Origin of the sequence: Nonomuraea aridisoli (genome assembly GCF_003236395.1) — a bacterium.
Taxonomy (GTDB): domain Bacteria; phylum Actinomycetota; class Actinomycetes; order Streptosporangiales; family Streptosporangiaceae; genus Nonomuraea; species Nonomuraea aridisoli.
This window is the reverse complement of record NZ_POUD01000029.1, coordinates 1-50,258: the sequence shown is the minus strand read 5'-3', so window position 1 is coordinate 50,258 and position 50,258 is coordinate 1. Positions and strand designations below refer to the sequence as shown.

Below are 50,258 nucleotides of genomic sequence, written 5' to 3'. Positions count from 1 at the left end.
CGCCAACCCCGGCAACCCTCGCCCGTCACCCGCGGGAACCCCCGCAAAGCACCTCCGAACCAGACCGAGACCAACAACCCCCGCCTACCCGGGAATCCCCGCACAAGCGCGTCCGCACCGGACCGGGACCAACGCCCCCCGGCGATCTCGGAGCTCCCTCGGAGGCGCGGCCGGATCGGGCCTGCGCCGGCGGTGGCCGGCAACCTCGGATGTTCTGCGGAGAGAGGTCGCGAATCGGGTAAGACTGGTAGGCGTGGAGGGTGGCTGGGAGCGGGCACGCGAGGTGTCGCGGCGGTTTGCGCACGGCGTCGCCGACGCCGGACGCGCCTGCGTGCGCGCGGGAAGGGCCACCGCGGGCGGCACCGCGCGGGCCGGCCGGGTCACCGCCACCGGCGCCAGGAAGGTCGGCCGCGCCGCGCGCAGGCTCACCTACGCGGGCGGCGCCGGCCGCACCGGGCTCGGCCGCCTGATCGAGCTGTCGGCCGGCAACAGCGCCTGCGACGCGCTGGTCACCGTCGCGCTGGCCAGCACGGTGTTCTTCGGCGTCCCGGTCGGCGAGGCACGCGGCTCCGTCGCCCTCTACCTGGTCATCACGATGTTGCCGTTCGCGTTGCTGGCGCCGTTCGTGGGGCCGATCCTCGACCGCTTCAGGTCGGGGCGCCGCTACGTGATGGCCGGCACGCTGTTCGGGCGCGGCCTGCTGTGCTTCGCGATGGCGGCGGCGGTGGGCCCCGGCGACCTGCCGACGTTGTTCATCGGGGCGCTGGGCGTGCTGGTGCTGTCGAAGGCGTACAACGTGTCGCGGGCGGCGATCATGCCGAGCGTGCTGCCCGCCGACATCACGCTGGTGTCGGCGAACGCGCGGGTGGCGCTGTTCACGCTGGTCTCGGCGGGTGTGCTGGTGCCGGTCGGCGCGGGGCTGACCGCGTGGCTGGGCAGCGCCGCCGTGCTGCGCGTCGCGATGGTGGCCTTCCTGCTGCTGGGCGTGGTCGCCGTACGCCTGCCGCGCCACGTCGACTCGCCCGACCTGGAGGAGGAGGGAGCGGCGCCGCGCTGGCGCACGCTGCTCAAGGTCGGCCCCGCGGTGGCCGAGGCCGTGTGGGCCAACGTGGCCGTCCGGGTCTTCTCCGGGTTCCTGCTGTTCTTCCTGCTCTTCCTGGTGCAGGACCGCGCGGTGCCGTGGCTGGCGGTCGAGGAGCCGTGGGCGCGCGACCCGTTCTTCGACATCCCCAAGACGATCGCGCTGCTCGCGGGGGCGGCCGGGCTGGGCGGCCTGCTCGGCGCCGTCGTCGCCAACTGGACGCGCAACCACGCGCCCCAGGTCATCGTGCTCATCACGCTGGCCGTCACGGCGGCGACCACCGTGGTCGCGGCGATCCTCTTCGGCGTGTGGACGGCCCTGGCGATCTCGCTGGTCGCGGCCTTCGCGCAGGAGCTCGGCAAGCTGGCGCTCGACGCGATCGTGCAGCGGGAGATCGGCGAGGAGGTGCGCTCGTCGACGTTCGGGGTGGTGGAGGCGGTGCTGCAGCTCGCCTGGGTGTCAGGGGGGCTGATCGGGCTGGTGCTGTCGCTGACGCGCAGCTCCACGGCGGGGCTGGTCACCCTGGCCGCCGCCCTGGTGGCCGCGCTCGGCTGGCTGCTGTTCTCCCGTCTCAGGCGGGTGCGCGCCACCGAGGAGGATCTCCGCCGCCGTCGCGCCGAGGCCGCCGCCCACTCCGACCAGCACCGCACCGACGCCCTCGACCCGACCAAACCGCTCACCAACCCCAACGGCTGAGCGTCTCACCGGCGCCGCGGCCGGACGAGCCGGCCGCGGGCGCGCGGGTCAGGCCTCCAGGTCGTCGGCCACGGCGCGGAGAACCTGGGCGATCTTCTTGGCGTGGGCCGCGTCGGGGTGTTTGCCGCGACGGTACGACTCCGAGACGCCGTCGAGCAGCTTGATGAGGTCTTCGACGATGACCACCATCTCGTCCGGCTTCTTCCGCCTGCCCTTGGGCTTGGCCTTGGCCAGGGTCGGGGGTTGCTCCAGGATCCTCACGGACAGGGCCTGCTGACCCCTGCGGCCCTCGGCCACGCCGAACTCCACCTTCTGGCCGGGCTTGAGCGGGCCCGCACCGGAGGGCAGCGCGGATGAATGCACGAAGACCTCACCGCCGTCGTCGCGGGTGAGAAAGCCGAAGCCCTTGTCGGCGTCGTACCACTTGACCTTGCCACTCGGCACAGGACGACCTCGTTCAAACAGTCGAAAAGAAGGACGGATGGATGTAGGTTATGCCCCGCGAAGCGCCAGTGCGACCAGGTAAATGCCGGGGAATTACCGGGCCTCGTGGAGCTCGCGCCAGGTGGTGAACCAGGCGGCGAATTCGGTCAGGTCGCCCAGCGCCACATCCGCACCGTGATCATGCAGCTCTCCCACCGTGTAAGGGCCGGTCGCAACTGTCACGCTCACGGCGCCGCCGGCGCGCGCCGCTTCGATGTCCGCGACATGGTCACCAACATAAGCCGCCGCGCCGAAGCGCGCGAGTGCCGATCCCTTGGCGGATCCGAAAAGGGAGCCGACCACTTCGTCCACATCCAGCCCGAGCGCCGTGACCGTGCCGACGGCGTCGCGGGTGTTCTTGCCGGTCACCACGACGACCCGGCCGCCGGCCTGGCGTACGGCGTCGATGGCCTCATGGGCGCCGGCCATGGTCGTATGCGCAGGCACCCCCATTTCCGGATAAATCTGCCTATAGAGGTCGGCGGCTGAGGGGACCTCCTCGGCGGGCAACCAGTTGGCGAGCTCCGCCTCCAACGGCGGCCCCAGCCTTCGCACGATGGCCGCGCTGTCAAAAGGCACGCCCAATCGCACGGCCAGCTCGTCGTAAACCGCCGCGATCCCGGAACGCGTGTCGGCCAATGTCATGTCAAGGTCGAATCCCACCGATGGCGTCACCCCAGCAGGATGCCAAACCGGCCTCTCGGCCGCATAACGAGCATTGTTCTGGAACCCGGGGAATGAGAAGAAAGGAATTGCTTATCGGAGAGGAGCCGCGACCGTGGCCGAACGCCCCCGGACCGGCCCGCCGCCGCACGGATTCACCCCTCGTCCCGGAACGGGCGATCCACCGCCAAAGGGCTGTTCAACACCGACTACTCTCCTTACGGAGGTATCAGCGTAGACATGAGCAGATCGACCCGTGAGCGGATCATCGACGAGGCCCTGCGGCTGTTCGCCGAGCGTGGCTACTCGGCGACGTCCGTGGCCGAGATCGAGGCCGCCTCAGGGCTGTCCCCCGGCGCCGGGGGTCTCTACCGGCACTTCAAGTCCAAGTACGAGGTGCTGGCCGCGGCGATCAACGAGCACGCCGCCCGCACCCGCACCCAGGTGGCCGGCAGCCTGGCCGAGCTGAACGCCATGGAGTCGTCGGTGGCCCTGGAGGAGCGCCTGTCGCATGTGTGCCGGGCGGGGCTGGCGAAGGTGCGCGAGGAGTCGGAGCTGACCCGGGTGTTCTTCCGCGACCTGAGCCAGTTCCCCGAGCTGGTCGCCGTCGTACGCCAGGGGCTGCTGCAGCCCATGTTCGACGCCATCATCACCTGGTTCCAGGACCAGCCCGAATACCGCGACGCCGAGATCGACTGGACGGGCATCGCGGCCGTGCTCGGCGGCTCCGTGGTGCACTACCGGCTCTTCCAGGAGACGGTGGGCGAGATGCCGGGGTACGCGGAGAAGGACCAGTTCGTCGCCGCCTGGGTACGCCTGGCCGTCGGCCTCCTCCCCAGCCCCGCCCCAGTGCGCTGACACCTCAGCTCGCGGTGTCTCAGCCGGTGTCGAGCAGCCGGTAGGCCAGCCAGACCACGCCCAGTCCCGTACCGACCATGAACATCGTGCCGCTGACGTCGAAGAACTGCGCCACGAACTCCCCCAGCCCGGCCTCCACCCCGACGCGCAGGCCGCCGACGACCACCCCGCCCACGGAGTAGCCCAGGATCGGCGCGACGACGCCGAGCAGCTTGTCGCGCAGTTTCCAGCTCTCGCTGAACAGCACCATCGCGGCGCCCGCCGCCCAGACCACCAGCGGCACCGGGAAGATCGCCAGCGGCCGCAGGCCGAACGGCACCAGCAGCGCCGCCACCACCAAAATCACCATCGCCGCCGCGTCACGCGGGTGCTCCTTGAGCAGCGTCCTCGCGTCACGCCCGCCGGTGGCCATCGGGTTGGCCCCGGCCATGGCGAACCGGCGCAGCCCCGCGAACGGCATCCCCCGGCCCCGGCTCAGCCGCTCCTGCGCGAGCCGCCGATGCTCCCGCACCCCGGGCGGTAATCCGGCGTCATCGGCGACGGCCGGAAACCGCAAGGTCACCTCCCCCGCCGACGAGTCCCCGAACGCCCCGGCCGAAGCCGCCGGGGAAGAAGGCGCGGAAAAACGGGACCCAACCGAAGCAGATGTGCTCCGAGCGGACCCCGAGATCGGCGCGTCCGAAGCGGCCCCGGAGATCGGAAGGGTGAAGGTGACCGGCGCGCCGTCGTCCAACCGTGCGGTCGTGCCGGCGGCACCCGCACCGGACGGGAACGTGCCGGCGGCACCCGAAGCGGCTGGAGACGCGCCACCGACTTCCGGACCCGACGGGGACGTGACGGCGGCGCCCGAGCCGGGCGGGGACGGGTGGCGTTTGGTGGGGATGCCGGCGTCGGCCAGCCGGCGCGCCTCGCGCTCGACCAAGGCCACCGGATCCCCGAACCTGGCGAGCACCTTGGCCACGTCGCGCGCGTTCCGGCTGCCGCGCCGCTCGGCCTCGATCCTGGCCCGCAGCCGCCGCGAGAAGTCGAGCCGCTGGTCAGCCCTGAGCACGCCGTGGGCGGCGTCGGCCGCCTTGGAGACGTAGTTCAGCACGAGCTGGTCCGCGCGCTCTATCACGTCTAGCAATGCTGCCCCAATCAGGTGGGACATACCATGGCAACGATGGAGTTCACGGAGTGGATCAGGGGGCGCACCGACGAACAGCTGCGGGCGCTCGTCTCCGCGCGTCCCGAGTTGATCACTCCGGTGCCCGCGCATCTGGAGGGCCTCGCGTCCCGCGCGGCCAGTCCTTCGGCGATCGGCAGGGTGCTCGACCGGCTCGACCGGTTCACGCTGGCGGTCGTGGAGACGCTGGCCGTCCGCGACGGCCCGGTGTCGAAGGACGAGCTGCGCGACCTCGTCGGCGCGGCGCTCGATCCCGCCGACGACCCGGAGCCCGCGCTGTCGTCCGCCCTCGAGAGGTTGACCGATCTGGCGCTGGTCTACGGCCCTGACGACGCGCTGGAGCTCGGCCCCGGCGTGCGCAAGGTGCTCGACGACCCGGCCGGGCTCGGCCCGAGGGCCGCCGACGCGTTCCGGCACCATCCGCCGGAGCAGCTGGAGGAGATGGCCGACGACATCGCGCCGGGCACCCCCGGCTCGGGCAGGGAACGGCTGGCGGCCGCGCTGGCCGAGCCCGCCGAGCTGGTCGAGTCCGTCTCGCCCGAGGCCAGGGCCGCCCTCGACCAGCTGGCGTGGGGCCCGCCGACCGGCCGGGTGCCCAACGCCCGCCGCGAGGTGCGCCTGGCCTCCGCCCGTTCCCCCATCGAGGAGTTGCTCGCCCGCGGCCTGCTGGCCGCGACCGGCGAGGAGAGCGTGACCCTGCCCCGCGAGGTCGGCCTCCACCTGCGCGGCGGCCGGGTCCACCGCGACCTGCCGGCGGCGGCGCCGCGGCTGCGGGGGACGTACCGCGACCGCGAGCTGGCCGACCGCACGGCCGCCGGGCAGGCGTTCTCGTTCGTCAGGTCCGTCGAGGAGCTGTGCGAGCGGTGGAGCGTCGAGCCGCCGGGGGTGCTGCGCACCGGCGGGCTGGGCGTCCGCGACCTCAAGCGCACGGCGGCCGAGCTCGACCTGCCCGAATGGGTGGCGGCGCTGGTCGTCGAGGTGGCCCACGCGGCCGGGCTGGTCGCGGCCGGCGGCGGCGTCGACGGTGAGTGGCTGCCGACCTCCGGCTACGACCTGTGGCGGGTCAGGAGCACGGCCGACCGCTGGGTCACGCTGGCGGCCACGTGGCTGCAGACGGATCGGGTGCCCGGCCTGGTCGGCGAGCGCGACGACCGCGACCGGCCGCTCAACGCCCTCCACACCGACCTGCGCCGCTCGTCCGCGCCGAGTGTTCGGGCGGCCACGCTCGGCGTGCTGGCCGCCGCGCCGGGGCTCGCGCCCGACCGCGACTCCGTGCTGGAACGGCTGGCATGGGAGCAGCCGCGCCGCCGGGGGCCGCTGCGCGAGCAGCTCACCGACTTCGCGCTGCGCGAGGCCGAACAGGTCGGCGTCACCGGGCTGGGCGCGCTGTCGGCGCACGGCCGGACCCTGATCGAGGGCGGCGACGCCGCCGAGGTGCTCGCGCCGCTGCTGCCCGAGCCGGTCGACCACGTGCTGCTGCAGGCCGACCTGACGGCCGTCGCGCCGGGGCCGCTGACCAGCGAGCTCAACCGCTGGATGACGCTCACCGCCGACGTCGAGTCCAAGGGCGGCGCCACGGTCTACCGGTTCAGCGAGGGCTCCATCCGGCGGGCGCTCGACGCCGGGCACGGCGGCGAGGAGCTGGTCGCGATGCTGGCCCGCCATTCGGCCACGCCGGTGCCGCAGGCGCTGTCGTACCTGGTGACCGACGTGGCCCGGCGCCACGGGCGCATCCGGGTGGGCACGGCGAGCGCGTACGTCAGGTGCGACGATCCCGCGCTGCTCGACCAGATCACCGCCGACCGCCGCTCGGCCGCGCTGCGGCTGCGCCGGCTGGCGCCGACCGTCATCGCCTCCCGCTCGCCCCGGGCGGCGCTGGTCGACTCACTGCGGGCCATGGGGTACGCCCCCGTCGCCGAGTCGCTCGACGGCGACGTGATCATCTCCCAGCTGGAGAGCCGCCGTACCGAGGGGGTGGCGCCGGCTCGGGCCGTGTCCTCGTCCAACGGCCTCGACCCCGAGGTCACTGCGGCGGCCGTGCGCGCGCTGCGCGCCGGTGACGCGGCCCATCTGGCGCGGCGCGAGCCGGTGGACGCGCCCGACGGCCAGGTGCCGCGCTCTCCGGCGACGGCGACGATCTCGGCGCTGCAGGAGGCGATCAAGCAGGGCGTACGCGTGTGGATCGGCTATCTCGACTCGCAGGGCAACGCGACCTCGCGCATCCTGGAGCCGGCCCGCATGGAGGGCGGCTACCTGACCGCGTACGACGAGACCCGCGCCGCCGTCCACCGCTTCGCGCTGCACCGCATCACGGGCGTCGCCGGCCTCTGATCAGGCGCGCAACAGCGCCAGTGACCGCGCGGCCACGACGGCCGCGGGCCCGTGGCCGGCCTCCAGGCGGCGCAGGCGGCGTACGGCGTCGCCGGGGTAACGCACGGCCAGCGCGCCGCCGAGGGCCGCGGCCGCCGTCACGCGCACGTCCTCGGGCCCGTCCGCCCAGCCCAGCGCGATCCCGAGGGCCTTCGGGGCGAGGGCGTCGTCGGCGCACATCGACGACAACGCCTCGGCCGCCGCCGCCCGCTCCGCCGCGCTCCCCCGCGCCCAGACCTCCAGGAACGTGTGCCGCACCTCCGCGAAGGAGTGCGCGGCGAGCAGCGCCACGGCCTCGGCGGCGGACGCCCGGACCTCCGGGCCCTCGCCCGGCAGGGTCAGCGCCCAGTCGCGCAACGGCTGCCACAACCAGAAGCCGTACCGGACGACCAGCTCGGCCAGCACCTGGGCGCGCTGGTGCGGCTCCCGGAAGGCGACCAGCCCGTCCCGTGACACGATCAGCGGGCAGGGCGGCGGCCGTTCGCCGCTCTCCCCGCACAGCCGCTCCAGCCGGGCGAGCTGCCGGTCGAAGGCCGGCGCGGGCAACCGGTGCGCGAACGCGGGCGCCGCCACCGCCAGCACCTCACGTGGCGACGGCTTGGTGTCGAACCAGGCCGCCACCTCCTCCCCCTCCGGCCCCTCGCCCCGCGCCACGCGGGCGGCCAGGCGGACGACCTGGGCGGGCGTCGCCAGCACGTGCGCGGTGTCCCGGGCGCGGGCGACGTCCTCGGCGCTCACCCCGTCCCGCCGGTCGAACGTGCGCAGGCACAGGTCGAACACCTCCCGCGGCTCGGGCGCCGCCCACCGGTGCTCGACCTCCACCGCCGCCGACGGCTCGCCGTCGCGCGTGATCACGAGGTACGACCCCAGCTCGGCCAGCTTGCGGGCCAGGTTGACCAGCGCCGTACGGTCGGTGCTCACCGTGATCCAGTCGTGCAGCAGGTACGCCCGCCCCGGCTTGTACTCGGTGCCGGTGAGCAGCTCGTGCGCGGTGGCGGCCGGCGACAGGACGGTGATCCGGCCCTCGGCCAGCGGCATGCGCGACAGCAGCGCGATCGCGCCCAGCCGCCGGCCGGTGCCCTCCTCGCCCACGAGGACCAGCAGGCGGCACGCGGCCAGCCGGCGCACGCCCTGGGAGAATCCGGCCGGCTCCACGTACGACCGCAGCAGCCCGTCGGCCTCGCGCCGGGTCAGGTCGCGCGTGACCGGCCCGGCCACGGTGAGTACGTCGATCTCGCCCTGTTCAGGCGTTTCCGTCACGAATTCACCTCGGGGATCAGCGGGAAGGGGGTCGTCTCCGGGACATGGCACAACAAGACGCCCGGGAAATCGGGCCGCCCAGCATGGCACGATCGACGGCGCCACGAAACACGAAGAGCATTATTGCCCTGTACGTGCTACGAACCCCCACCCATACGCACTAGTCACCCCCCGACCGATCAGTCCCAGCGGAAGAAGACGGCTGCGATGAGTCCGCCGAGGGCGATCGTGGCGGTGAGGCTGATCAGGTGAAGCGGCTCCATCGGGACGCCGGCCCAGGCCGACTGCAGGACCTCGACACTGGCGCCGAACGGCAGCCATTCCCCCGCCCGCGCCAGCACGTCCGGCAAGGAGTCGCGACCGCCGAACAGCCCGCCGAGGGCGCCGACGGCGAAGAAGGCGACGAGCCCGATCGCCACGGCCGAGTTCGGGGTCGGCGCCACCGCGGCGACGATCATGCCGAGCGCGTACATCGCCGTCATCGCGAGCAGCGCGGCCCCGATCGCCGCGGCCGGACGCAGCGGGGGGTTCGCGTCGAACACCAGCAGGGCCACGGCGAACGCCGCCCCGATGCCGATGACCGTCTGCAGCAGGCTCACGACCACCTGGGCGATCAGCACCATGGCCGGCGAGGCCGGCGTGACCGAGAGGCGGCGCAGGATCCCGGAGCGCCGGTAGTACGCCAGGAAGCTCGGCATGTTGATGATCCCGATGGTGGCCATGACGATGGTGATCACCAGGGGCAGCACGTAGACGTCCAGGGCGGTGCGGCCGTTGATCACGACCTCGCCGCCGGCGGCCGACGAGTTCATCATGAGGATCAGCAGCGGCAGCCCGATGGGCACGACGAGGCCGGCCGTGTCACGTACGACCATCTTGGTCTCGCACCGGATCAGGGTCAGCCACGAGCCGAGGCCAGGACGGCGGGCGATGATCGGGGAGCTCATGCGGATTCCTCCAGTTCCTTCCCCGAGAGGGCGACGAACGCCTCGTCGAGGTTCGCGGCTCCCGCGCGGGCGACCAGCCCGGCGGGTGTGTCGAGCGCGATGATCCGGCCGGCGTCGAGGAGGGCGACGCGGTCGCAGAGCCGCTCCACCTCCTCCATCGCGTGCGTCACGAGCAGGACGGTGACGTTCTCGTCGCGGAGCTGCTCGACCGTGGCCCACACCTTCCTGCGCGCCCGCGGGTCGAGCCCGGTCGTGAGCTCGTCCAGGATCGCGACCCTGGGACGCCCGGCGAGGGCCAGCGCGATGGACAGCCGCTGCTGCTGGCCGCCGGAGAGCTTCTCGAACCGGGTCGTGCGTTGCGAGGTCAGCCCCACGAGGTCCAGCAGCTCCCGGGCGGGTCGCGGATTCGGGTAGAAGCTGACGTACAGGTCGATGAGCTCGGCGACCGTCAGCGCATGGTGCAGATGCGCCTGCTGGAGCTGGACCCCCAGCACCTGGCGGACCTTGGCGCGCTCGCGCCGCGGATCGAGGCCGAGCACGCGGACGTGTCCGCTGTCGGGCCTGCGCAGCCCCGCGATGATCTCCACCGTCGTGGTCTTGCCCGCCCCGTTGGTGCCGAGGACGCCGAAGATCTCGCCCGTCGCGACGCGCAGGCTCACGTCGTCCACCGCGAGCGTGCCGCCGTAGCGCTTGCTGAGGTTCCGGACGTCTACCGCAGCGGGTTCACTTTCCATACGGGCGACGTTAGGCACGCCGGCGGGGCGCCCGCCTGTGCCGAAGGTCAGGTCCTCCACCCATGACTTTCGGCACCTGAGACGCCCGAATTGGCTGAGTTAGGGTGATTCCGTGCGTCGACTCGGGCCGGAAGAGTGGTCGGGCGTGGCCATGTTCGTCGTGTCGGCCGTGGTCGGCAGCCCGGTCGTGCTGGGCGTGATCGAGACGTTCATCCCCCGGGCCTGGTGGATCGCGGTGTTCGCGGTGTTCGTCGCCGCGGTGTTCGTCGCGGGCGGCTCGCGTAATCCGCGATGGGTCCGGCACACCGCGTTCGCGACGCTGGTCGTGGCCGCGTGGGTGGTGGTGACGTCCGCGACGCTGCCGGGCCTGCTGCCCGTGCTGCTGGTGGTCGCCGCCGCGATCAGCGTCTACGTCGTGCCCACGTGGGCCGGCCTCGTCGTGGTGGCGCTCAACACCGTGGTGCTCGTCCTGGTCGTGCTGCGGACGGGGTACGGCGCCGCCGACGCGCTCCTCACGACCGGCTTCTACGCGCTCATCCAGGTGGCGACGCTGCTGAGCTCTCTGGCGATCCAGCGGGAGAAGCGGATGCGCGGGAAGCTGACCGAGGCGCATGTCGAGCTGCAGGCGGCGAGCGTGCTGCTGTCGGAGTCGGCGCGGACCGCCGAGCGGCTGCGGATCTCCCGCGACCTGCACGACCTCATCGGACACCAGCTCACCGTCCTCACCTTGGAGCTGGAGACGGCGCGGCACCGTGACGGGGAACGGGCCAGGGAGCATGTCGAGCGCGCCGGCCGGGTCACCCGCGACCTCCTGGCCGACGTACGCGCCACCGTCGGCCGGATGCGCACCGAGTCCCCCGACCTCGAGGCGGCACTGCGTCAGATCGTGCGCGACCTGCCCGGGCTCGAGGTGTCGATCGAGGTCGCGCCGGGCGTACGGGTCGGCGAGGAGACGACCGCCGCGCTCGTGCGGGCCGTACAGGAGGTCGTCACCAACACGATCCGGCACGCCGACGCGCGCGAGCTGTGGATCGAGATCGCACCGGACGGCGACGCGGTACGCCTGACCGCCACCGACGACGGCCGCGGCGCCCCCGACCCGATCCTCGGCAACGGGCTGAGCGGGCTGGTCGAGCGGTTCGAGGCGCTCGACGGCGACGTGCGCATCGACGGCCGGCGAGGCTTCCAGGTCATCGCCCGGGCGCCGGCGTCGTGACCCGCGTCGTGTTGGTCGACGACCAGACCCTCGTCCGGCAGGGCATCCGCAGCCTGCTGGAGATCGCCGAGGTCGACGTCGTCGGCGAGGCCGACGACGGGCGGGCGGCACTCGACGTCATCGCGTCCGCCACGCCGGACGTGGTGTTGCTCGACCTGAGAATGCCCCGGTACGACGGCATCTGGACCTTGCAACGCCTCCGCGAGCTCGGCGTCGAGACGCCGGTCCTCGTCCTGACGACCTTCAACGACGACGCCCTCGTGCTGGACGCGCTCAGGGCGGGCGCGCGCGGCTACCTCCTCAAGGACGTGACCCTGGAGCAGCTGACCCGCGCGGTGCGCACCCTGGCCGACGGCGGCACGCTCATCGCCCCCTCGATCACCGACCGGCTGCTGCGCGCCATCCGCTCCGGGCCGTCACCGTCCGGCGCCGACGCGCCGCCGAGACAGGAGCTCACCGAACGGGAGCTGGAGGTGCTGCGGCTCGTGGCCGAGGGTTACAGCAACCGCGAGATCGCCGGCGCGCTGTTCCTGGCCGAGGGCACGGTGAAGAACCATGTCTCCACGATCCTGCTCAAACTCGACGCCCGCGACCGCACCAACGCCGTACTCCGCGCCCTGCACGAAGGCATCCTGCCCTGACCGGAACGCGCACACCGGCCAAGACGTGTGCCCATTCCGTGATAAGTGTTGACCTGTCTGGAGGTGAACATGAGTCAGGACCCGCCGGGATATCCGTACATCCCGTACGGCTCGCCCTACGGCGAGCAGCCTCCCCCGCAGTACGGCCCCGGCCCTCAGCCACCCCCACGCGGCGACGGGCCCATGGCCAACGCCATCGTCTCGCTCGTGCTCAACCTCATCGCGCTCGTCAGCTGCTGCAACTTCCTGGGAGCGCCCGGCGCCATCTGCGCCGGCCTCGCGCTGGGCAAGTCCCGCACAGAGCCGCGGACCGCCCGCACCCTCGTGATCTGGAGCTGGGTGCTGTTCGGCCTGGGCTTCGTGCTGAGCATCGGCACGTTCCTCTTCCTGGGCTTCAGCGGCTACCTCGAGGACTGACGCCGGACTAATCACGGCCTCGCCGTTGTTGGAGAGTCGGAGCGGGGGAGCCGGGATCAGGAGACGATGGTCCTGTTGCGCAAGGCCCCGCACTGACCCCACGGAGAAACGCAAGTGAGCGATGGACCGCTGATCGTCCAGTCGGACAAGACGCTGCTGCTCGAGGTCGACCACGAGCGAGCCGACGCGTGCCGCAAGGCGATCGCGCCGTTCGCCGAGCTCGAGCGTGCCCCCGAACACGTCCACACCTACCGCGTCACCCCGCTCGCCCTGTGGAACGCCCGCGCCGCGGGCCACGACGCCGAGCAGGTCATCGACGCGCTGATCGGCTTCAGCCGCTACCCGGTGCCGCACGCCCTGCTCGTCGACATCGCCGAGACCATGGCGCGCTACGGCCGGCTGCGCCTGGAGAAGGACCCGGTCAACGGCCTCGTGCTGACCTCGACCGACCGGGCCGTGCTCGAAGAGGTGCTGCGCTCGAAGAAGATCCAGCCGATGCTGGGCGAGCGCATCGGCGACGACTCGGTCATCGTCCACCCGAGCGACCGCGGCAACGTCAAGCAGGCCCTGCTCAAGCTGGGCTGGCCGGCCGAAGACCTGGCGGGTTACGTCGACGGCGAGCACCACCCGATCAAGCTGCTGGAGGAGGGCTGGTCGCTGCGCCCCTACCAGCGCGACGCGGCCGACGCGTTCTGGCACGGCGGCTCCGGCGTGGTCGTGCTGCCCTGCGGCGCCGGCAAGACGATCGTCGGCGCGGCCGCCATGGCCCACGCCCAGGCCACCACGCTCATCCTGGTCACCAACACCGTCTCGGCCCACCAGTGGAAGACCGAGCTGCTCAAGCGCACCTCCCTGACCGAGGACGAGATCGGCGAATACTCCGGCACGAAGAAGGAGATCCGCCCGGTCACCATCGCCACCTACCAGGTGATGACCACCCGGCGCAAAGGCGTCTACAGCCACCTGGAGCTGTTCGACGCGCGTGACTGGGGTTTGATCGTCTACGACGAAGTCCACCTGCTGCCCGCGCCGATCTTCCGGATGACCGCCGACCTCCAGGCCCGCCGCCGCGTCGGCCTGACCGCGACGCTGGTGCGCGAGGACGGCCGCGAGGGCGACGTGTTCTCCCTGATCGGGCCCAAGCGCTACGACGCGCCCTGGAAGGAGATGGAGAACCAGGGCTGGATCGCCCCGGCCGACTGCGTCGAGGTGCGAGTGACGCTGACCGACGACGAGCGGCTGGCGTACGCGATGGCCGAGTCGGAGGAGCGCTACCGGTTCTGCGCCACCACGCCGTCCAAGACCCACGTGACCGAGGCCCTCGTCCGCCGCCACCTCGGCGAGCAGGTCCTGGTGATCGGCCAGTACATCGACCAGCTCGACGAGCTCGGCGAGCACCTCAACGCGCCGGTCATCAAGGGCGACACCCGGATCAAGGAGCGCGAGCGCCTCTACCAGGCGTTCCGCGACAAGGAGATCCAGGTGCTGGTGGTGTCGAAGGTGGCCAACTTCTCCATCGACCTGCCGGAGGCGGCCATCGCCATCCAGGTGTCGGGCACGTTCGGCTCGCGTCAAGAGGAGGCCCAGCGGCTCGGCCGGGTGCTGCGGCCCAAGGCCGACGGCGGGGGCGCCCGGTTCTACACGATCGTCAGCCGCGACACGGTCGACCAGGAGTTCGCCGCGCACCGGCAGCGGTTCCTGGCCGAGCAGGGGTACGCGTACCAGATCATCGACGCCGACGACGTGCTCGGCGGGGTGTGACGCCGGGTGCCCGGCCGCTCGCGCCGAGCGGCCAGGCGTTCAGCGTGGGTCTCACGTCCAGGAGACTCCGCGGGTCGACAATCGAACCACCCCCCTCACCTGCGTACTATCACGGCGCCTGCGACATACCCCCATGATCCGACAAACCCACCTGATATGCCCGAATTTTTCGGTATTTCCCGGTTGTTCGGTTTGGGGGTCAGCGCACCAGCAGGCCGCCCAGGAACAGCACGCCCTCGGCCGCGATCCAGGCCAGCATCCCGGCGCCCATCACGCGGGTGAACGCCCGCTGGTCACGACGGGAGAAGGGCAGCAACCAGGCGCCGGCCGTGCAGACGGCGGCCGCCGCGGCGAACAACCCTGACACGCCCGTGACTGCGCCGAGCCGCTGCGCGCACGCCGCCTCCCCACCCGCGCAGAACGCCTGCAGCCCCCACCCCGCGAACACCGACAGCGCCCAGAGCGCCGCCAGCAGGAAGCTCGCGATCGTGGGGATGATCGGCGAATAACGGAGCCGGACCACGTCTTGTGCGTACCCCACCCCCGCTCGGTAAATGCTTTGGAAGCGTGCCGGAGTCATCGCTAAACTGGCGGATTCGCTGCCTTAGACCACCTCCGAAACCCACAGGGAGGCGCTTCCGCATGCCCGCATCCCAGCTGGCACCCGACATACCCGCTGACGTACTCGCCGCCGAGCAGGCCCACCTGGCCGCGTCGAGAGCCGCGCTGAAAGCCATGCGCGAGCACGCGCAGTCGCTCTCGGCCGACGCGGCCGGCGACTGGGTGTCGCAGCAGATCCTGCAGTCGCTGCTCGACCAGCGCGTGGCCGCCCTCGCCGACCACGCCGACACCCCGCTGTTCTTCGGCCGCCTCGACCGCGAGTCCCCCGAGCGCTCGGGACGAGAGAGCGACGAGGAGCACAGCGACCGTGAGCCGGTCGACCTGCCCACCACCATCTACGTCGGCCGCCGCCACGTCCACGACGGCCACAGCAAGCCGCTGGTCATCGACTGGCGGGCGCCGGTGTCCCGCGCGTTCTACCAGGCCAGCCCGTCCGACCCGATGGGCGTCGTACGCCGGCGCCGCTTCGGCTACCACGGCGGCGCGCTGACCGCGTTCGAGGACGAGCCCCTGAGCGAGGGCGTCGAGCTCGGCCCGTCGAAGATCCTCACCGACGAGATCGAACGCCCCCGCACCGGCCCCATGCGCGACATCGTCGCCACCATCCAGCCCGACCAGGACGAGATCGTCCGCGCCACGCTGGCCCAGACCGTCTGCGTGCAGGGCGCGCCCGGCACCGGAAAGACCGCCGTCGGCCTGCACCGCGCCGCCTACCTGCTGTTCACCCACCGCGAGCGGCTGGCCAGGGCGGGCGTCATGATCGTGGGCCCCAACCGGGCCTTCCTGTCCTACATCTCCTCGGTGCTGCCCGCTCTCGGCGAGGTCAAGGTCGACCAGACCACGGTGGCCGGGCTGCTCGGCGAGCACGCCGCGCCGGAGGACCCGCTGGTCGCGGCCGTGAAGGGCGACGCCAGGATGGCGGCGGTGCTCGACCGCGCGCTCTGGCTGCACATCGTCAAGCCGGAGGAGGGCCTGGTCTTCACCAAGGGCGCCTACCGCTATCGGGTGGCCGACTACGAGGTACGCGAGATCGTCGCCTCCCTGCGCGGCACGACCCGCTACAACCCCGGCCGGGCGGCGCTCGCGCAGCGGCTGGCGCACATGGTGCTGGTCCGGATGGAGCAGCGCGGCGAGTCGCCCGACGACCGGGTGCAGGACGCGGTGGCGCGTTCGAAGCCGGTCAAGCAGATCGTGGACGCGGTGTGGCCGAAGCTGACGCCGGAGCAGGTGCTGTACCGGCTGCTCTCGGACCGGGAGTTCCTCGCCAAAGCCGCAAAATCCGACTTGTCGCCCGACGAGCAGGAAATGCTGATCTGGCGGAAACCGTACCGGAGCTGGAAGTCGGCCAAGTGGTCGGCCGCCGACGCCGCGCTCCTCGACGAGCTGGGCGACCTCATGGAGCGCACGCCGTCGCTCGGCCACCTCGTCGTGGACGAGGCTCAGGACCTGTCCGAGATGCAGCTGCGCGCCCTCGGCCGGCGCTGCCGCAACGGCTCGGCCACCGTCCTCGGCGACCTGGCGCAGGGCACGACGCCCTGGTCGACCAGCTCGTGGCAGTCGGTGCTCGAACACCTCGGCCAGCGGGAGGGCGAGGTCACGGAGCTGACCCTCGGATTCCGCGTGCCGCGCGAGGTGCTCGACTACGCCGCCCGCCTGCTGCCCTCCATCGCCCCCGGGCTGGCGGCCCCGCGCTCGCTGCGCCCCGGCGCCGGCTCGCTCTCCGTACGCGCGGGCGACTCGGTGGCCGAGGCCGCCAAGGAGGCGCTGGCGAAGGAGGGCTCCATCGGCGTGATCGTCCCCGACGCGCGGGTGGCCGAGGTCTCGGCGGAGCTGGCCGGCCTCCCCCACGCGGTGCTCGACCCCGACTCCGCCGAGGAGCACCGCCTGCTGGTCATCCCGGCCACGCTGGCCAAGGGCCTGGAGTACGACCACGTCATCGTCGTCGAACCGGCCGACATCGTCGAGGCCGAGCCCCGGGGCCTGGCCCGGCTCTACGTCGTCCTGACCCGAGCCGTCACGTCGCTCACCGTTCTGCACGACAGGCCGCTGCCGGCCGAGCTGACCGCATGAGATCCGGCGGGCGCGGCCGATTCTAGGATGGCGGGGCAAGCAGCTCTCAACCTAGGAGGATGCCGTGCCCGCACCCCTTCCCCATGAACACCTGCCGTCGGTCCCCGCGCTCGTGGTCGAGAGCGACGACATCCGCGACGGTGAGACGCTCGCCGAGCTCCACGTCTTCAACGACTGGGGCATGTCGGGCCAGAACCAGTCGCCCCAACTGCGCTGGTCGGGAGCTCCCGAGGGCACTCGCGGCTACGCCGTCACCTGCTTCGACCCCGACGCCCCGACGGGCAGCGGCTTCTGGCACTGGGTGCTGTTCGACCTGCCGGCCTCGGTGACCGAGCTCCCCACGGGCGCGGGCACCGGCCCCGACTTCAAGGGCCTGCCGGAGGGCGCCGTCCACGCCCGCAACGACTACGGCGTGAAGGCGTACGGCGGCGCCGCCCCGCCCCCCGGCGACCCGCACCGCTACGTCTTCACGGTGCACGCCCTGGGCGTCGACAAGCTCGGCGTCGACAGCGACACCAGCCCGGCGGTGGTGGGCTTCAACATCACGGCCAACACCCTGGCGCGGGGCCACGTCATCGCCTACTACGGCGTCTGACGCGGGCGGCGCCCCGCCACGACCGGCGGGGCGCCGTCGCCCGGCTCGGCCCCCGCTAGTAGGCGCAGGCCACCATGCCGGGGGCGATGCGGTCGACCAGCGGAATGCCGAACGACGAGACCGGCACGCACACCGGCGCCCGGTACGGCGTCAGCAACGCCCAGCCGTGCCGGTAGTGGTGGTCGTCCCAGTAGTCGTCGTCGGCGTGGGCGGGAGCCGCCATCGCGGCGGTGGCGGCGGCGAAGGACAGGACGGCGATGCCGGCCAGGCGCTTGCTGCGGGAAAGCATCCTCTTGCTCCTTGCGTGTGAGGTCGGTGTGGCCACCACTTTCCCCCACGCTCCGCGCCCGCCCCCTCGCGAAACGTCATCGGAGACGTACAGAAACAAGAACGGCCCGGAAAAAACCGGGCCGCTCTGTCGTACGTCGAGGCGCAAAGACCTAGAAGTCCATGTCGCCGCCGCCCGGCATGGCCGGAGCAGCAGGGGTCTTCTCGGGCTTCTCGGCGATGACCGCCTCGGTGGTGAGGAAGAGCGCCGCGATGGAGGCGGCGTTCTGCAGCGCCGAGCGCGTCACCTTGGCCGGGTCGATGATGCCCGACTCGAACATGTTGACGTACTCGCCGGAGGCGGCGTTGAGGCCCTCACCAGGGGTGAGGTTGCGCACGCGCTCCACCACGACGCCGCCCTCGAGGCCGGCGTTGACGGCGATCTGCTTCAGCGGCTCCTCGAGCGCCTTCTTGACGATCGCGGCACCGGTGGCCTCGTCGCCGTTGAGCTCGAGCTTGTCGAACGCCTTGGCGCCGGCCTGCAGCAGCGCGACACCACCGCCGGGGACGATGCCCTCCTCGACGGCCGCCTTGGCGTTGCGGACGGCGTCCTCGATGCGGTGCTTGCGCTCCTTGAGCTCGACCTCGGTCGCGGCGCCGGCCTTGATGACGGCGACGCCACCGGCCAGCTTGGCCAGGCGCTCCTGGAGCTTCTCGCGGTCGTAGTCGGAGTCGGTGCGCTCGATCTCGGCGCGGATCTCGTTGACCCGGCCGGCGATCTGCTCGGCGTCACCGGCGCCGTCGACGATGGTGGTCTCGTCCTTGGTGACGACGACCTTGCGAGCGCGGCCCAGCAGGTCGAGGGTGGCGGTCTCGAGCTTGAGGCCGACCTCCTCGGCGATGACCTGGCCGCCGGTCAGGATCGCGATGTCGTTCAGCATCGCCTTGCGGCGGTCGCCGAAGCCCGGGGCCTTGACGGCGACCGAGCGGAACAGGCCGCGGATCTTGTTGACGACCAGGGTGGCCAGGGCCTCGCCCTCGACGTCCTCGGCGATGATCAGCAGCGGCTTGCCGGACTGCACGACCTTGTCGAGCAGCGGCAGCAGGTCCTTGTTGGCGGAGACCTTGCTGTTGACGATCAGGATGTACGGGTCTTCGAGCACGGCCTCCATGCGGTCGGAGTCGGTGACGAAGTACATCGACGTCATGCCCTTGTCGAAGCGCATGCCCTCGGTGAGCTCGAGCTCGAGGCCGAAGGTGTTGCTCTCCTCGACGGTGATGACGCCTTCCTTGCCGACCTTGTCCATCGCCTCGGCGATGAGCGCGCCGATCTCGGGGTCGGCGGCGGAGATGGAGGCGGTCGAAGCGATCTGCTCCTTGGTCTCCACGTCCTTGGCCAGCTTGGAGAGCTCCTCGCTGACGCGCTCGACGGCGGCCTCGATGCCCTTCTTCAGGGCCATCGGGTTGGCGCCGGCGGCTACGTTGCGCAGGCCCTCGCGCACCAGCGCCTGGGCGAGCACGGTGGCGGTCGTGGTGCCGTCGCCGGCGACGTCGTCAGTCTTCTTGGCGACTTCCTTGACCAGCTCGGCGCCGATCTTCTCCCACGGGTCCTCGAGCTCGATCTCCTTGGCGATGGAGACACCGTCGTTGGTGATCGTGGGAGCGCCCCACTTCTTCTCCAGCACGACGTTGCGGCCCTTGGGGCCGAGGGTCACCTTCACGGCGTCGGCGAGCTGGTTCATACCGCGCTCGAGACCGCGCCGGGCGTCCTCGTCAAACGCGATCATCTTGGCTGCCATAAGGCTAGACCTCCCAGATGCAGGGTGGCTTGTCAGGGACCGAGCCGACGCCCGCGACGGCATGGGTCAGCATCTCCGTTCGGCAGACCCCATCGTCTCGATCCGAGTTGGCACTCTGCTGCACAGAGTGCCAACGAACTGTTTAGCACTCTACCCTGCCGAGTGCAAGCGAACGCCTCCCCACCTGGGGTTTACGACCTGTTCATGGAGTCTGTACGGCGAGCCGCCACGCGGCCCGCCGTACGAGAGTCAAGGAAACTGAAGGGTGACGGCCCGCACGGACTGCGCCGCCGTGCGGACCCGTCCCGCGATGACCGGTTGATCAGACCGCGCGGACGGACTCCGCCTGCGGCCCCTTCTGGCCCTGCGTGATCTCGAACTCGACGCGCTGACCCTGCTCGAGAGACCGATACCCGTCCATCATGATCGCTGAGTAATGGACGAATACATCCTTACCACCGTCTACCGCGATGAAGCCGTAGCCCTTGTCCGCGTTGAACCACTTGACGGTGCCCTGCGCCACTTCCGACTCCTCTTACTTGTCTCACAGATCTCGCCCATTCCTCCGCGGGACCTGTAATCGCCCGACTTAACAGAAAATCAGCCGAGACGATCGTCCTCGACCATACCTGTGGCACGGGGTTTGGCAACAGAGTCAATCTACGCACTACCTATTTGCTCCGGTGAGGGTAGTACAAGGTTAAATGAAATCGGAAAAGCAGAAGGCGCCCGCTAGGGGCGCCTTCAGGAGTGCGGAGTCGGGCGGGGCCGGCCGGGCCGCTCAGCCGCCGGCGACGGCCGGGATGATGGAGATCTGCGTGCCCGCGGGTGCGGGGGTGTCAAGGCCCTCCGCGAAACGGACGTCCTCTTCCCCGACGTAAACGTTGACGAAACGACGAATCTTGCCCGATTCATCCAGAATTCTCGCGCCGATCCCCGGGTAGTCGGAGTCGAGCTTGGCGAGCACGTCACGAAGCGTCGCGCCCTCGCTGCTGACCTCCGCGTTCCCCCCGGTGTAGGTGCGCAGAATGGTGGGAATCCGCACAGAAACGCTCATGATTTAACTTGCCTTTCCTGGTTGTCAGACAGTCGCGCGGAACGCGTCGAGAGAGGGCTTGATGACGGCCGTGGGCTCGGCGTCGCCGCTGATCGCGTCGAGCGTCTTGAGGCCGTCGCCGGTGTTGAGCACCACGGTCAGGGCGTCGGGGTCGAGCTGCCCGGTCTCGGTGAGCTTCTTCAGCACACCGACGGTCACGCCGCCCGCGGTCTCGGCGAAGACGCCCTCGGTCGAGGCGAGCAGCTTGATCGCCCGCACGATCTCGGCGTCGGTGACGTCCTCGACCGCGCCGCCCGTGCGCCGGGCGATGTCGATCACGTACGGCCCGTCGGCCGGGTTGCCGATGGCCAGCGACTTGGCGATGGTGTCGGGCTTGACCGGCTGCACGACGTCATGGCCCGCCTTGTACGCCGTCGACACCGGCGAGCACCCGGCGGCCTGCGCACCGAAGATCTTGTACGGGGTGTCCTCCACCAGGCCCAGCGCGACGAGCTCCTTGAAGCCCTTGTCGATCTTCGTGAGCTGCGAGCCGGAGGCGATCGGCACGATGATCTGCTCAGGGAGCCGCCAGCCGAGCTGCTCGGCGATCTCGTACGCGAGCGTCTTGGAGCCCTCGGCGTAGTACGGCCGCAGGTTGACGTTGACGAAGCCCCACTTGTCACCCATGGGGTCGCCGATCAGCTCCGAACAGAACCGGTTGACCTCGTCGTACGTGCCCTCGATGCCGACGAGTTTCCCGCCGAAGACGCGGGCCATGGCGATCTTGGCCTTTTCCAGGTTGGCCGGGATGAACACGCACGCCTCGAGACCGGCCCGCGCGGCGGCGGCCGTGACCGCGCCCGCGAGATTGCCGGTGGACGAGCAGGAAAGGGTGTGGAAACCGAAGTTGCGCGCCGCTTCGACGGCCATCGCGACCACCCGGTCCTTGAAGGAGTGGGTGGGGTTTCCGGAATCGTCCTTCACATAAAGCGAGTTGATGCCGAGCGCTCGCCCGAGGTTTCCGGCCTTGACCAATCGTGTCCAGCCCGGGTTCATATTGGGCTTATTGGTCACGTCAGCCGGAACGGGAAGCAGCGCGCGGTAACGCCAGATGCTGGCGGGGCCGGATTCGATCTGCGCCCGCGTTACCTCGCCGAATTCGTAGGCCGCCTCGAGCGGCCCGAAACACTCTTCGCAGGCGAAGATGGGACCGAGCGGGTAACGAGCGCCGCACTCGCGGCAGGACAGAGCGACAGCAGGACCAAAGTCGAGCGACATGAAGCGAGGCCTTCCCTCATCTTCGCCCACGGCCACCTTGACCGCGAACCGGAATTGGCACCTTGTCCCGGTCGGCCTCGCCAGGTCGCGAGTCACAAGCCGGGAGGGTTGCCGGGGCTTCGCAGGGCCGGTCCCTCCACCCCTCTGGATGAGCAATATGAAGTTGTTGAAATGGACTCTACCCGCTTAAGTGGCCGATATTACCACCTGTCTCAATATGTGAGACGTACGGTCTCAGCGGTAGTCGTCGCCCAGCACGGCCTGCACGTATTTGCGGGCCTGGTGGATGCGGGACTTCGCGGTGCCGAGCGGGATGCCGAGCTGCTCGGCCACCTCGTTGTAGTCGAGCTGGACGATGTCGCGCAGCACCAGCGCCTGCGCCAGGTCGGGTTTGTCGGCCTCCAGCGCCTCCATCGCGTCGAGCAGGTCGAGCCGCGAGCCGGCGATCACGCTCACCCGCCGCGCGTCGGGCTTCTGCATGGGCAGCTCGTCGGAGGTCTGCTCGGCCGCCCTGCGCTTGAGCGACCGGTACGTCGTGCGCGCGCAGTTGGCCGTCACGATGTGCAGCCAGGTGCTGAACCTCGCCCGCCCCTCGAACCGCCCGATGTTGCGGGCCACCGCCAGCAACGTGTCCTGCGAGGCCTCCTCGGCGTCCTGGTGGTAGGGCAGGATCCGCGAGCAGTGCCGCATCACATCGGGCTCGATCCGCGCCAGGAGCTCGCCCAGCGCGCGGTGGTCCCCCGCGGCGGCGGAGCGGGCGAGTTCCTCGGTTAGCTCATCAAGCGCCATAGCTGGGATCCTAGATCGAAGGGAGCCCGGGTGACGTCCTCCTTCCGGAAGGGAGGGGATTCCGACCGTCGCGGCCCGGCCTCACGCTCCACTGCCGGTCTCCTCGGAGGTAATCGATGAACAGCGTCCTGGTGGCCTCCAACAGGGGTCCGGTCTCCTTCACCGTCTCCGACGGAGGCGAGCTGACCATGAAACGCGGTGGCGGGGGCCTGGTCTCCGGGTTGTCGGGGGTGGTCAAGGACGACGGCGTGCTGTGGGTCTGCGCCGCGCTGTCCGACGGCGACCGCAGCGCCGTACGCCAGGCTCCCGGGGGGCGCATCGACCACGCCGGCTACGACACCGGACCGGTGCGGATGCTGGACATCCCGCCGGCCACCTTCCACCGCGCCTACAACGCCGTGGCCAACTCCACCCTGTGGTTCGTCAACCACCTGCTCTACGACATCCCCAACGCGCCCAACTTCGGCACGAAGTTCGAGCGCGAGTGGGAGTCGTACCGCGACTACAACGGCGCGTTCGCGCTGGCGCTGGCCGAGGAGGCCGGTCACGGCGCCCGCGTGATGGTGCAGGACTACCACCTGACGCTGACTCCGGCGATGCTCCGAGCCGAGCGGCCCGACCTGCGCATCGCCCACTTCAGCCACACGCCCTGGGCGCCGCCCGAATACTTCTCGCTGCTGCCCGACGAGGTGGCCCGCGAGGTGCTCGAAGGCATCCTCGGGGCCGACCACGCCGGGTTCCTCACCGACCGGTGGGCGCAGTTGTTCATGGACTGCTGCGAGCGGCTGCTCGGCGCCGAGGCCGACCGCGTCGCCCGCACGGTCACCCACCAGGGCCGTACGACCCGCATCGGCGTGCACGCCCTGGGCGTCGACGGGGCGGCGCTGTGGCAGCGGGCCGGCGAGCCCGACGTCGAGTCGCACATGACGGCGCTCAGGGAGCAGGTCGGCGACCGCCGGCTGATCGTCCGCATCGACCGCACCGAGCTGTCGAAGAACATCGTGCGCGGGCTGGTGGCCTACGGCGAGTTCCTGGCGGCCCACCCCGAGTGGCACGGGCGGGTGGTCCACCTGGCCTTCGCCTACCCGAGCCGCCACGACCTGCCCGAATACCGCGAGTACACCGCGTCGGTGCAGCGCTGCGCCCAGGAGATCGAGGACGCCTACGCCACCGAGGACTGGGACCCGGTGATCCTCAACGTCGACGACGACTACCCGCGCTCGCTGGCCGCGTACCGGCTGGCCGACGTGCTGCTTGTCAACCCGATCCGCGACGGCATGAACCTGGTCGCCAAGGAGGGCCCGGTGCTCTCGCCGCACTGCGCGCTGGTGCTCTCGCGGGAGGCCGGCGCGGCGGCCGAGCTGGGCCCGCACGCGCTGCTGGTCAACCCGTACGACATCAGCGGCACGGCCGCGGCGCTGCACGAGGCGCTGGTCATGCCCGAGGAGGAGCGCCGCAGGCGGCGCGAGCAGCTGCACGCCGCGGCCACGGCGCTGCCCCCGGACAGGTGGCTGGCCGCCCAGCTCGACGCCCTAGCATGAAAGGGCCTCATCCCCCCGTCCAGGGAGCTGCCGGGTGACCTCGGTCTTACCCCGCGTCCGGCTGGTCAGAGACCGCCCGACCTGGCTCGTCTACTTCCAGCTCGGCACCTTCGCGAGCTACCTCTACGGCCTGAGCGCCGCGCTCCCGCTGCTGCGCGCCGACCAGGGCACCTCCGCCACCGTGGCCGGGCTGCACGGCACCGCCATGGCCCTCGGCACGATCGCGGCCGGCCTCGCCCTGCCCCTGCTCACCCGCAGATTCGGCCGCCACGTGACGAGCTGGATCGGCCTGGCCGGCATGAACGCCGGCGTGCTGCTGGTGCTGCCGTCCGACGCCCTCGCCTTGACGCTGCTCGGCTACGGCGTCTCCGGCGGCTTCAGCTCGATCCTGCTCTACACGGCCATGGCGGCGCTCAGCGACCACCACGGCCCCGCCGGTCCCGCGGCGATCAGCGAGGCCAACGCGGTCGGCGTCGTGGTGGGCATGGCGGTGACGTTCGGGCTCAGCGTGGTCGCGCAGTCCGCGCTCGGCTGGCGGGCCGCGATGCTGGTCACGCCGGTCGCCAGCGTCCTGCTCGCGCTGGCGATGGCCCGGGTCCGGCCCGAGGCGCGCCAGGCGGCGGACGTCGCCGGTGGCCCGGCCGCGCGGCCCGGCTGGCGCTTCCACGTGGCGGGGCTGGTGCTGTTCTGCTGTGTGGCGATGGAGTTCACGTTCAACCTGTGGGCGGCCGACCTGTTCGCCTCCCGTACGGGCCTGAGCGCCGCGGCGGCGGCCACCGGGCTGACCGCGTTCACGGCCGGGCTGGCGGCGGGGCGCTTCGCCGGGACGCAGCTGGCGCTGCGGCTGCCGCCGGCGCCGCTGTTCACCGGGGCGCTGGCGGTGACGTTCGCGGGCTGGCTGGCCTTCTGGCTCAGCACCCACCCCGCGCTGTCGTACGCCGGGCTGGCGCTCTGCGGGCTCGGCGCGTCTCTGCACTTCCCGCTGGCCATGACCGGCCTGATCACCGGCTCGGGCGGCCGGGCGGACCTGGCGGCGGCGGCCTCGCCGATCTGGGCGGGCGCGGCCATGGCGGCCGGCCCGCTGGCCCTCGGCGCACTGGCCGACGGGTTCGGCACCCGCACCGCGTTCCTGCTGGTGCCGGTCCTGATCGGGCTGGCCGTCGCCGGGGTGCTCATTTCCAGTCGGCGTGCTTGAGCGCGTCGGCCAGGCCCGGGGTGTTCCACTGGTCGACGACGAGGACGCGGGTCTGCGGCAGGTACCACTCGCGCTGCACGTACCGCGACTTCACGGCCCCGTCGGCGTAGGAGACGCAGGTGGCCTTCCACTCGCGGTAGGCCGCCCGGTGGCCGGGGCCGACCTGGCGCAGCCCCTTGGCCCGCGCCGCCCCGAGGATCTGGCCCCACTTGCCGTTGTGCGGGCACCTCTGCACGTCGGTGGCGGGATAGAAGGGCTTCGCGCCGGTGTACGGCCGGAAGAGCTCGTTGCCCACCTTGATGGCCTTCGGGCCGAGGATCCAGAAGCTGTCGCACTTCGGGGTGCCGTACTCGCCGCGGGGGTGGGCGCACGTGCCGGTGACCACCCTGGTCCAGTCGGGGTTGACGCGCTGGACCTCCCACTCGATGGGCAGGTGGAGCGTCAGCCCGCCCCGGAGCTTCAGCGGCTGGGTGGCAGCGGCGTGGGCGGCGGCGGGAACGGCGAGTACGGCGGCCGCGGCCGTGGCGGCGACGGCGAGGAAGCGCTTGGACATGCGCCGAGACTAAGGACACGGACTTGCAGGCGAGTCACGAACGGCTGAACGCCGACGCCAGCTCCGCCAGCAGCGCCACGATCCCCTCCGGCCCGTCGACCACGATGTCGGCCCGCTCGCGCAGCGCCGTCACCTCGGCCGAGCCGCTGCACACCGTCACCCCGGGCAGCCCCGAGGCGCGTACGGCGTCGAAGGCGGCCAGATCGCCGAGGTCGTCGCCGGCGAACATCACCGAGCGCGCGTTCCGCTCGGCCAGGAAGAGACTGAGCGCCTGCCCCTTGTCCATGCCGGGCGGCCGCAGCTCCAGCACCATACGCCCGGGCTCGATCACCAGGCCGTGCGCGCCGGCCAGCTTGGCCAGCGGCTCGCGCAGGGCGGCCAGCGCGCCCTCGGGGTCGGGGCTGCGCCGGGTGTGCACAGCCACCGCCCGGCCCTTGTCCTCGATGGTCACGCCGTCCAGGCCGAGCGAGTCGAGCAACAGCGGCAGCTCCGCCTCGGCCCGCGGCACTCCGGGCGGGGGCGGCGGGGCGGAGACGCGCCCGGCCTCCCAGCGTTCGAAGCCGTAGTGCCCGAGCACGACCAGGTTCGGGACGTCGGCCAGGCCGGGGCCGAGCTCAAGGGCGGTGGCCGGGGGCCTGCCGGTCACGATGGCGATCGAGAGGACGTGGGCGCCCAGCTCGGCGAGGACGCCGGGCGCCTTCGGGTGGATCACGGCCTTGGCCGGGTCGGGCACGATGGGAGACAGGGTGCCGTCGAAGTCGAGCCCGATCACGGCGCCCGCCGGATCGCTCAGGATCGCTTCCATTCCAGGGATGTTCTTCACGCGGCCCCCGTACCCACCGGGTCAGGGGCGCATGCCAAGCCTTCTGGCCGCGCGGTCGCGCTGGCGGGTGGCGCGTAACCGGCGCAGCCGCTTGACCAGCATGGGGTCGTGCTCCAGCGCCTCCGGCCGGTCGATCAGCCCGCCGAGCAACTGGTAGTAGCGGGTGGCGGACAGGCCGAAGGTCTCCTTGATGGCCTGTTCCTTCGCGCCCGCGTGGCGCCACCAGTGGCGCTCGAAGGCGAGGATCTCGATCTCGCGGTCGGACAGTGGACGGCGGGACGGCTCCTGGGCAGCATCGTCACCGCTGAGCGGAGCTCCCATGGTGTCCTCCTCGGAAGGGGCAGGCGTGCCCATCGTAATGTGCGCGGTGCGGCTGTTCACGACGGTTTGCGAGACGTACAGTCACCAGATGTGACCACTGTCATCACGCTTCTCACCGACTACGGGCTCGAGGACGGCTATGTGGCCGCCTGTCACGGAGTCATCGCCGGCATCGCCCCCGAGGCCCGGGTGATCGACGTGTGCCACCTGATCCCCGCCGGCGACGTACGGCGCGGCGCGGCGATTCTCGCCCAGACCATCCCCTACCTCCCCGAGGGCGTGCACATCGGCGCGGTCGATCCGGGGGCGGGCGGCGCGCGGCGCGCGGTGGCGATCGAGGCGGGCGGCCGGGTCTTCATCGGGCCCGACAACGGGCTGCTGTCGTGGGCGGTGCACGCCTGCGGCGGCGCGCGGACGGCGTACGAGATCAGCAACGAGGAGCACTTCCTGCGGCCGGTGTCGCCGACCTTCCTGGGGCGCGACGTGTTCGCGCCGGTCGCCGGGCGGCTCGCGGCCGGGCTGCGGCCGTCCGGGCTGGGGCCCGAGGTGCCGGTGTCCCGGCTGGTCGCGCTGCCCGAGCCGACGTCGCTGGTGCGCGAGGGCTCGGTGGAGGGCGAGGTCGTCTCGGTCGACCGCTACGGCAACACGCAGCTGTCGATCGCGGCCGGCGACCTGCAGGCACTGGGCGTGCGGGTGGGCGACACGCTGGGCGTGTGGCTGGGGCGGCGGCAGTTGTCGCTGCCGTACCGGGAGACGTACGCGGCGGTGCCGCCCGGCGAGCTGGTGGCCTTCGAGGACTCCGCCGGGCTGATCGCGATCGCGGTGAACGCGGGGGACGCGGCGCAGCGGCTGGGCCTTCCCCCGGGCGCACACGTCCGACTTACACCTATTAACTAGGACAAAATTCACAGATCGGAACTACTCCGCGTATCGGGCTGTTTACTGAACCGTCGGATTGAGCGGCGAGTCGCATGTCAGAATGCACGGACTGATCGGGCGTCCCTCCACCCCGTTCGAGGTCCCCTGTGTGCCACCACCTCTCTCTCGTCCTGCTCTCCATACTGTCCGCGATCTGGCCGCCCGCGCCGGAGCCTCCTCCTCCCTGGCCGGTCGCGCGGGTCTTCCCCGCCACGGTCACCGGGGTCAGCCCGTCGGGCGCCCGCGTCACGTACGTGCTGGCCGGGGTCGCGCCCACGGCCTCCTGCCGGGAGGCGTTCCAGCGCGACGCCGTGCCGCCCGGCTGCCGTACGACCCTGCGCGCCACGTACGCCGACAGCACGCAGACCTTCGTCGCCACCGTGGGCGTCGCCGTGCTCGACCGGCCCCGCGCGGGCCTGCGCGGCGCGGGGCGGCCGGCGACCGTGCGGCCGGTGGCCTTCCCCGGCGGTCCCGCCGAGCGGTTCGGCGAACGCCAGTACGTCACCGGCGTCGTCGTCCCCTGCGCCGAGCGCTACCTGGTCGCGACGGCCGCGGGCTACGCCGACGGGCGGGCGTACCAGCCGGGAGACCTGGTCATGCCGCGCCTGCGCGACGCCGCCTGGCAGCTGGCCGCCGCCCTCCACCGGACGCTGAGCGTATGAAGCGCCTGATCGCCGGTTTCCTGGTGGCCGGCCTGGCCGGCGGGCTCGTGGCCGGTGCCGCCGGCGCCGCCGACGACGTGGCCGAGGCCGCCAGGGCCGGTCAGTGGCAGCTCGCCGCGCTGCGCCTGCCGGAGGCGTGGCGCACGGCCAAGGGCGAGGGCGTCGTGGTCGCCGTCCTCGACACCGGCGTGCACGCCCGCCACCCCGACCTGCGGGGCGCCGTGATCCAGGGCCCCGACCTGACCGGCTACGGCCGCGGCCCGTCGGGCCGCCACGGCACCGCCATGGCCAGCCTGATCGCCGGCCGCGGGCACGGCGACGACGGCAGGGACGGCGTGCTCGGGGTGGCTCCCGCCGCGACGGTGTTGTCGGTCCGCGTCACGCTGGAGTCCGGCGACCCGCGCCGCGGCAAAGAGCGCTTCGGCGGGCGCGACGCCCTCGCCAGGGGCATCCGGTACGCCGCCGACCACGGCGCGGACGTGATCAGCATGTCGCTCGGCGGCGGCAGCGGATCCTGGGAGGGCTCGGCCTCGGAGGAGGAGGCCGTCCAGTACGCGATCGGCAAGGGCTGCGTGCTCGTCGCCTCGGCGGGCAACGACGGCGACTCCGCCAACAGGAAGAACTTCCCGGCCGCCTACCCCGGCGTGATCGCGGTGGGCGCGGTGGACCGGCGGCTGAAGGTGGCGCCGTTCTCCAACCGGCAGTACTACGTGTCGGTCGTGGCGCCCGGCACCGACATCGTCACCGCCGACGCCCGCGACTCGTACGTGGTGAGCGACGGCACCAGCTCGGCGGCGGCCATGGTCGCGGGCATCGCGGCGCTCATCCGCTCGGCCCACCCCGCCATGTCGCCCTACCACGTGCGCATGGCCATCGAGCTCGGCACCAGGCGGCGGCCCGCCGACGGCTACAGCCCCGCCTACGGCCACGGCGTCGTCAACGCGCTGCTCGCGCTGCGCGAGGCCGAACGGCTGGCCACCCGCGGCTCCGCCCAGATCAGGACGTCCCCGGCCTCCAGGTCGCCGGTGGTCGCGGGCATGGTGCTGCTGGTGCTCGCGATGTCGGCGCGGGTGCTCCTGCGCCGCCGCGAACGCCACTGACGCACGAAGGCCCCCGGGAGAAGAAACTCCCGGGGGCCCGTGCGGCGGGTCAGCCCGCGTGCACCACGTCGTGCGTCTCGGCGAAGTGGCAGGCGCTCAGGTGCCCCGTGCCCGGCCGGATCTGCAGCAGCGGCTCCTCCTGGGCGCAGATCTCCTGCGCCTTCCAGCACCGCGTACGGAACCGGCACCCGCTCGGCGGGTTCGCCGGCGACGGCGGGTCGCCCTGCAGGATGATCCGCTCGCGCCGCTCCCGGCCCTCGGGGTCGGGCACCGGCACCGCCGACAGCAGCGCCTGCGTGTACGGATGTGCCGGCCGGTCGTAGATCTCGGCGTCCTTGCCCAGCTCGACGAACTTGCCGAGGTACATCACGCCCACCCGGTCGGAGATGTGGCGCACCACCGACAGGTCGTGGGCGATGAAGATGTAGGCCAGCCCGAACTCGTTCTGCAGCCGCTCCAGCAGGTTGATCACTTGCGCCTGGATCGACACGTCGAGCGCGGAGACCGGCTCGTCACAGACGATGATCTCCGGCTGCAGCGCCAGGCCCCGGGCGATGCCGATGCGCTGCCGCTGACCACCCGAGAACTGGTGCGGGTAACGGTTGATGTGGTCGGGGTTGAGCCCCACGACCTCCAGCAGCTCCTGCACCTTCTTGCGGCGATCGCCCTTCGGCGCCACCTCGGTGTGGATCTCGTACGGCTCGCCGATGATGTCGCCGACCGTCATCCGCGGGTTCAGCGAGGTGTACGGGTCCTGCATCACCATCTGGATGTTGCGGCGCATGCGCTTGAGCTCGCCGCCCCTGGCCTGGCCGATGTCCCGGCCGCCGATCTTCACCGAGCCCGACGTCGGCCGCTCCAGCGCCATGAGCACCTTGGCGAGCGTGGACTTGCCGCAGCCCGACTCGCCCACGATGCCCAGCGTCTCGCCCCTGTGCAGGTCGAACGACACACCGTCGACGGCCTTGATCGAGCCGATCTGCTTCTTGAAGACGATCCCCTGGTTCAGCGGGAAGTGCTTGACCAGATCGCGCACCTCGAGGACCGGCTCACCGCCGTTCGCCATCGAGGACCTCCCTCCAGTAGTGGCAGGCACTGCCGCGCGTGCCGCTGATCTCGTAGAGCGGGGGGGCGTCGGTCACGCAGTTCTCCTGCCGGAGCGGGCACCGGGGGTGGAACGCGCAGCCGGTCGGCAGGTCCAGCAGGTTGGGCGGCAGGCCCTTGATCGCGTACAGCTCGTGGCCCTTCTGGTCGACCCGGGGGATCGAGTCGAGCAGACCCTTCGTGTACGGATGCGCCGGCGCCTTGTAGATGTCGTACACCGGGGCGTTCTCGACGATGCGGCCGGCGTACATGACCGCGATCTTGTCGGCCACGTCGGCCACGACGCCGAGGTCGTGCGTGATCAGGATCAGGCCCATCTGGCTCTCGCGCTGCAGCTCGGCCAGCAGCTCCATGATCTGCGCCTGCACGGTGACGTCGAGCGCCGTGGTCGGCTCGTCGGCGATCAGCACCTCGGGGTCGAGCGCGATCGACATGGCGATCATGATGCGCTGCCGCATGCCGCCGGAGAACTGGTGCGGGTAGTCGTGCACGCGCTGCTTGGCGGCCGGGATGCGGACGCGGTCCATCAGCTCGACGGCCTTCTTCATGGCCTCGGACTTGGACATGCCCCGGTGCACCCGGAACATCTCGCTGATCTGCCAGCCCACGGTGAACACCGGGTTGAGCGCGGAGAGCGCGTCCTGGAAGATCATCGCGATCCGCTGGCCGCGCACGTGCGTGCGGTCGTGCTCCGACAGCTTGAGCAGGTCGGTGCCCTTGAACCGGATCTCCCCCTTGGGGATCACCGCGGGGGGCATGTCGAGGATGCCCATGATGGCCTGCGCCGTCACGGACTTGCCCGAACCGGACTCGCCCAGCACCGCGAGCGTCTCACCGGGGGCGACCGTGTAACTCACGCCGTTGACCGCGCGCACGACACCGGCCCGTGTGTGGAACTCCACGTGCAGGTTGTCGACGGCCAGCAGCGGCTCGTTGCCCTGCCCTCCCACGGCGGGCAACACGTCCGCGGACGTCTTCTTCACGTGATCCCTCCTACCTGAGCTTCGGATCGAGCGCGTCGCGCACGGCGTCGCCCAACATGATGAACGCGAGCACGGTGATGCTCAGGAACACGGCCGGGATCACCAGCGGCAGCGGCGCCTCCAGGAACCGGTTGCGCGCGTCGGCGATCATCAGGCCCCACGAGATGTCCGGCGACTGCACGCCCACGCCCAGGAACGACAGCGCCGCCTCCGCGGCGATGAAGTTGCCCAGGTTGATCGTGCCCACGACGATGACCGAGGCCAGCGAGTTGGGCAGCAGGTGCCGGAACATGATCCGGCCCGATCCCGCGCCCAGCGCCTTCGCCGCGACCACGAAGTCCTGGCTCTTGGCCGTGATCACCGCCGCCCGCATGATCCGGTACACCATCGGCCAGCCCAGCACCGACAGCGCGATGATGACCAGCAAGATGCTGTTGTACTGGCCGCGGAACGTCGCCGCGATCAGCAGCGCGCCGAGGATCGACGGGATGGCGAAGAAGATCTCGGTGATGCGCGAGGCGACCGTGTCGACGATGCCGCTGCGGTAGCCGGCGATGATGCCGAGCAGGCCGCCGATGACCGTGGTGAGGACCGTGGTCAGCACGCCGATCACGATGGAGTTGCGCGCGCCGTAGACCGTTCTCGCGTACAGGTCGCAGCCCAGGTTGTCGCGGCCGAACACGTGACCGGCGCTGGGGCCCTGGCGCGCCGTGGCCAGGTCGCAGCTCCGGGCGTTGAACGGGTCGATCGACGTGAACAGCGACGGCCAGATCGACATGACCAGCAGGACGACGATGATGATCATCGAGATGATGAACGTCGGCCGGCGCCTGAGGTCGTACCAGGCGTCGGTCCACAGGCTGGCGGGCTTGCCGCTCTTCTTGGCGTGCCTGCCCTGGCGTTCCGGCGCCGGGGCGGTGACCGTGTCCGAGACCATGGTCTGCGTCTCCGGGAGTCCCGGCCCGACCGGCGGGGTTGGGTTACTCATAGCGGATCCTCGGGTCGAGCACGGCGTACAACAGGTCGACGACCAGGTTGGCCAGGATGTAGATCAGCACCAGCACGGTGACGATGCCGACGACGACCGGCTGCTCACGCAGGTAGACCGACTGGAAGAGCTGGTTGCCGATGCCCTGGAGATTGAAGATCGTCTCCGTGATCACCGCGCCGCCCATGAGCTGACCGAGGTCGGCGCCCAGATAGGTGACCAGGGGGATCAGCGCGTTGCGCAACCCGTGCCGGCCGACGACGCGGCGTCTGGACAGGCCCTTGGCGGTGGCCGTGCGGATGTAGTCGGAGCGCAGGGTCTCCGCCAGGCTGGTCCTGGTGAGCCGGGTCAGGTACGCGATGGACGCCCCGGCGAGCACGAAGCCCGGCAGCAGGTAGGCGCGCAGGCCCTCGGCCGTGCCCGCGACGGGGAAGATGTCGAGCCCGGTCCACTGCTTGACCTTCACGCCGAGCACCAGCTGCAGCACGAAGCCGGTGACCAGCGTGGGCACCGAGATCAGGACCAGCGTCGAGGCGAGGATCGCGGTGTCGGTGGCCTTGCCACGGCGCAGGGCCGCCCACAGGCCGAGTCCGACGCCGATGACGGCCTCCATGACCAGCGCGGTCAGGGCGAGGTTCAGGGTGATCTGGAACTTGCCCGCCATGATCTGGGAGACCGGGACGTCGGCGAAGTTCACCCCGAAGTCGCCGCGGAAGAGAACGCCGCTGATGTAGTACCAGTACTGCAGCAGCAGCGGATCATTCAGGTGATACTGCTCGCGCAGGACCTCCGCGATGGCGGGGTCCGGGCGCTTGTCCCCGAACAGTGCCGCGATGGGGTCGCCGGGCAGTGCGAAGACGATGCAGAAGATGAGTAGTGTGGCGCCGAGCAGGACGGGTATCGCCTGGATCAGTCGCCTGATTACATATCGGCCCATTCAGCCCTCCGGTACATGCTTGGAGGCAGCCCCTCGGAGTCCGTGGTTTACCCGGGCCCGAACGACTGCCTCCAAGATCAGTCCTTCGACGGGTGGGCGGCGCGGCCGCCCACCTGGCGAACGACGTCAGGCCTTCTCGACGTCAGCCCACTCGATCTGCTTGAGCAGGTTGAGCTTGACGTTCTTGACCTTCGAGGAGTTAGCGTAGACGGCCCGGTAGAAGTAAACAGGAATGTACGGCAGTTCCTTGAGCAGGATGTCGTCGGCCTGCTGGTAGTACTTCAGACCCTCCGCGGCGTCCAGCGCCTGGTCGCCCTTGGCCACCAGTTCGTCGAACTCCTTGTTGGAGTAACCGCCGTAGTTGGAGCCGGTGCCGATCGAGCCGGTGCCGAAGATCGGGGTCAGGTAGTTCTCGGCCGAGGGGTAGTCGATGGACCAGCCCATGCGGAACAGACCCTTGTACTCCTTGGCGTCGAGCGCGTCCAGAATACCCTGGAACTTCTCGAACGGCGTCGGGGACACCTCGATGCCGAGGTTGGCCCGCAGGTTGTTGGCGACGGCCTCGATCCACTCCTTGTGGCCACCGTCGGCGTTGTAGCCGAGCTCGATGCTCTTGGGGCCGCCGGCCGCCTCGTACAGCTTCTTGGCCTCGGCCGGGTTGTACGCGCAGGCGGTGCAGGCGCCCTGGCGGTAGCCGGGGATGGCCGGGTTGATGAAGTCGTCGGCCGGGGAGGTCGTGCCGGAGAAGACCGTCTCGGTGATCGTCTTGCGGTCGATCGCCATCGAGATGGCCTTGCGGACGTCGACGTTGTCGAACTCCTTGTTGTACGCCAGCGGCACGCCGATGTACGCGACGGCGGCGTCGGGCTCGTCGTGGTAACGGTCACCGAGCGTGGCCTTGGCCGTGGAGATCGCGGTGGCCGGCAGCTGGTCGTGGATGTCGAGGTTGTCGGCCTGGAGGTCGTTCCACGCCGTCTCGGAGCTGGTGTAGACCTTGAACTGGAGCTTGGTCCAGTTCTTCGGCTTCTCACCCGGGAACTTGTCGTAGACCGTCAGGTCGAGGGTGGTGTCGGTGCCCTTCTTGTAGGGCTTGTCCAGCTTGAACAGGCCCTGGCCGATCGGCTTCTCGCCGTAGGCCTGGGTCACCTTGCCGTCGGGGCCGATGGCCGACTCGGGCATCGGGTAGAAGGCGGTGTAGCCGAGCATCGTCTTGAACTGCGAGAACGGCGCCGACAGCGTGACCTCGAAAGTCTGGTCGTCGACGACCTTGATGCCCTTCATCTCCTTGGCCGTCGGCGTCTTGCCCTCACCGGGGTGCACGTCCTCGTAGCCGTCGATGCGGCCGAAGAAGTAGGACGAGCTCATGGCGTTGTCCTGCAGGGCGGCGTAGTTCCAGGCGCGGGCGTAGTCCGCGGCCGTCACCGGGGTGCCGTCGTGCCACGTGTACCCGGACTTCAGCTTGATCGTCCAGACCTTGCTGTCCTCCGTGGTGATGGACTCGGCGGCCTCTTCGACGGGCTGCTTGTTCTCGTCGTAGGAGACGAGCGGGTCGAAGATGGCGCCAAGTACCTCGGCACCCTCGGTCTCGGTCGTGTTCTGCGGGTTCAGCAGCTCCTGGGGCTCACCGATTCGCATGCGGACAGGCGTGTCCGCGCTGCCCCCGGCGGAGTCGCCGCCACCCGAGGCGCCACTGCCACACGCGGCGACCGCGACCGCGAGCAGCGCGGCACCGGCGACGATCCGTGCGCCTTTAGTAACACGCATGGTGAAAGAATTCCTCCCTCTACAGGTGGGCGCCTAGCGCTGAGCTGCCGTGATCTCGAGCAGCCTGACGGAGGGTTTCCTGGTATCCCCCCGGATTTGGCTGACATCGTCAAGCCAGCCGACGCCCTGCCAGTCGATCGCGACTATCCCTTACTCCTTGCCACCAGGGAGTCTCTGGCGCGTTGCAGTTCGGTCACACGTGTGCCTATCTAGCGTCACAGACAATTCGCCCGATGCGGTTCAAACAGTACAGACTCCACGGAACGCATGAAGCCCGCCCTATGAACAGTCGATGAAAGTTACCCCCTACCCGACGGTGGTCGTGTCCCGGCCCCCGCGCGACGCACCCTTGGGCTACCGTTGAGCAGGTCTTTGCGGCGTCTTGGAACCCGCCGCCGCGAGACTCCGTCCAACTGTCTGTCGCCGACCCGCGCGACAGCTACTTCACCGACCGGGATCCAATAGAGTCACTTGCCATGAGCCAGCCGGAATCCGCTGTCGCGGACGCCCAGGCGGGCGGCCGAAGCGGGCAGGAGCCGCTGGCCAAGCTCGCCAAGAGATACGGGCTTCGCCGTGCCATCGCACGGCCGAGGTTCCCGGTCTACCTGCGCCAGCTATGGGAGCGGCGACACTTCATCCTGACGTACGCGACCTCGCGCAACGTCTCGAAATACTCCAGATCAGCGCTCGGCCAGTTGTGGCAGGTGCTGACCCCGCTGCTCAACGCCGCCATCTACTACGTGATGTTCGGCCTCATCCTGGGCGGCCACCGCGGCATCGAGAACTACCCGGCCTTCCTGCTGACCGGGATGTTCGTCTTCACCTTCACCCAGCGCACGGTCTCCGCCGGAGCGAAGTCGATCTCCGGCAACCTGTCGATGATCCGCGCCCTGCACTTCCCGCGCGCCTCGCTGCCGCTCGCGTACACGATCCAGGAGCTCCAGCAGCTCGCCTACTCCATGGCCGTGCTCCTGGTGCTCGTGATGATCACCGGCGAGATGCCCACCTGGTTCTGGCTCATGATCCCGGTCGTGCTGCTGCTCCAGACGATGTTCAACATCGGCGTCGGCCTGGTGGTCGCCAGGCTCGGCGCCCAGATGCGCGACCTCAACCAGCTGCTGCCGTTCATCACCCGCACCTGGCTGTACGCCTCGGGCGTCTTCTTCTCGATCCAGGACAAGGTGGTCGGGTCCGCGCAGCTGCCCCAATGGGTCGCCAACGCGATGTACCTCAACCCCGCGGCCTCCTACATCGAGTGGATGCGCGAGATCCTGATCAGCACCCACAACAAGTCGTTCGGGCACCACCCGCCGACAATGGTGTGGATGTCTTGCGTATTCTGGGCGGTGTTCGCACTCGGCTTCGGCTTCTGGTACTTCTGGCGGTCCGAGGAGAGGTACGGGCGTGGCTGAACTGACCAAGGAGCTGTCACAGGTGAAGGGCGACAAGCCCGCCGTCCCCGGCAAGGATGTGAAGGTGCATCCCACCCCGGAGCCCCAGGGCAAGCGACCCCTCGACGTCCCCACGGGCACTCCGACCGTCATCGTCGACGATCTCCACATCGTCTACCGCGTCTACGGGGCGGCGTCCGAGTCGGAGAAGGGCAACGCGGTCAACGCGCTCTCGCGTCTGCTGAGGCGCCAGGGCCGGCCGCAGATGAAAGAGGTCCACGCGGTCAAGGGCGTGACGTTCGTGGCCTACCACGGCGACGCGATCGGCATCGTCGGCCGTAACGGCTCCGGCAAGTCCACGCTGCTGCGCGCGATCGCCGGCCTGCTGCCCCCGCACAAGGGCGCCGTCTACACCGACGGCCAGCCCTCGCTGCTCGGCGTCAACGCCGCGCTCATGCGCGAGCTGACCGGCGAGCGCAACATCGTGCTCGGCTGCTACGCGATGGGCATGACGCCGGCCGAGGTCCGGGAGAAATACCAGGAGATCGTCGACTTCTCCGGCATCGACGAGTTCGTTCAGCTGCCGATGTCCACCTACTCGTCCGGCATGGGCGCGCGGCTGCGCTTCGCGATCTCCTCGGCCAAGACCCACGACGTGCTGCTCATCGACGAGGCCCTGGCGACCGGCGACCGCGAGTTCCGCAAGAAGAGCCAGGAGCGCATCCGCCAGATCCGCGAGTCGGCCGGCACGGTGTTCCTCGTGGCCCACGACCTGCGCGTCATCGAGCAGACCTGCAACCGGGTCATCTGGCTGCACAAGGGCAAGATCAGGATGGACGGCGACCCCGAGGAAGTCATCGCCGCCTACAACAAGGGCTGACCCTCACCGCTTCTCCCGGCCCCCGCACGCCCTGCGGGGGCTTCGCCTTGTCCTGAGCGCGAGACCAGCGCGACCTGCGTGACGGATGACTGACAGGGAGGCCGGCGTTCCGCTAGGATTCGAACGCCAATTCGATCCGAGGAACGGTGATGGAGTGGGGGCGCGCGATGGGAGAGCTTTCGGCCGCGATTGACCACCTGGCCACCGAGGACGTGTCCGAGATCCCGCGGCTGCAACTCGCCGAGCAGCTCATCGAGCTGCACTGGCAGATGGCGCGGCTGCAGGCCCAGATAGCCCGGCGCACCGGCGTCCGCCTCCCCTGAGCCCGTTCAGGCGCTTCCAGAGCCCTGCGGTGCCGGAGAGGCCCCTGCGACGGCCGGGGGCGACATGAGAAGAGCCACCGACCCCAGGATGGGGCCGGTGGCCAGGGTGGGAGCCGGGCCGCGCCGCTGCCCTGCAAACGGCGGCGCGGCGCCCGATCGACACATCCGGGGCGAGGGCGCGTCCGCCCAGACCCCTCGTGAGACCACCCACCTGTGCGGGAGGTTCGCAAACCCACGCGCGTCAGTGCCCCGGGCGCCCGGCACCTCTGGGGGCGCCCCGCTTTCGGGCCTGACGCGTCCATGCGACGGCGTTCCGGCGAGCGGAGTCGCGACCGGAAGGCCCCGACCGGGCGGCCTCGTCGACAGAAGGCCCGCGGTCAAGGGAGGTCACGCCGTCGGGGCCGCTGGAGCGCGCCGCGTGCGAGCCGTCCCGCCGCCGGTCCGGCCGATGCCCGGGCGTCGGCACCTGTGACGCCCGCGAACCGTCCTCCCCGGCCCGCGGCCGGCCACGCTCGTCAACGCCTCGGCCGCGGACTAGTCGCGAGGCGCGGACCCCTGCACCGAGCCCGTCAGCGCGCCGGTGGTCCAGCCGAGAGTGGAGATCACGTCGGTGGGAGAGAGCGCGGTGGTGACGGTGCCGCCCGTGACGGCCGAGGTGGCCCCCTCGACGACCGGGGAGAGCCCGGTCGCCGACGCGGCCTCGGAGACGCCCTTCACGGCCTCGGCGACCGGCTGCGCCGCGGTGGCGGACTCCTGGCCCAGCACCGGCGACAGCACGTCGCCCCTGACGCCGGGCAGCGCCATCCTGGCGGCCTCGTTCAGGCCGGCCATCACGCGCTCGGGCGACAGGCCCTCGACGGTGCCCTGCACCATGGCCACCGTGCCGCCGATGGGGTCGTCCACCGCGCCGTCCGCCGCGGCCGCGCCCTGGCCGACGGCGCGGCCGCGCTTGACCGACGGCGCCTGCGCGGTCGGCACGGAGGCCGCCATGCCCCGCCCGCCGAACGGGGTGCCGGCCACGATCGGCGAGATCTCCGGCATCGGCCAGGTCTCCCGGGTGACGTCCTCCTCCGCGTTGGGCGTGTAGCCGCTCTGCGTCCGGGTCCGGCGCGCCATGTACGCGTCGCGCTGCGCCTCGCTCATGGCCGGGCTGACGGCGGACTTGGCCTGGGTGAGGCCGCCGAGCACGCTGTTGACGATCCCGTTGCTGACCAGGCCGCCGAGGAAGCCGCCCAGGGGGCTGCCCGCGGTGGTGCCCAGGAGCGGCAGTTCGATGGCGCGCTCAGCGGTGTCGTATCGGACTTCGGCCTGAGCCGGCGCGGCCAACGCCGCCGCCAGACCGAATGCGGTAACGGCTACAGCCGTCTTGACTACTCGATTCATGATTGCCTTCCCGGCTCGTGATCGATCGCTCTCGAATGCGGTGAAAATGCGAATCGATAACCCCCGTATGCCGTGGCGTACGCGCTATGGGCACCACACGGAGCGTGCCGTCACGGCTGAGCTACTGGAGCAGTTCTACCACTCGCCGTGAGCGCCCGCAGACGCATGAATGCCCATGTAGCAGGGGTTTGCAGCTCGGTTACCGAGTGCAGGGGGAGCGTTGGGCGGGCCGACAAAACCGGAAATAGGAGTCTCTTGTTTCCGATATTGTGCGCGCCGGGAAGAGCCTCGCCCACAAAAAAGACAAGAGCCCCCGCCCCGTGCACATAAACAAATGTCACGGGCCGGGGGCGGAATCTCTCCGTACGCGCGCGGCCGGATCAGGCGGGAAGCAGCGCCCCTTCCGGCTCGAACGGGAACCGCTCGGCGAATGCGGGCCGCAGATCCGTCAGCCAGACCGCCTCCGGGTCGTAGCGGGCGAAGAACGGCCTTCCCACCAGCGATGGATCGCGGGCCTGGATGAAGTGGAGCACGAAGACCCGCTCGCCGGCGATCTCGGTGACGCCGTCGACGCACACCTTGCCCGGCGTCGCCGACATCGACGGCCCCCGGACCGTGCGGCAGAGCCCGGAGACGGAGGAGTAGGCGTCCCTGAAGACCTCGTACGCCCGGGCCAGCGGGACGGCGAAGTAGTCCTGAGGCCCGGTGTCGCGCTCGACGAACATGTAGTAGGGGACCATCCCCATCCGCAGCTGCCGGCGCCACATGCCCGACCACACGGCCGGGTCGTCGTTGATCGACCTGATCAGCGGCGCCTGCGTCCTGATGGTGGCCCCGCTGCCGAGGATGCGTTTGACGGCCGACTCGACGAGCTCCGACTCCAGCTCGCGAGGGTGGGAGAAGTGGGCCATGAACGCGAGGTTCTTCCCCGCGTTCACCACCTTCTCGAACAGGCGCAGGGTGTCGTCGGCGTCGGGGTCGGTGGTGAAGCGCTGCGGCCAGTAGGCCAGCGCCTTGGTGCCGATCCTGATCGACTCGATCTGTTCGAGCTCCAGCAGCGGCTCGATGTAGCGGCCCACGACGGACTCGCCCATGATCATCGCGTCGCCGCCGGTGATGAGGACGCTCGTGACCTCGGGATGGTCGCGGATGTAGGTGACCAGCTGGCCGACGTCGTCGGAGGCGAACTTCAGGTCGGCGTCGCCGACGAACTGCGCCCACCGGAAGCAGTACGTGCAGTACGCGTGACAGGTCTGCCCCTGCTTGGGGAAGAACAGCACGGTCTCCGGATATTTGTGCTGCATGCCAGGCACGGGCTCCTCGCCCAGCTTCGGAACGTTGAGCTCCTTCTGGCCTGCGGGGTGTGGGTTGAGCTGAGCACGTACGCGGTTGGCCTCGGCCTGGATCTCGGCGTTGGGCGCCTCGGCCTTCAGCAGGTCGGCCAGCCGCGCCACGTCGGCCGCGGGCAGCATGTCCTCCTGCGGGAAGACGAGCCGGTAGATGGGGTCGTCGGGCGCGGCCGACCAATCTATGAGTTCATCGACGACGTAGGCGTTCGTCCGGAACGGCAGCACCGCGGCGACGGCGCGGACCTTGAGCCGCTCGTCGTCCCCCAGCCCCGCACGCTGCAGGAGCTGGTCGAGGTGCTTGGACGTGTACGCCCGGAAGCGTCGGGTGCCAGCTTGGTTCAAGATCACTAGGCCTTTCCCATCTTTTTTGTTCGTTCGGAGGTAAACCTCACGACCCAGTCGCGCGTCTACGGTTCTTACTATCCGGACGTGCCCACCCGCGTAACCGGTTCCGCAGGTCTCGAAGTTTTCCTTGAGGTTCGCCGACTATCGCGACATATCGCGTTTGTGCCTAGACTGATGGATCGTGATGGAAAAACCCGACCTGCGCGCCTCCGACACCGACCGCGACCGCGTGGCCGCGGTGCTCGGCGAGGCGCTCGCCACCGGACGCCTCACCAGCGTCGAGCACGCCGACCGCCTCGACGCCGCCTACACGGCCACGACGGTCGGCGAGCTCGTCCCCCTCACCCACGACCTGCCCGACGTGTCCGCCTCCGGCGCCCCCGAGGCCGTCGAACGGCAGGTGATCGACGCGACGTTCAGCAAGATCGTGCGCAAGGGGCGCTGGGTCGCCTCGCGACGCACCAGGCTGTCGGCCCGCTTCGGCGCCCTGATCATCGACCTGTCCGACGCCGTGCTGCCCGGCCGCGAGATCACCGTCGAGACGGCCGCGTGGTTCAGCAAGGTGATCGTCCGCGTCCCCGCCGACGCCCACGTCATCGACGAGGGCAGCTCGATGTTCGGCAAGCGCAACGTCACCGGCGGCTCCCAGGCCGACGGGCCGCTGATCCGGGTGACGGGCGCCTCGAAGTTCTCCAAGGTCATCGTCACCCGCGGCAAGGACGACTGGAACCTGCACTGAGACAGCCGTCAGGACTGGAACCGGCGCGCGCGGGAACCAACAAGTCCTACCCGCCGGTTAACCTGACAGCTGCCTTGCCTGCGATGCGGCGTCCCGAGCCCGCGTTCCGGCCGAGCCGTGACGGCGGGCGCGATGCCGTACGAGGTGACCATTGTCCGACAGCAGGCCCGTCGCCCTCGACGCCATGGGCGGCGACCACGCGCCCCACGAGATCGTGGCGGGCGCGGTGCACGCCGTACGCGAGCGCGGCCTGCCCGTCGTGCTCGTCGGCTCCCCCCGCGTGCTCTACGAGGCGCTCGCCGACCACGACGCCACCAAAGAGGTCCCCATCGTCCGGGCCGAGGAGGCCCTGTCCATGGACGAGGGCGCGCTGGCCAGCCTGCGCCGGCCCCGTTCCAGCATCGCGATCGCCTGCCACCTCGTACGCCGCGGCGACGCCTGCGCGGTCGTGTCCGCCGGCTCGACCGCGGGCATCGTGGCCACCGGACGGCTGCGCCTCAAGGGCCAGCAAGGCGTGCTCCTGGACGCCGGCGCCAACGCCGAGGTCAAACCGGAGATGCTGCTGCAGTTCGCCCACCTCGGCTCCGCCTACGCCGAGCTGGCCCACGGCGTCGCCACCCCCAAGGTCGGCCTGCTCACCATCGGCAGCGAGGCCGAGAAGGGCAACAAACTCGTCCGGCGCGCCCACGAGCTGCTGCAGAGCTCGCCCGGCATCGACTTCGCCGGCAACGTCGAGGGCTACGACCTGCTCACCGGCAAGGTCGACGTCATCACCACCGACGGCTTCACCGGCAACATCGCGCTCAAGACCATGGAAGGCGCGGTCCGCTACGCCTTCGCCGAGCTGAGGGAGACGATCGAGGACAGCCGGCTGGCCCGGTTCGGAGCGGCCATGCAGCGCTCCCGCATCCGCGGCCTGCGCCGCCGCCTCGACGCCGAGGCCCACGGCGGCGCCGTACTGCTCGGGCTGAACGGCACCGTCGTCATCGCCCACGGCGCCTCCAAGGCGTCCGGCGTCAGCGCCGCCTGCGCCCTGGCCGCCGACCTGTCGTCGGCGGGCATCGTCTCGGCGATCGGCGACCGCATCGCCGCCGCCAAAGGCTCCCACCGCCTCTGGCCCTGACCCACCCGGGCCTTCGCGCTCGTCTTCACGGATGGACGAACGACGTCTCCCCGTATTCGAGCAACGCCCGCCCCTCGGGCGGTGGCTAACCCTTCGAGTCCGGCTTCCAGTCCTCGGCGAGGAGCCCGAGCAGCACCTCGTCCAGGAACTCGCCCATGACCCACGCCGAGGAGCGCAGCACGCCCTCGCGGACGAAGCCGTTGCGCTCGGCGGAGCGCAACATCGCGGTGTTGTCCGACAGCGTCTCGATCTGCAGCCGGTGCAGGCCGCGCACGACGAAGCCGTAGTGGCACAGCACCGCGACCACGTCGGTGCCGTAGCCCTTGCCGCGGGAGGACGGCCGCATCGCCAGCCCGATGTGCGCGGACCGGCTGTGGGTGTCGATGCCCCACAGCACGGCGTTGCCGACCAGCGTGCCGCCGTCCAGCTCCACCACGGAGAACGGGACGTGCCCCTGCTCCCTGTCATCCACCAGGAGCTGCGACTCCGTCGAGCCGGGCGTGATCGGCCGCCACGGCCGGCTGTTGGCCCGCGAGTGGGTGACCACGTCGTCGTAGAGCTCGGCCTGCAGACCGATAAAAGCTCCACCGCAGGCCGGGGCAGGCATCTCAGTCGGGTCTCGGTATCCGGGGTGGAGGTCGCGGCGAACGGCGTGACGGTCGGGCTCGCCGGTACGCTGGGAACCATGACCGACCCGCAGATAGTGCTCACCGAGCGCGTCCAGCAGGCGCTGGCGCGCGCGTTCGGTCAGGAGCACGCCGACGCAGACCCGCTGATCCGGCCCTCCCAGTTCGCCGACTTCCAGGCGAACGTCGCGATGAGCCTGGCCAAGCGTCTGCGACGGGCACCGCGGGAGGTCGCCGAGGCGATCAAGGCGGAGCTGTCCGACTTCCCCGGCACGGTCGAGGTCAGCGGCCCCGGCTTCCTCAACATCACCCTCGACGACGCGTGGGTCGCCTCCGAGGCCGGCCAGATGCTCGCCGACGCGCGCCTCGGCGTCGGCACGACCACACCGCCGCAGACCGTGGTGATCGACTACTCCGCGCCCAACGCGGCCAAGGAGATGCACGTCGGCCACCTGCGCACCACGATCGTCGGCGACGCGCTGGCCCGCCTGCACGAGCACCTCGGCAACACCGTCATCCGGCAGAACCACCTGGGCGACTGGGGCACGCCGTTCGGCATGCTCATCGAGCACCTGCTCGACATCGGCGAGGAGGCCGCGGTCGCGCAGCTCGAAGCCGGCATGGGCACCGAGTACTACCAGGCCGCCCGGGCCAAGTTCGACTCCGACGAGGCGTTCAAGACGCGCGCCCGCGTCCGCGTGACCACGCTGCAGTCGGGCGACCCCGAGACGCTGCGCCTGTGGCACGTCTTCATGGACGCCACCGTCCGCTACTTCAACAAGATCTACGACCTGCTCGGCGTCACGCTGACCGACGCCGACATCGCCGGCGAGAGCATGTACAACCCCATGCTCCAGAAGACCTGCGACGACCTGCAGGAGTCCGGCGCGGCCGAGATCAGCGAGGGCGCGCTGTGCGTGTTCCCGCCCGGCTTCACCGGCTCCGACGACAAGCCGCTGCCCCTGATCATCAGGAAGAGCGACGGCGGCTACGGCTACGCCACCACCGACATGGCGGCCATCCGCTACCGCGTCCACGACCTCAAGGCCGACCGCATCCTCTACGTCGTGGGCGCCGACCAGGCGCTCCACTTCCGCATGGTGTTCGCCGCGGCCCGGATGGCCGGCTGGCTGCCCGACACCGTCTCGGCCGAGCACGTCCAGATCGGCATGATGCTCGGCAAGGACGGCCGCCGCTTCAAGACCCGCTCCGGCGAGTCCGTCAAGCTGATGGACCTCCTCCAGGAGGCCATCGACCGCGCCACCGCGGCGATCGCCGAGCGCGGCTACGACGAGCAGCTGCAGAAGGAGATCGCCCACGCGGTCGGCATGGGCGCGGTGAAATACGCCGACCTGTCGGTCAGTCACGACAGCGAGTACGTCTTCGACTTCGACCGCATGCTCGGCTTCACCGGCAACACCGCCCCCTACCTGCAGTACGCGCAGGCGCGCATCCGCTCGATCTTCCGCCGGGGCGGCATCGACCCCGCCACGGCGACCGGCCCCATCGTGCTGGGCGCGCTGGCCGAGCGGGCCCTGGCCCTGCAACTGCTCGGGTTCGGAGCCGTGGTCGAGCAGACGACGGCGCTGAGCGAGCCGCACCGGCTGTGCGCGTTCATCTACGCCACCGCCACGGCGTTCACCGACTTCTTCGAGCAGTGCCCCGTGCTCAAGGAAGGCGTCGACCCCGACACCCGGGCCTCCCGGCTGGCGCTGTGCGCGCTGACCCTGCGGGTGCTGGAGACCGGGCTCAACCTTCTCGGCGTTCCGGTCCCCGAGCGCATGTAACCGGCATAGGCTCCCGTTCCGACGTGGGCGCGCCTCCACCGGGTTGGCGCGCCCCAACCACTAGGCTTTACGCGGTCATGAACTGAGGCCGAAATGGGGGAGTTCTCTGCCTTGAGCACTGACCTGACCGTGGGCCCCCAAGCAGCGCCGGAGGTGCATCGCTACGCCGAGGCCCTCCTGGCCCATCTCGCCGCCAAGGGTTCCACCCCTCCTGCCCCGCCGAGCTTCCGCGACGTCCCCGGCTACTGGCTGCCCCCGGCCGTCGAAGCCCTGGTCGCCATCCTCTCCGGCGAAGACCCGCTCGAGCCGCTGAGCCGGGCCGCCGGCCGCGACCAGCAGCAGACCGCGCTCTTCCTCTGCCTGGCCCTCGCGGTGTCCGGCCAGGGCAGCCGCATCCACGCCTCGTGGCTCGGCACCGCGTTCGGCGAGCTCTCCCTCGACCGTCCGGTCACCCACGGTCAGCGCTCGCTCTGGCTGGCCGCCGCCCGGGGGGCGTACGGCCCCGCCGGCAAGATCTTCGTGCTGCGCAAGCTCGACGCGCTGGCCGTCCAGGAGCACACCGAGCCGCAGCAGTGGGTGCAGGCCATCGCGCCCGGCGAGCCGTCCGTCGTCGTGCCGCCGGCGCTGGCCGACTTCCCCGAGATGGCCGAGATCCCCGACCTCGCCAAGCCCGCCGTGGCGGCCGCCCGCCTGGCCCGGCTGCGCGGACGGTGCGCCGAGATCACCTCGCCGCGCCAGACCGAGCAGGGCACGCCGGCCCCGCTCGACAACAGCTCCAGCAGCCCGGCGTCAGCCTGGGCCGAGAACGAACCGCTCGCCGTGCTCCGCTCACTGATCGGGCAGGGCGGCCCCGCCGGGCCGATGGCCTCGCTGAGCACGTACCTGCTCGACGACCTGCGCCCCGGCGCCGACCCGCACCTGGCGGCGATCGCGCTGCACGTGGCGGCGCCGATCCTGCGCGGCGTGGCCGAGGAGCTCGAGGCCGACAGCCGGCTCGAACCACCCGACACCTTGACGGTGCCGCTGCTCGGCCACCGCATCCTGCTCCGCCCCGAAGGCCCCGACCAGGCGTCGCTGAGCGCCGCCGAGGAGTCGATCCGCACCGAAGGCGTGGTGCACCGCGGCCGGCCCTGGGCCGCGATGGTGCTGATCGTGGCCGGCATCGCCTGCCTGATCGGCGCCGTGCTGGCCAGCCAACTGCTCGCCGCGGCCGGCGTCGCCATGATCGGCCTGGCCGGCTGGCAGCTCTGGCAGCGCCGCAGGCTCGCCGAAGCCGACGCCCGCTACGTGAACGGCCAGGTCAACGAGCTGAAAGAGCTGGCCGAAGGCGCCGTCTGGGCCCTGCACGCCTACGCCCGCGAATCGGACGCACGCGCGAAGCAGGCCGCGACGGACGCCACCGAGCTGACCCGGCTCATCCGTCGCGGCCCGCGCGCTGCTTAGGTGGTCTCGATCTCTACGTGAGCCGGCGCGAGCAGGAAGACCCGCTCAGCGATCCGCTCGATCCGTCCCTCACACCCGAAAGCCAGCCCGGCGGCGAAGTCGACCATCCTCGTCGCCTCGGACATCGGCATGCCCGTGACATCCATGATCACCGTTTGGCCGTCACGGAAATGCTGACCGATCAACGGCGCGTCGTTGTACTTGAGCGGCTGGACCATCACGATGCGCGAGGAGTCGACGTTCGCGCGCCACCGTCTGGCGGCCCGCTCCGTCGCGGGGACGTACTCGTCCTCGTACTGCTCGTCGTCATAGCCCTCGTCGTAGTGATCGACCCCGCTCAGGCCAAGGTAGCTCACCACCTTGCGCACTGCCCCCATCGGCTTGTCCTTTCCTCAGGAACTCACCGTAATCGGCACGTCCCTACACATTGGACGGTAACCGACGATTCCGCATTCGCCACGCGACACGCCCAGCCCTAATTCCATTTTGTACAGCTTGCAGCCCGCTTGCAGCTGGATATCCAGCCCCCCTATAGCATCGGCTCCATGCGCCTGTTCACCGTCGACGCCTTCACCGACACGGCTTTCAAGGGTAATCCTGCGGCGGTCTGCCTGCTGGACTCTCCGGTTACTGACCGATGGATGCAGAGCGTGGCGGCCGAGATGAACCTCTCCGAGACGGCCTTCCTGCTCGGAGATTCGCTGCGCTGGTTCACACCGGCCGTCGAGGTCACTCTATGTGGTCACGCTACTCTGGCAACCGCACATGTCCTGTATTCCACCGGTGCGGCGACGGGCCAGGTGGAATTCACCACGGCCGGCGGGACGCTCACCGTGAATCAGCTCCCCGACGGCGGCATCACGATGGATTTCCCGGCCAAGGACGTGACCCCTGTCCCCGTTCCGGAGGGGCTGGAGAAAGCACTCGGCGTGACCCCGGTGAGTGTCGGAAAAAGCGCGCTCGACCTCCTGGTGGAGGTCGACTCCGAGGAAACGGTACGGTCCCTCGCGCCCGATATCGCGGCTCTGTCCGCAGTGGAGGCAAGAGGCGTCATCGTCACCGCTCGTGGAACGAAGACCGATTTCGTGTCCCGTTTCTTCGCCCCGAACGTGGGCGTCCCCGAGGACCCGGTGACCGGCTCGGCGCATTGCGCGTTGTCGCCGTACTGGTCGGCCCGCCTCGGCCGCGACTCCCTGGTGGGCGCGCAACTGTCCGCACGGGGCGGCATCGTCCACGTCCGCCACGCCGGCGCCCGCGTCCACCTCGCGGGAAAGGCCGTCACCGTCCTCTCCGCCACCCTGCACGCCTGACCGTCAATCATCTCCCGCTTGCGTGAAGTGGGCTGTCGTGAAGGCAAGAAGGGGTGCGGCGGTCAGCGGCGGATCCTCGAGCATGGGCGAGTGCCCGACACCGGGCAACAACTCGACCCTCGCCCCCGGAACGGCGCGGTAGTCGTCGGCGGAAGAGGATCGCCACCGCCGGTCATCCATGCCGAAGATCACCAGCAGCGGCCTGCCCACGGCCGCCAACCGATCGGGGAGCGCGCGCTGCCTCAGGTAGTCGTCGGCCGCCTGCGAGGTCGCGGTGTACGCGTGGTACGTCGTGCCGCGCGCGTCGTCCACGAGCTGTTGCGGGATCTCGTAGCCGGGGCGGCTGAACCCGGTGCTCATCACCTGGCGGATCAGGCCGTCGGTCCTCAGCCGCCACAGCAGCTGCCCGACGACGGGGGCGGACATGAGCCGGCCGCCGATGCCCTGGGAGATGAAGGCGTCCAGGCGGGGTCCGGTGTTGACGAGCGCGAGCCCTGTCACCAGGTCGCGTCGTTGCTCGGCGAGGGCCGTAGCGACCGAGCCGCCGGTGGAGTGGCCGACGACTACGGCGTTTTCCACGCCGAGCCGGTCGAGCGCCGCGCCCACCCGGCGTCCCTGCTCCGGGATCCCGTAACCGCCGCCGACCGGCTTGGCCGACCGGCCGTGCCCGAGCAGGTCGATCCGGATGACGCGATGAGACCTCGCCAGCAGCGGAACGAGCGGGTCCCACCAGCGTGTGGACCCGCCGAACCCATGGATCAGCACGAGCGCCGGGGCGTCACGCGGGCCGTCCTGGCGCACGTGGACGTTCCCGCCGTCGAGAGACAGGATCGAATCCCCGCCGGCCTCGGCACTCTCCCGCCCCACCGCCACCGTGTTCGCGACGAGCAGCCCGGCCACGGACAGCAGGACGGCCGACGCGATCAACCGACGCCGCCGGCGGCGTCCGGCACGGCTCACATCAGCCCGCGCTTCGAAACCCGAAACAACAGTCATGAGCCCACTGTCGCCCGCCATGCGGGCCGGCGGCTTGCACAAATGTTCCCGCCGGTCGGCTGGCTAGCATGGGAGGATGCGGTCCACCGCACACGAACGCGACTCGGCCGCTGTATGGGACGTAGCACGTCCGGAGCGACCCAGCCGGGTTACTGGTGTCACCATGGCCGGATTCCGTGCCCGTGACCTGGCCGCCGTCGGCCACCGGATGGTCCCGCACCCGGCCGTGACGCTGGCCCTGGAGTTCGGCGCCGGCCGACCCATCGTGAACGACGCCTCCGGGCGGCAACAACGAGGAAGCCTCGTCGCCGGTCTCGGCCTCGGTCCGGCGGCGCGGTGTGGGTACGCGGCGAGAACGTCGAGTGCCTCCAGGTACGCCTGTCACCACTGGTCGTCCGCGCGATCCTGAACGTCTCCCCATCCGACCTGGACGGCACCATGGTGGCCCTCGACGACTTGTGGGGCCGCGACGCAGCACGGATCCGCGAGCGACTGGCCGCCGTCTCGTCATGGGAGGACCGCTTCGCACTGACGGACGCGTTGCTCTTACGCCGACGCCAGGCGAGGTCGTCCTCGGTGGACCCGGAGGTCGCCTGGTCCTGGCGCCGCATCATCGCCAGCCGCGGCCTGGTGCGAGTCGACAGACTGGCAGCCGAGGTCGGCTGGAGCCGCAAGCGCCTCTGGTCCCGCTTCCGGTCACAGATCGGCCTGCAACCCAAACGCGCCGCGAACCTCGTCCGCTTCGACCACGCGGCCCACCGCCTGGTCGCCGGCGACGGCCCCTCCCGAGTCGCCGCAGACTCTGGCTACTCCGACCAATCCCACCTCCACCGAGACGTAGTCGCCTTCACCGGAGTAACCCCAACAACCGTCGCCACCGAACCATGGCTAGCAGTCGACAACACCGCCTGGACCCCCTACCCACCC

The 50,258-nt window shown here is 70.6% G+C and carries 50 protein-coding genes and 1 riboswitch; of the genes, 24 read left to right on the top strand and 26 right to left on the bottom strand.

What is annotated here, in order from left to right:
• The first annotated feature begins 253 nt into the window (after positions 1 to 253).
• Positions 254 to 1,777 carry an MFS transporter gene (locus tag C1J01_RS10295; protein WP_111178533.1) on the top strand — a complete coding sequence of 508 codons (1,524 nt, stop codon included), beginning with the start codon at positions 254 to 256 and terminating at the stop codon, positions 1,775 to 1,777.
• A 48-nt stretch (positions 1,778 to 1,825) separates the two neighbouring features.
• On the opposite strand, the gene C1J01_RS10290 is transcribed toward C1J01_RS10295, so the two are convergent.
• Both C1J01_RS10290 and C1J01_RS10285 read right to left on the bottom strand, forming a co-directional pair.
• A complete protein-coding gene (locus C1J01_RS10290) occupies positions 1,826 to 2,221 on the bottom strand; it encodes a cold-shock protein (protein ID WP_111178531.1) in 396 nt (131 codons plus the stop codon).
• A 93-nt stretch (positions 2,222 to 2,314) separates the two neighbouring features.
• Positions 2,315 to 2,935 carry an HAD family hydrolase gene (locus C1J01_RS10285; protein ID WP_220039832.1) on the bottom strand — a complete coding sequence of 207 codons (621 nt, stop codon included), beginning with the start codon at positions 2,933 to 2,935 and terminating at the stop codon, positions 2,315 to 2,317.
• A gap of 228 nt (positions 2,936 to 3,163) precedes the next feature.
• Here C1J01_RS10285 and C1J01_RS10280 point away from each other — a divergent pair, with 228 nt between their 5' ends.
• Positions 3,164 to 3,781, top strand: coding sequence for a TetR/AcrR family transcriptional regulator (locus C1J01_RS10280; RefSeq protein WP_111178529.1), 618 nt, complete (start codon positions 3,164 to 3,166; stop codon positions 3,779 to 3,781).
• 19 nt (positions 3,782 to 3,800) lie between these two features.
• On the opposite strand, the gene C1J01_RS10275 is transcribed toward C1J01_RS10280, so the two are convergent.
• Entirely contained in the window at positions 3,801 to 4,898 is a 1,098-nt protein-coding gene (locus C1J01_RS10275) for a hypothetical protein (protein WP_111178527.1), read from the bottom strand.
• A 45-nt stretch (positions 4,899 to 4,943) separates the two neighbouring features.
• Between C1J01_RS10275 and C1J01_RS10270 the strand changes: the two genes are divergently transcribed.
• On the top strand, positions 4,944 to 7,277 hold the full coding sequence (locus C1J01_RS10270) for a helicase C-terminal domain-containing protein (RefSeq protein ID WP_111178525.1): 2,334 nt from the start codon (positions 4,944 to 4,946) through the stop codon (positions 7,275 to 7,277).
• Here the strand turns inward: C1J01_RS10270 and C1J01_RS10265 are convergent, their stop codons facing one another.
• The 3 genes from C1J01_RS10265 to C1J01_RS10255 form a co-directional block, all read right to left on the bottom strand.
• On the bottom strand, positions 7,278 to 8,576 hold the full coding sequence (locus C1J01_RS10265) for a hypothetical protein (RefSeq protein WP_111178523.1): 1,299 nt from the start codon (positions 8,574 to 8,576) through the stop codon (positions 7,278 to 7,280).
• 179 nt (positions 8,577 to 8,755) lie between these two features.
• Positions 8,756 to 9,523: an ABC transporter permease gene (locus tag C1J01_RS10260; RefSeq protein ID WP_111178521.1), complete on the bottom strand. Its 768-nt coding sequence runs from the start codon at positions 9,521 to 9,523 to the stop codon at positions 8,756 to 8,758.
• Positions 9,520 to 10,257, bottom strand: coding sequence for an ABC transporter ATP-binding protein (locus tag C1J01_RS10255; protein WP_111178519.1), 738 nt, complete (start codon positions 10,255 to 10,257; stop codon positions 9,520 to 9,522). The genes C1J01_RS10260 and C1J01_RS10255 overlap by 4 nt, the downstream gene beginning before the upstream one ends.
• Positions 10,258 to 10,369: 112 nt before the next feature.
• Here C1J01_RS10255 and C1J01_RS10250 point away from each other — a divergent pair, with 112 nt between their 5' ends.
• From C1J01_RS10250 to C1J01_RS10235, 4 genes are all read left to right on the top strand, one after another.
• Complete coding sequence (locus C1J01_RS10250; RefSeq protein ID WP_220039831.1) at positions 10,370 to 11,473, top strand: sensor histidine kinase; 1,104 nt, start codon at positions 10,370 to 10,372, stop codon at positions 11,471 to 11,473.
• Positions 11,470 to 12,114: a response regulator gene (locus tag C1J01_RS10245; protein ID WP_111178517.1), complete on the top strand. Its 645-nt coding sequence runs from the start codon at positions 11,470 to 11,472 to the stop codon at positions 12,112 to 12,114. Before C1J01_RS10250 ends, C1J01_RS10245 begins: the two co-directional genes overlap by 4 nt.
• A gap of 69 nt (positions 12,115 to 12,183) precedes the next feature.
• Complete coding sequence (locus tag C1J01_RS10240; RefSeq protein ID WP_146615534.1) at positions 12,184 to 12,531, top strand: hypothetical protein; 348 nt, start codon at positions 12,184 to 12,186, stop codon at positions 12,529 to 12,531.
• Between the two features lie 114 nt (positions 12,532 to 12,645).
• Positions 12,646 to 14,292 (top strand): DNA repair helicase XPB, encoded by a 1,647-nt coding sequence (locus C1J01_RS10235; RefSeq protein WP_111178513.1) that lies wholly within the window; start codon positions 12,646 to 12,648, stop codon positions 14,290 to 14,292.
• Positions 14,293 to 14,491: 199 nt separating this feature from the next.
• Here the strand turns inward: C1J01_RS10235 and C1J01_RS10230 are convergent, their stop codons facing one another.
• Positions 14,492 to 14,815, bottom strand: coding sequence for a hypothetical protein (locus C1J01_RS10230; protein ID WP_111178511.1), 324 nt, complete (start codon positions 14,813 to 14,815; stop codon positions 14,492 to 14,494).
• Positions 14,816 to 14,934: 119 nt separating this feature from the next.
• Between C1J01_RS10230 and C1J01_RS10225 the strand changes: the two genes are divergently transcribed.
• Positions 14,935 to 16,983 carry a HelD family protein gene (locus C1J01_RS10225; RefSeq protein ID WP_111178509.1) on the top strand — a complete coding sequence of 683 codons (2,049 nt, stop codon included), beginning with the start codon at positions 14,935 to 14,937 and terminating at the stop codon, positions 16,981 to 16,983.
• 64 nt (positions 16,984 to 17,047) lie between these two features.
• Positions 17,048 to 17,578, top strand: coding sequence for a YbhB/YbcL family Raf kinase inhibitor-like protein (locus tag C1J01_RS10220; RefSeq protein ID WP_111178507.1), 531 nt, complete (start codon positions 17,048 to 17,050; stop codon positions 17,576 to 17,578).
• A 55-nt stretch (positions 17,579 to 17,633) separates the two neighbouring features.
• On the opposite strand, the gene C1J01_RS10215 is transcribed toward C1J01_RS10220, so the two are convergent.
• From C1J01_RS10215 to C1J01_RS10190, 6 genes are all read right to left on the bottom strand, one after another.
• Positions 17,634 to 17,867 carry a hypothetical protein gene (locus C1J01_RS10215; protein ID WP_111178505.1) on the bottom strand — a complete coding sequence of 78 codons (234 nt, stop codon included), beginning with the start codon at positions 17,865 to 17,867 and terminating at the stop codon, positions 17,634 to 17,636.
• Positions 17,868 to 18,018: 151 nt separating this feature from the next.
• Complete coding sequence (gene groL / locus C1J01_RS10210; RefSeq protein ID WP_111178503.1) at positions 18,019 to 19,644, bottom strand: chaperonin GroEL; 1,626 nt, start codon at positions 19,642 to 19,644, stop codon at positions 18,019 to 18,021.
• Between the two features lie 322 nt (positions 19,645 to 19,966).
• On the bottom strand, positions 19,967 to 20,167 hold the full coding sequence (locus C1J01_RS10205) for a cold-shock protein (RefSeq protein ID WP_068927743.1): 201 nt from the start codon (positions 20,165 to 20,167) through the stop codon (positions 19,967 to 19,969).
• A 258-nt stretch (positions 20,168 to 20,425) separates the two neighbouring features.
• Positions 20,426 to 20,701: a MoaD/ThiS family protein gene (locus tag C1J01_RS10200; RefSeq protein WP_111178501.1), complete on the bottom strand. Its 276-nt coding sequence runs from the start codon at positions 20,699 to 20,701 to the stop codon at positions 20,426 to 20,428.
• Positions 20,702 to 20,725: 24 nt separating this feature from the next.
• Positions 20,726 to 21,958: a threonine synthase gene (gene thrC / locus C1J01_RS10195; protein WP_111178498.1), complete on the bottom strand. Its 1,233-nt coding sequence runs from the start codon at positions 21,956 to 21,958 to the stop codon at positions 20,726 to 20,728.
• 13 nt (positions 21,959 to 21,971) lie between these two features.
• Positions 21,972 to 22,113, bottom strand: a riboswitch (SAM riboswitch).
• 79 nt (positions 22,114 to 22,192) lie between these two features.
• A complete protein-coding gene (locus C1J01_RS10190) occupies positions 22,193 to 22,747 on the bottom strand; it encodes an RNA polymerase sigma factor (RefSeq protein WP_111178496.1) in 555 nt (184 codons plus the stop codon).
• A gap of 116 nt (positions 22,748 to 22,863) precedes the next feature.
• On the opposite strand from C1J01_RS10190, the gene C1J01_RS10185 reads away from it, so the two are divergent.
• On the top strand, positions 22,864 to 24,288 hold the full coding sequence (locus C1J01_RS10185) for an alpha,alpha-trehalose-phosphate synthase (UDP-forming) (protein ID WP_111178493.1): 1,425 nt from the start codon (positions 22,864 to 22,866) through the stop codon (positions 24,286 to 24,288).
• 34 nt (positions 24,289 to 24,322) lie between these two features.
• The gene (locus tag C1J01_RS10180; RefSeq protein WP_111178490.1) at positions 24,323 to 25,483 is read left to right on the top strand and encodes an MFS transporter; all 1,161 of its coding nucleotides are present in this window, start codon (positions 24,323 to 24,325) and stop codon (positions 25,481 to 25,483) included.
• On the opposite strand, the gene C1J01_RS10175 is transcribed toward C1J01_RS10180, so the two are convergent.
• From C1J01_RS10175 to C1J01_RS10165, 3 genes are read right to left on the bottom strand one after another with little or no spacing between them, the layout of a single operon-like run.
• Positions 25,461 to 26,036: a hypothetical protein gene (locus C1J01_RS10175; protein WP_111178488.1), complete on the bottom strand. Its 576-nt coding sequence runs from the start codon at positions 26,034 to 26,036 to the stop codon at positions 25,461 to 25,463. The genes C1J01_RS10180 and C1J01_RS10175 overlap by 23 nt on opposite strands.
• Before the next feature lie 34 nt (positions 26,037 to 26,070).
• Complete coding sequence (gene otsB / locus C1J01_RS10170) at positions 26,071 to 26,841, bottom strand: trehalose-phosphatase (RefSeq protein WP_111178485.1); 771 nt, start codon at positions 26,839 to 26,841, stop codon at positions 26,071 to 26,073.
• Between the two features lie 39 nt (positions 26,842 to 26,880).
• The gene (locus tag C1J01_RS10165) at positions 26,881 to 27,180 is read right to left on the bottom strand and encodes a DUF3263 domain-containing protein (RefSeq protein WP_181448674.1); all 300 of its coding nucleotides are present in this window, start codon (positions 27,178 to 27,180) and stop codon (positions 26,881 to 26,883) included.
• 90 nt (positions 27,181 to 27,270) lie between these two features.
• Here C1J01_RS10165 and C1J01_RS10160 point away from each other — a divergent pair, with 90 nt between their 5' ends.
• The 3 genes from C1J01_RS10160 to C1J01_RS10150 all read left to right on the top strand — a co-directional run bounded on the left by C1J01_RS10160 (position 27,271) and on the right by C1J01_RS10150 (position 29,860).
• Positions 27,271 to 28,077: an SAM hydrolase/SAM-dependent halogenase family protein gene (locus C1J01_RS10160; RefSeq protein WP_111178479.1), complete on the top strand. Its 807-nt coding sequence runs from the start codon at positions 27,271 to 27,273 to the stop codon at positions 28,075 to 28,077.
• Positions 28,078 to 28,205: 128 nt separating this feature from the next.
• Positions 28,206 to 28,760 carry a hypothetical protein gene (locus C1J01_RS10155; protein ID WP_111178476.1) on the top strand — a complete coding sequence of 185 codons (555 nt, stop codon included), beginning with the start codon at positions 28,206 to 28,208 and terminating at the stop codon, positions 28,758 to 28,760.
• Positions 28,757 to 29,860, top strand: a complete 1,104-nt coding sequence (locus C1J01_RS10150; protein ID WP_111178473.1) for a S8 family serine peptidase — start codon at positions 28,757 to 28,759, stop codon at positions 29,858 to 29,860. The genes C1J01_RS10155 and C1J01_RS10150 overlap by 4 nt, the downstream gene beginning before the upstream one ends.
• A gap of 49 nt (positions 29,861 to 29,909) precedes the next feature.
• Here the strand turns inward: C1J01_RS10150 and C1J01_RS10145 are convergent, their stop codons facing one another.
• The 5 genes from C1J01_RS10145 to C1J01_RS10125 form a co-directional block, all read right to left on the bottom strand.
• Positions 29,910 to 30,926 carry an ABC transporter ATP-binding protein gene (locus tag C1J01_RS10145; protein WP_111178470.1) on the bottom strand — a complete coding sequence of 339 codons (1,017 nt, stop codon included), beginning with the start codon at positions 30,924 to 30,926 and terminating at the stop codon, positions 29,910 to 29,912.
• A complete protein-coding gene (locus C1J01_RS10140; RefSeq protein ID WP_235854361.1) occupies positions 30,910 to 31,947 on the bottom strand; it encodes an ABC transporter ATP-binding protein in 1,038 nt (345 codons plus the stop codon). The genes C1J01_RS10145 and C1J01_RS10140 overlap by 17 nt, the downstream gene beginning before the upstream one ends.
• Positions 31,948 to 31,957: 10 nt before the next feature.
• Entirely contained in the window at positions 31,958 to 32,935 is a 978-nt protein-coding gene (locus C1J01_RS10135; protein WP_111178467.1) for an ABC transporter permease, read from the bottom strand.
• Entirely contained in the window at positions 32,928 to 33,872 is a 945-nt protein-coding gene (locus tag C1J01_RS10130) for an ABC transporter permease (RefSeq protein ID WP_111178465.1), read from the bottom strand. Before C1J01_RS10130 ends, C1J01_RS10135 begins: the two co-directional genes overlap by 8 nt.
• Positions 33,873 to 33,998: 126 nt before the next feature.
• Complete coding sequence (locus C1J01_RS10125) at positions 33,999 to 35,507, bottom strand: peptide ABC transporter substrate-binding protein (protein ID WP_235854360.1); 1,509 nt, start codon at positions 35,505 to 35,507, stop codon at positions 33,999 to 34,001.
• Between the two features lie 605 nt (positions 35,508 to 36,112).
• On the opposite strand from C1J01_RS10125, the gene C1J01_RS10120 reads away from it, so the two are divergent.
• The 3 genes from C1J01_RS10120 to C1J01_RS49715 all read left to right on the top strand — a co-directional run bounded on the left by C1J01_RS10120 (position 36,113) and on the right by C1J01_RS49715 (position 38,230).
• Complete coding sequence (locus tag C1J01_RS10120; RefSeq protein WP_111178460.1) at positions 36,113 to 37,048, top strand: ABC transporter permease; 936 nt, start codon at positions 36,113 to 36,115, stop codon at positions 37,046 to 37,048.
• Entirely contained in the window at positions 37,041 to 37,907 is an 867-nt protein-coding gene (locus C1J01_RS10115) for an ABC transporter ATP-binding protein (RefSeq protein WP_181448673.1), read from the top strand. Before C1J01_RS10120 ends, C1J01_RS10115 begins: the two co-directional genes overlap by 8 nt.
• Before the next feature lie 167 nt (positions 37,908 to 38,074).
• Positions 38,075 to 38,230 (top strand): hypothetical protein, encoded by a 156-nt coding sequence (locus C1J01_RS49715; RefSeq protein WP_181448677.1) that lies wholly within the window; start codon positions 38,075 to 38,077, stop codon positions 38,228 to 38,230.
• Between the two features lie 534 nt (positions 38,231 to 38,764).
• Here the strand turns inward: C1J01_RS49715 and C1J01_RS10110 are convergent.
• Positions 38,765 to 39,613 carry a hypothetical protein gene (locus C1J01_RS10110; protein WP_146615533.1) on the bottom strand — a complete coding sequence of 283 codons (849 nt, stop codon included), beginning with the start codon at positions 39,611 to 39,613 and terminating at the stop codon, positions 38,765 to 38,767.
• Between the two features lie 380 nt (positions 39,614 to 39,993).
• Complete coding sequence (locus tag C1J01_RS10105) at positions 39,994 to 41,310, bottom strand: KamA family radical SAM protein (protein WP_111178455.1); 1,317 nt, start codon at positions 41,308 to 41,310, stop codon at positions 39,994 to 39,996.
• 181 nt (positions 41,311 to 41,491) lie between these two features.
• On the opposite strand from C1J01_RS10105, the gene C1J01_RS10100 reads away from it, so the two are divergent.
• On the top strand, positions 41,492 to 42,046 hold the full coding sequence (locus C1J01_RS10100; RefSeq protein ID WP_111178452.1) for a DUF1707 SHOCT-like domain-containing protein: 555 nt from the start codon (positions 41,492 to 41,494) through the stop codon (positions 42,044 to 42,046).
• A gap of 151 nt (positions 42,047 to 42,197) precedes the next feature.
• Positions 42,198 to 43,169, top strand: a complete 972-nt coding sequence (gene plsX, locus C1J01_RS10095; RefSeq protein ID WP_235854359.1) for a phosphate acyltransferase PlsX — start codon at positions 42,198 to 42,200, stop codon at positions 43,167 to 43,169.
• Positions 43,170 to 43,254: 85 nt separating this feature from the next.
• On the opposite strand, the gene C1J01_RS10090 is transcribed toward plsX, so the two are convergent.
• Positions 43,255 to 43,776: a GNAT family N-acetyltransferase gene (locus C1J01_RS10090; RefSeq protein ID WP_111178449.1), complete on the bottom strand. Its 522-nt coding sequence runs from the start codon at positions 43,774 to 43,776 to the stop codon at positions 43,255 to 43,257.
• Between the two features lie 78 nt (positions 43,777 to 43,854).
• On the opposite strand from C1J01_RS10090, the gene argS reads away from it, so the two are divergent.
• Both argS and C1J01_RS10080 read left to right on the top strand, forming a co-directional pair.
• Complete coding sequence (argS, locus tag C1J01_RS10085) at positions 43,855 to 45,582, top strand: arginine--tRNA ligase (protein ID WP_111178539.1); 1,728 nt, start codon at positions 43,855 to 43,857, stop codon at positions 45,580 to 45,582.
• A 111-nt stretch (positions 45,583 to 45,693) separates the two neighbouring features.
• On the top strand, positions 45,694 to 47,025 hold the full coding sequence (locus tag C1J01_RS10080) for an isoprenoid biosynthesis enzyme family protein (protein WP_235854358.1): 1,332 nt from the start codon (positions 45,694 to 45,696) through the stop codon (positions 47,023 to 47,025).
• On the opposite strand, the gene C1J01_RS10075 is transcribed toward C1J01_RS10080, so the two are convergent.
• Complete coding sequence (locus C1J01_RS10075; RefSeq protein WP_111178444.1) at positions 47,022 to 47,402, bottom strand: cell division protein SepF; 381 nt, start codon at positions 47,400 to 47,402, stop codon at positions 47,022 to 47,024. The two genes, C1J01_RS10080 and C1J01_RS10075, sit on opposite strands and share 4 nt — an antisense overlap.
• Before the next feature lie 168 nt (positions 47,403 to 47,570).
• On the opposite strand from C1J01_RS10075, the gene C1J01_RS10070 reads away from it, so the two are divergent.
• Positions 47,571 to 48,335 carry a PhzF family phenazine biosynthesis protein gene (locus C1J01_RS10070; protein WP_111178537.1) on the top strand — a complete coding sequence of 255 codons (765 nt, stop codon included), beginning with the start codon at positions 47,571 to 47,573 and terminating at the stop codon, positions 48,333 to 48,335.
• A 3-nt stretch (positions 48,336 to 48,338) separates the two neighbouring features.
• Here the strand turns inward: C1J01_RS10070 and C1J01_RS10065 are convergent, their stop codons facing one another.
• Complete coding sequence (locus C1J01_RS10065) at positions 48,339 to 49,331, bottom strand: alpha/beta fold hydrolase (RefSeq protein WP_181448672.1); 993 nt, start codon at positions 49,329 to 49,331, stop codon at positions 48,339 to 48,341.
• Between the two features lie 163 nt (positions 49,332 to 49,494).
• Between C1J01_RS10065 and C1J01_RS52000 the strand changes: the two genes are divergently transcribed.
• Positions 49,495 to 49,740: a hypothetical protein gene (locus tag C1J01_RS52000; RefSeq protein ID WP_235854357.1), complete on the top strand. Its 246-nt coding sequence runs from the start codon at positions 49,495 to 49,497 to the stop codon at positions 49,738 to 49,740.
• 29 nt (positions 49,741 to 49,769) lie between these two features.
• A partial coding sequence (locus C1J01_RS51995; RefSeq protein WP_235854356.1) for a helix-turn-helix domain-containing protein occupies positions 49,770 to 50,258 on the top strand: 489 nt, incomplete at its 3' end.

Bases quoted from the DNA above. Each gene is read 5' to 3' on its own strand.
- C1J01_RS10280 (WP_111178529.1), top strand. From the start codon at position 3,164: ATGAGCAGATCGACCCGTGAGCGGATCATCGACGAGGCCCTGCGGCTG.
- C1J01_RS10270 (WP_111178525.1), top strand. From the start codon at position 4,944: ATGGAGTTCACGGAGTGGATCAGGGGGCGCACCGACGAACAGCTGCGG.
- C1J01_RS10260 (WP_111178521.1), bottom strand. From the start codon at position 9,523: ATGAGCTCCCCGATCATCGCCCGCCGTCCTGGCCTCGGCTCGTGGCTG.
- C1J01_RS10255 (WP_111178519.1), bottom strand. From the start codon at position 10,257: ATGGAAAGTGAACCCGCTGCGGTAGACGTCCGGAACCTCAGCAAGCGC.
- C1J01_RS10240 (WP_146615534.1), top strand. From the start codon at position 12,184: ATGAGTCAGGACCCGCCGGGATATCCGTACATCCCGTACGGCTCGCCC.
- C1J01_RS10225 (WP_111178509.1), top strand. From the start codon at position 14,935: ATGCCCGCATCCCAGCTGGCACCCGACATACCCGCTGACGTACTCGCC.
- C1J01_RS10215 (WP_111178505.1), bottom strand. From the start codon at position 17,867: ATGCTTTCCCGCAGCAAGCGCCTGGCCGGCATCGCCGTCCTGTCCTTC.
- groL (WP_111178503.1), bottom strand. From the start codon at position 19,644: ATGGCAGCCAAGATGATCGCGTTTGACGAGGACGCCCGGCGCGGTCTC.
- C1J01_RS10200 (WP_111178501.1), bottom strand. From the start codon at position 20,701: ATGAGCGTTTCTGTGCGGATTCCCACCATTCTGCGCACCTACACCGGG.
- thrC (WP_111178498.1), bottom strand. From the start codon at position 21,958: ATGTCGCTCGACTTTGGTCCTGCTGTCGCTCTGTCCTGCCGCGAGTGC.
- C1J01_RS10190 (WP_111178496.1), bottom strand. From the start codon at position 22,747: ATGGCGCTTGATGAGCTAACCGAGGAACTCGCCCGCTCCGCCGCCGCG.
- C1J01_RS10185 (WP_111178493.1), top strand. From the start codon at position 22,864: ATGAACAGCGTCCTGGTGGCCTCCAACAGGGGTCCGGTCTCCTTCACC.
- C1J01_RS10175 (WP_111178488.1), bottom strand. From the start codon at position 26,036: ATGTCCAAGCGCTTCCTCGCCGTCGCCGCCACGGCCGCGGCCGCCGTA.
- otsB (WP_111178485.1), bottom strand. From the start codon at position 26,841: ATGGAAGCGATCCTGAGCGATCCGGCGGGCGCCGTGATCGGGCTCGAC.
- C1J01_RS10165 (WP_181448674.1), bottom strand. From the start codon at position 27,180: ATGGGAGCTCCGCTCAGCGGTGACGATGCTGCCCAGGAGCCGTCCCGC.
- C1J01_RS10150 (WP_111178473.1), top strand. From the start codon at position 28,757: ATGAAGCGCCTGATCGCCGGTTTCCTGGTGGCCGGCCTGGCCGGCGGG.
- C1J01_RS10145 (WP_111178470.1), bottom strand. From the start codon at position 30,926: ATGGCGAACGGCGGTGAGCCGGTCCTCGAGGTGCGCGATCTGGTCAAG.
- C1J01_RS10135 (WP_111178467.1), bottom strand. From the start codon at position 32,935: ATGAGTAACCCAACCCCGCCGGTCGGGCCGGGACTCCCGGAGACGCAG.
- C1J01_RS10130 (WP_111178465.1), bottom strand. From the start codon at position 33,872: ATGGGCCGATATGTAATCAGGCGACTGATCCAGGCGATACCCGTCCTG.
- C1J01_RS10125 (WP_235854360.1), bottom strand. From the start codon at position 35,507: ATGCGAATCGGTGAGCCCCAGGAGCTGCTGAACCCGCAGAACACGACC.
- C1J01_RS10120 (WP_111178460.1), top strand. From the start codon at position 36,113: ATGAGCCAGCCGGAATCCGCTGTCGCGGACGCCCAGGCGGGCGGCCGA.
- C1J01_RS49715 (WP_181448677.1), top strand. From the start codon at position 38,075: ATGGGAGAGCTTTCGGCCGCGATTGACCACCTGGCCACCGAGGACGTG.
- C1J01_RS10110 (WP_146615533.1), bottom strand. From the start codon at position 39,613: ATGAATCGAGTAGTCAAGACGGCTGTAGCCGTTACCGCATTCGGTCTG.
- C1J01_RS10100 (WP_111178452.1), top strand. From the start codon at position 41,492: ATGGAAAAACCCGACCTGCGCGCCTCCGACACCGACCGCGACCGCGTG.
- C1J01_RS10090 (WP_111178449.1), bottom strand. From the start codon at position 43,776: ATGCCTGCCCCGGCCTGCGGTGGAGCTTTTATCGGTCTGCAGGCCGAG.
- argS (WP_111178539.1), top strand. From the start codon at position 43,855: ATGACCGACCCGCAGATAGTGCTCACCGAGCGCGTCCAGCAGGCGCTG.
- C1J01_RS10075 (WP_111178444.1), bottom strand. From the start codon at position 47,402: ATGGGGGCAGTGCGCAAGGTGGTGAGCTACCTTGGCCTGAGCGGGGTC.
- C1J01_RS10070 (WP_111178537.1), top strand. From the start codon at position 47,571: ATGCGCCTGTTCACCGTCGACGCCTTCACCGACACGGCTTTCAAGGGT.
- C1J01_RS10065 (WP_181448672.1), bottom strand. From the start codon at position 49,331: ATGACTGTTGTTTCGGGTTTCGAAGCGCGGGCTGATGTGAGCCGTGCC.
- C1J01_RS52000 (WP_235854357.1), top strand. From the start codon at position 49,495: ATGGCCGGATTCCGTGCCCGTGACCTGGCCGCCGTCGGCCACCGGATG.